The sequence below is a fragment of the Kineococcus rugosus genome (assembly GCF_050871975.1).
Lineage (GTDB): Bacteria > Actinomycetota > Actinomycetes > Actinomycetales > Kineococcaceae > Kineococcus.
This window is the reverse complement of sequence record NZ_JBJLSJ010000013.1, coordinates 55353-113023: the sequence shown is the minus strand read 5'-3', so window position 1 is coordinate 113023 and position 57671 is coordinate 55353. Positions and strand designations below refer to the sequence as shown.

Annotated in this window: 55 protein-coding genes (2 of these 55 cut by a window edge); 29 read left to right on the top strand and 26 right to left on the bottom strand. The window is 76.1% G+C overall.

What is annotated here, in order from left to right; all coding sequences use genetic code 11:
- The 11 genes from ACRYM6_RS09665 to ACRYM6_RS09615 form a co-directional block, all read left to right on the top strand.
- Positions 1–536: the 3' portion of an endonuclease/exonuclease/phosphatase family protein gene (locus ACRYM6_RS09665; RefSeq protein WP_432542659.1), read on the top strand. The gene continues 220 nt to the left of window position 1, outside the view; only the last 536 of its 756 coding nucleotides appear in the window; the start codon falls outside the window, past its left edge; its stop codon occupies positions 534–536.
- Between the two features lie 72 nt (positions 537–608).
- The gene (locus tag ACRYM6_RS09660; protein ID WP_432542658.1) at positions 609–1022 is read left to right on the top strand and encodes an ester cyclase; all 414 of its coding nucleotides are present in this window, start codon (positions 609–611) and stop codon (positions 1020–1022) included.
- A gap of 4 nt (positions 1023–1026) precedes the next feature.
- Entirely contained in the window at positions 1027–2292 is a 1266-nt protein-coding gene (locus tag ACRYM6_RS09655) for a PP2C family protein-serine/threonine phosphatase (protein ID WP_432542657.1), read from the top strand.
- Between the two features lie 122 nt (positions 2293–2414).
- A complete protein-coding gene (locus ACRYM6_RS09650; protein ID WP_432542656.1) occupies positions 2415–3374 on the top strand; it encodes an alpha/beta hydrolase in 960 nt (319 codons plus the stop codon).
- Between the two features lie 20 nt (positions 3375–3394).
- Positions 3395–4411, top strand: a complete 1017-nt coding sequence (locus tag ACRYM6_RS09645) for an SLAC1 family transporter (RefSeq protein ID WP_432542655.1) — start codon at positions 3395–3397, stop codon at positions 4409–4411.
- Positions 4412–4414: 3 nt separating this feature from the next.
- Entirely contained in the window at positions 4415–5320 is a 906-nt protein-coding gene (locus tag ACRYM6_RS09640) for a LysR family transcriptional regulator (RefSeq protein ID WP_432542653.1), read from the top strand.
- A 77-nt stretch (positions 5321–5397) separates the two neighbouring features.
- Positions 5398–6126 carry an SDR family oxidoreductase gene (locus ACRYM6_RS09635; protein ID WP_432542652.1) on the top strand — a complete coding sequence of 243 codons (729 nt, stop codon included), beginning with the start codon at positions 5398–5400 and terminating at the stop codon, positions 6124–6126.
- Between the two features lie 28 nt (positions 6127–6154).
- Complete coding sequence (locus ACRYM6_RS09630; RefSeq protein ID WP_432542651.1) at positions 6155–7156, top strand: zinc-binding alcohol dehydrogenase family protein; 1002 nt, start codon at positions 6155–6157, stop codon at positions 7154–7156.
- Positions 7153–8007: an alpha/beta fold hydrolase gene (locus ACRYM6_RS09625; protein ID WP_432542650.1), complete on the top strand. Its 855-nt coding sequence runs from the start codon at positions 7153–7155 to the stop codon at positions 8005–8007. The genes ACRYM6_RS09630 and ACRYM6_RS09625 overlap by 4 nt, the downstream gene beginning before the upstream one ends.
- Positions 8008–8020: 13 nt before the next feature.
- Positions 8021–8689 carry a cysteine hydrolase family protein gene (locus tag ACRYM6_RS09620; protein WP_432542649.1) on the top strand — a complete coding sequence of 223 codons (669 nt, stop codon included), beginning with the start codon at positions 8021–8023 and terminating at the stop codon, positions 8687–8689.
- Positions 8686–8976, top strand: coding sequence for a putative quinol monooxygenase (locus ACRYM6_RS09615; RefSeq protein WP_432542648.1), 291 nt, complete (start codon positions 8686–8688; stop codon positions 8974–8976). The genes ACRYM6_RS09620 and ACRYM6_RS09615 overlap by 4 nt, the downstream gene beginning before the upstream one ends.
- A gap of 55 nt (positions 8977–9031) precedes the next feature.
- Here the strand turns inward: ACRYM6_RS09615 and ACRYM6_RS09610 are convergent, their stop codons facing one another.
- Together ACRYM6_RS09610 and ACRYM6_RS09605 are read right to left on the bottom strand one after the other, a co-directional pair.
- Positions 9032–10543 (bottom strand): APC family permease, encoded by a 1512-nt coding sequence (locus ACRYM6_RS09610; RefSeq protein WP_432542647.1) that lies wholly within the window; start codon positions 10541–10543, stop codon positions 9032–9034.
- 75 nt (positions 10544–10618) lie between these two features.
- Positions 10619–11233 carry a helix-turn-helix domain-containing protein gene (locus tag ACRYM6_RS09605; RefSeq protein WP_432542646.1) on the bottom strand — a complete coding sequence of 205 codons (615 nt, stop codon included), beginning with the start codon at positions 11231–11233 and terminating at the stop codon, positions 10619–10621.
- A gap of 100 nt (positions 11234–11333) precedes the next feature.
- Between ACRYM6_RS09605 and ACRYM6_RS09600 the strand changes: the two genes are divergently transcribed.
- From ACRYM6_RS09600 to ACRYM6_RS09580, 5 genes are all read left to right on the top strand, one after another.
- Positions 11334–12209 carry an SDR family oxidoreductase gene (locus ACRYM6_RS09600; protein WP_432542644.1) on the top strand — a complete coding sequence of 292 codons (876 nt, stop codon included), beginning with the start codon at positions 11334–11336 and terminating at the stop codon, positions 12207–12209.
- 59 nt (positions 12210–12268) lie between these two features.
- Positions 12269–13219, top strand: a complete 951-nt coding sequence (locus ACRYM6_RS09595) for a glycoside hydrolase family 43 protein (protein ID WP_432542643.1) — start codon at positions 12269–12271, stop codon at positions 13217–13219.
- A gap of 82 nt (positions 13220–13301) precedes the next feature.
- Complete coding sequence (locus tag ACRYM6_RS09590) at positions 13302–13874, top strand: ArsR/SmtB family transcription factor (protein ID WP_432542641.1); 573 nt, start codon at positions 13302–13304, stop codon at positions 13872–13874.
- Between the two features lie 7 nt (positions 13875–13881).
- The gene (locus ACRYM6_RS09585; protein WP_432542640.1) at positions 13882–15120 is read left to right on the top strand and encodes an MFS transporter; all 1239 of its coding nucleotides are present in this window, start codon (positions 13882–13884) and stop codon (positions 15118–15120) included.
- A 50-nt stretch (positions 15121–15170) separates the two neighbouring features.
- Complete coding sequence (locus tag ACRYM6_RS09580) at positions 15171–15716, top strand: GNAT family N-acetyltransferase (RefSeq protein WP_432542639.1); 546 nt, start codon at positions 15171–15173, stop codon at positions 15714–15716.
- On the opposite strand, the gene ACRYM6_RS09575 is transcribed toward ACRYM6_RS09580, so the two are convergent.
- The 4 genes from ACRYM6_RS09575 to ACRYM6_RS09560 all read right to left on the bottom strand — a co-directional run bounded on the left by ACRYM6_RS09575 (position 15701) and on the right by ACRYM6_RS09560 (position 21529).
- Positions 15701–15988: a hypothetical protein gene (locus ACRYM6_RS09575; RefSeq protein WP_432542638.1), complete on the bottom strand. Its 288-nt coding sequence runs from the start codon at positions 15986–15988 to the stop codon at positions 15701–15703. The genes ACRYM6_RS09580 and ACRYM6_RS09575 overlap by 16 nt on opposite strands.
- Positions 15989–16007: 19 nt before the next feature.
- Positions 16008–16457: a hypothetical protein gene (locus ACRYM6_RS09570; RefSeq protein ID WP_432542637.1), complete on the bottom strand. Its 450-nt coding sequence runs from the start codon at positions 16455–16457 to the stop codon at positions 16008–16010.
- An 18-nt stretch (positions 16458–16475) separates the two neighbouring features.
- Positions 16476–20594, bottom strand: a complete 4119-nt coding sequence (locus ACRYM6_RS09565) for a SpoIIE family protein phosphatase (RefSeq protein WP_432542636.1) — start codon at positions 20592–20594, stop codon at positions 16476–16478.
- A gap of 95 nt (positions 20595–20689) precedes the next feature.
- Complete coding sequence (locus ACRYM6_RS09560; protein ID WP_432542635.1) at positions 20690–21529, bottom strand: SDR family oxidoreductase; 840 nt, start codon at positions 21527–21529, stop codon at positions 20690–20692.
- A 156-nt stretch (positions 21530–21685) separates the two neighbouring features.
- Here ACRYM6_RS09560 and ACRYM6_RS09555 point away from each other — a divergent pair, with 156 nt between their 5' ends.
- Complete coding sequence (locus tag ACRYM6_RS09555) at positions 21686–22516, top strand: MmyB family transcriptional regulator (RefSeq protein ID WP_432542634.1); 831 nt, start codon at positions 21686–21688, stop codon at positions 22514–22516.
- A 10-nt stretch (positions 22517–22526) separates the two neighbouring features.
- On the opposite strand, the gene ACRYM6_RS09550 is transcribed toward ACRYM6_RS09555, so the two are convergent.
- Positions 22527–23396 (bottom strand): SDR family NAD(P)-dependent oxidoreductase, encoded by an 870-nt coding sequence (locus ACRYM6_RS09550; RefSeq protein WP_432542632.1) that lies wholly within the window; start codon positions 23394–23396, stop codon positions 22527–22529.
- A gap of 98 nt (positions 23397–23494) precedes the next feature.
- On the opposite strand from ACRYM6_RS09550, the gene ACRYM6_RS09545 reads away from it, so the two are divergent.
- From ACRYM6_RS09545 to ACRYM6_RS09515, 7 genes are all read left to right on the top strand, one after another.
- On the top strand, positions 23495–24079 hold the full coding sequence (locus tag ACRYM6_RS09545) for a TetR family transcriptional regulator (RefSeq protein WP_432542630.1): 585 nt from the start codon (positions 23495–23497) through the stop codon (positions 24077–24079).
- Between the two features lie 30 nt (positions 24080–24109).
- Positions 24110–26833 carry an AAA family ATPase gene (locus ACRYM6_RS09540; RefSeq protein ID WP_432542629.1) on the top strand — a complete coding sequence of 908 codons (2724 nt, stop codon included), beginning with the start codon at positions 24110–24112 and terminating at the stop codon, positions 26831–26833.
- A 107-nt stretch (positions 26834–26940) separates the two neighbouring features.
- Positions 26941–27684 carry a hypothetical protein gene (locus ACRYM6_RS09535; protein WP_432542628.1) on the top strand — a complete coding sequence of 248 codons (744 nt, stop codon included), beginning with the start codon at positions 26941–26943 and terminating at the stop codon, positions 27682–27684.
- 2 nt (positions 27685–27686) lie between these two features.
- A complete protein-coding gene (locus ACRYM6_RS09530; protein ID WP_432542627.1) occupies positions 27687–28892 on the top strand; it encodes an MFS transporter in 1206 nt (401 codons plus the stop codon).
- The gene (locus tag ACRYM6_RS09525; protein WP_432542626.1) at positions 28889–29758 is read left to right on the top strand and encodes an aldo/keto reductase; all 870 of its coding nucleotides are present in this window, start codon (positions 28889–28891) and stop codon (positions 29756–29758) included. The genes ACRYM6_RS09530 and ACRYM6_RS09525 overlap by 4 nt, the downstream gene beginning before the upstream one ends.
- Positions 29759–29788: 30 nt before the next feature.
- A complete protein-coding gene (locus ACRYM6_RS09520; RefSeq protein WP_432542625.1) occupies positions 29789–30820 on the top strand; it encodes an alcohol dehydrogenase catalytic domain-containing protein in 1032 nt (343 codons plus the stop codon).
- Between the two features lie 20 nt (positions 30821–30840).
- On the top strand, positions 30841–31383 hold the full coding sequence (locus ACRYM6_RS09515) for a YbhB/YbcL family Raf kinase inhibitor-like protein (RefSeq protein ID WP_432542624.1): 543 nt from the start codon (positions 30841–30843) through the stop codon (positions 31381–31383).
- A 21-nt stretch (positions 31384–31404) separates the two neighbouring features.
- Here the strand turns inward: ACRYM6_RS09515 and ACRYM6_RS09510 are convergent, their stop codons facing one another.
- From ACRYM6_RS09510 to ACRYM6_RS09465, 10 genes are all read right to left on the bottom strand, one after another.
- Positions 31405–33678 carry a family 78 glycoside hydrolase catalytic domain gene (locus tag ACRYM6_RS09510; protein ID WP_432542623.1) on the bottom strand — a complete coding sequence of 758 codons (2274 nt, stop codon included), beginning with the start codon at positions 33676–33678 and terminating at the stop codon, positions 31405–31407.
- 22 nt (positions 33679–33700) lie between these two features.
- Entirely contained in the window at positions 33701–36391 is a 2691-nt protein-coding gene (locus ACRYM6_RS09505; RefSeq protein ID WP_432542622.1) for a family 78 glycoside hydrolase catalytic domain, read from the bottom strand.
- A gap of 26 nt (positions 36392–36417) precedes the next feature.
- Positions 36418–37236, bottom strand: a complete 819-nt coding sequence (locus tag ACRYM6_RS09500) for a carbohydrate ABC transporter permease (protein WP_183391544.1) — start codon at positions 37234–37236, stop codon at positions 36418–36420.
- Positions 37237–37319: 83 nt separating this feature from the next.
- On the bottom strand, positions 37320–38243 hold the full coding sequence (locus tag ACRYM6_RS09495) for a carbohydrate ABC transporter permease (protein ID WP_432542621.1): 924 nt from the start codon (positions 38241–38243) through the stop codon (positions 37320–37322).
- Positions 38244–38266: 23 nt separating this feature from the next.
- Positions 38267–39703 (bottom strand): ABC transporter substrate-binding protein, encoded by a 1437-nt coding sequence (locus tag ACRYM6_RS09490; RefSeq protein WP_432542620.1) that lies wholly within the window; start codon positions 39701–39703, stop codon positions 38267–38269.
- A gap of 27 nt (positions 39704–39730) precedes the next feature.
- A complete protein-coding gene (locus tag ACRYM6_RS09485; protein WP_432542675.1) occupies positions 39731–40903 on the bottom strand; it encodes a LacI family DNA-binding transcriptional regulator in 1173 nt (390 codons plus the stop codon).
- Between the two features lie 222 nt (positions 40904–41125).
- Entirely contained in the window at positions 41126–42157 is a 1032-nt protein-coding gene (locus tag ACRYM6_RS09480; protein WP_432542619.1) for a serine hydrolase domain-containing protein, read from the bottom strand.
- Between the two features lie 197 nt (positions 42158–42354).
- A complete protein-coding gene (locus ACRYM6_RS09475; protein ID WP_432542618.1) occupies positions 42355–45006 on the bottom strand; it encodes a DUF6493 family protein in 2652 nt (883 codons plus the stop codon).
- Positions 45003–46367, bottom strand: coding sequence for an SWIM zinc finger family protein (locus ACRYM6_RS09470; RefSeq protein ID WP_432542617.1), 1365 nt, complete (start codon positions 46365–46367; stop codon positions 45003–45005). Before ACRYM6_RS09470 ends, ACRYM6_RS09475 begins: the two co-directional genes overlap by 4 nt.
- Before the next feature lie 297 nt (positions 46368–46664).
- Positions 46665–47132 (bottom strand): NUDIX domain-containing protein, encoded by a 468-nt coding sequence (locus ACRYM6_RS09465; protein WP_432542616.1) that lies wholly within the window; start codon positions 47130–47132, stop codon positions 46665–46667.
- Positions 47133–47235: 103 nt separating this feature from the next.
- Between ACRYM6_RS09465 and ACRYM6_RS09460 the strand changes: the two genes are divergently transcribed.
- Positions 47236–48306: a cell wall-binding repeat-containing protein gene (locus ACRYM6_RS09460; protein WP_432542614.1), complete on the top strand. Its 1071-nt coding sequence runs from the start codon at positions 47236–47238 to the stop codon at positions 48304–48306.
- Between the two features lie 4 nt (positions 48307–48310).
- On the opposite strand, the gene ACRYM6_RS09455 is transcribed toward ACRYM6_RS09460, so the two are convergent.
- The 8 genes from ACRYM6_RS09455 to ACRYM6_RS09420 are packed head-to-tail and all read right to left on the bottom strand — an operon-like array spanning position 48311 to position 55150.
- A complete protein-coding gene (locus ACRYM6_RS09455) occupies positions 48311–49429 on the bottom strand; it encodes a bifunctional 2-methylcitrate synthase/citrate synthase (protein ID WP_432542613.1) in 1119 nt (372 codons plus the stop codon).
- Positions 49426–50334 (bottom strand): methylisocitrate lyase, encoded by a 909-nt coding sequence (gene prpB / locus ACRYM6_RS09450; RefSeq protein ID WP_432542612.1) that lies wholly within the window; start codon positions 50332–50334, stop codon positions 49426–49428. The genes ACRYM6_RS09455 and prpB overlap by 4 nt, the downstream gene beginning before the upstream one ends.
- Positions 50335–50343: 9 nt before the next feature.
- Entirely contained in the window at positions 50344–51861 is a 1518-nt protein-coding gene (locus ACRYM6_RS09445) for an MmgE/PrpD family protein (RefSeq protein WP_432542611.1), read from the bottom strand.
- Positions 51858–52517 carry a GntR family transcriptional regulator gene (locus ACRYM6_RS09440; RefSeq protein ID WP_432542609.1) on the bottom strand — a complete coding sequence of 220 codons (660 nt, stop codon included), beginning with the start codon at positions 52515–52517 and terminating at the stop codon, positions 51858–51860. Before ACRYM6_RS09440 ends, ACRYM6_RS09445 begins: the two co-directional genes overlap by 4 nt.
- A gap of 57 nt (positions 52518–52574) precedes the next feature.
- Entirely contained in the window at positions 52575–53087 is a 513-nt protein-coding gene (locus ACRYM6_RS09435) for a hypothetical protein (protein WP_432542608.1), read from the bottom strand.
- Positions 53084–53632 (bottom strand): hypothetical protein, encoded by a 549-nt coding sequence (locus ACRYM6_RS09430; protein WP_432542607.1) that lies wholly within the window; start codon positions 53630–53632, stop codon positions 53084–53086. The genes ACRYM6_RS09435 and ACRYM6_RS09430 overlap by 4 nt, the downstream gene beginning before the upstream one ends.
- Before the next feature lie 48 nt (positions 53633–53680).
- Positions 53681–54205 (bottom strand): adenylyl-sulfate kinase, encoded by a 525-nt coding sequence (locus tag ACRYM6_RS09425; protein WP_432542606.1) that lies wholly within the window; start codon positions 54203–54205, stop codon positions 53681–53683.
- A gap of 9 nt (positions 54206–54214) precedes the next feature.
- Positions 54215–55150 (bottom strand): AraC family transcriptional regulator, encoded by a 936-nt coding sequence (locus ACRYM6_RS09420; RefSeq protein ID WP_432542605.1) that lies wholly within the window; start codon positions 55148–55150, stop codon positions 54215–54217.
- Positions 55151–55253: 103 nt separating this feature from the next.
- On the opposite strand from ACRYM6_RS09420, the gene ACRYM6_RS09415 reads away from it, so the two are divergent.
- Positions 55254–56126 carry an NmrA family NAD(P)-binding protein gene (locus tag ACRYM6_RS09415; protein WP_432542604.1) on the top strand — a complete coding sequence of 291 codons (873 nt, stop codon included), beginning with the start codon at positions 55254–55256 and terminating at the stop codon, positions 56124–56126.
- Positions 56123–56551 (top strand): anthrone oxygenase family protein, encoded by a 429-nt coding sequence (locus ACRYM6_RS09410; protein ID WP_432542603.1) that lies wholly within the window; start codon positions 56123–56125, stop codon positions 56549–56551. The genes ACRYM6_RS09415 and ACRYM6_RS09410 overlap by 4 nt, the downstream gene beginning before the upstream one ends.
- Positions 56552–56568: 17 nt before the next feature.
- Here ACRYM6_RS09410 and ACRYM6_RS09405 read toward each other — a convergent pair whose 3' ends face one another.
- Entirely contained in the window at positions 56569–57033 is a 465-nt protein-coding gene (locus tag ACRYM6_RS09405) for a GNAT family N-acetyltransferase (RefSeq protein ID WP_432542602.1), read from the bottom strand.
- Positions 57034–57108: 75 nt separating this feature from the next.
- On the opposite strand from ACRYM6_RS09405, the gene ACRYM6_RS09400 reads away from it, so the two are divergent.
- Positions 57109–57414: a hypothetical protein gene (locus ACRYM6_RS09400; RefSeq protein ID WP_432542601.1), complete on the top strand. Its 306-nt coding sequence runs from the start codon at positions 57109–57111 to the stop codon at positions 57412–57414.
- A protein-coding gene (locus tag ACRYM6_RS09395) for a hypothetical protein (protein ID WP_432542600.1) crosses the window boundary here: on the top strand, positions 57411–57671 show its beginning. Its footprint extends 336 nt past the window's final position; the window shows 261 of its 597 coding nt (coding positions 1–261); it begins with the start codon at positions 57411–57413; the stop codon falls past the right edge of the window. Before ACRYM6_RS09400 ends, ACRYM6_RS09395 begins: the two co-directional genes overlap by 4 nt.

Below are 57671 nucleotides of genomic sequence, written 5' to 3'. Positions count from 1 at the left end.
TGTACTACCGCCCCGACCGGCTGCACGCCCACGGCCACGAGCTGCGACCGCTGCGCCGCTCCATGCACGACCGCTTCCTGTCCCCCGCCCACGAGCGGCTGCTCGCCGTCCGCTTCGAGGACCTCCACGACGACGGCGCCCTGCTGACCCTCGCCTCCATCCACACCGCCCCGCTGTCGGCGACGAACGCGATGCGGCGCCACCAGATCTCCGAGGCCCTCGGCGCGATCCGCGCCGCCGCGCACGGCAGCTCCGCGCTCGTCGTCGGCGACTTCAACTACCCCTGGTTCGCCAGCTCCCTGGCCCGGCGCCTCGGCGCGCAGGGGTTCGAGGTCACGCACAGCGACCTGCCCACCTACGTCCGCAAGCGCTTCCGCGGGCACTTCGACTTCGCGATCTCCGAGGGCATGGAGATCGAGAGCGTCCGCACCCTCCAGCAGGCCGGCTCCGACCACCTCCCGGTCCTGGTGGAGTCCCGCGTCAAGCCGTTCGTGCCCGCGCTGCTGCTGGAGCACAGCGAGCGCGCCACCGGCTGAGCCCACCACCCTGAGCCCACCACCCCGGGCGGCCGGGCTGCGGGGGCCCACCGCGTGTGGTCGCATCACCGGGTGGACCTCGAACCCCAGGACGTCGTCGCCGTCTACGAGCGGTACCTGGCCTGCTGCAACGAGCACCGCGTCGGGGACCTCGGCGAGTTCGTCGCCGACGACGTCAGCGGGTCCGGGCCCGTCGACGGGCTGGCCGCCTACGTCGAGGGCGTCGCGGCGGTGATCAGGGGCTTCCCCGACTACCGCTGGGAGCTGCAGGAGGAGGTCGTCCAGGGGGACACCCTCTGCGCGCGCCTGGTCGGCCGCGGCACCCACACCGGGACCTTCAGCGGCATCGCCCCGACCGGCCGCGCGATCGCCGTCCAGGAACTCGTCGTGTACCGCTTCGCCGGGGCGAAGATCGTCCGGTGCTGGGGGGACCTGTTCCCCGTGGTGCGCGACGCGCTGACGTCGCCCGCGCGCGTGCCAGGATGACCGCGTGCCGGAACCCGAGAGCGTCGACGCCGCCGCGGCCCGGTTGTTCACCGGCCTGCTGCGCCGCACCCACCTGTCCCGGCCCTCGGACCTGACCGACGTCGTGATCGACGAGGCGCGGGCCCACCTCGGCGCCGACGACGTCGTCGTGTCGCTGGTCAACCACGAGTTCACCGCGCTGGTGCCGATCCCCAGCGACCTGTCCCCCGACCGCCCGCCGCAGCCCGTCGACGGGTCGATGGCCGGGCGGGCCTTCGTCACCAGCGGCATGGTCTTCGCCGACGCCACCCCCGACCCCCGCACGGGTGGGCCGCGCCGCCGCGCGTGGATCCCCCTGCTCGACGGCACCGACCGCATCGGGGTCGTGGAGATGACCCTGCCCGCGCCCGGCGGCCGCGTCGAGGAGGACCTCGCGGCGGTCTGCGAGCGCTACGCCCACCTCGTCGCGCAGACGGTCGTCACCAAGGGCCTGTACGGGGACGCCTTCGAGCGCGTGCAGCGCTCCCGGCCCATGACCGCCGGCAGCGAACTGATGCGCTCGATGCTGCCGCCGCTGCTGTACGCCACCGACGGGCTGGTGGTGACGGGGATGCTGGAACCGGCCTACGACAACGGCGGCGACGCCTTCGACTACGCCGTCAACCGCGACCGCGTGCACCTGGCCGTCCTCGACGGCATGGGCCACGGGCTGAGCGCCGCGACCGTGACCGCCGTCGCGCTCGCCGCCTACCGCAACGCCCGCATCGAGGCGCTGCCGCTCGTGGAGACCTACCGGGTGGTCCACGAGGCGGTCCACGGCCAGTTCGGCGGCGACCGGCACGTCACGGCGGTGCTGGCCGAGCTGGACCTGTCGACGGGCCAGCTGTCCTGGCTCAGCGCGGGACACCCGCCGCCGCTGCTGCTGCGCGGCGCGCGGGTCGTCAAGACGCTGCAGGCGACCCCGTTCTTCCCCCTGGGGTGGGACTTCGGCGGGGCGCCGACCGTCGCCCACGAGCAGCTGCAGACCGGGGACTCGCTGCTGCTGTACACCGACGGGCTCATCGAGGCCCGCCTCGCCGAGGGCGGCCTGCTGGGCATCGACGGGCTGGCGGGTTTCCTGGAGCAGGAGGCCGCGGCCGGGCAGACGGCACCGGAGACGCTGCGGCGCATGCGCCGGGCCGTGCTGGAGCACCAGGGCGGTGTGCTGCAGGACGACGCGACCGCCCTGCTGGTGGAGTGGCGCCGCGGCAGCGAGGCGCAGCTGATGCCCTGGACGGTGCTGGAGGACTGAGCGGGCGGCCGCGACCACAGTCATCCGACCGAAGCGCGGCACCCCCCACCGCTCCTAGCGTCGGGCACGACCCGCCGGGCCACCCGGCGCCGGTCGTCCCCGCCGACGCCCAGGAGACCGCCGTGCCCGAACGCGAGATCGTCCTCGAACCCGCCGCCCAGGCGTTCGTCGACGCGAACTCCACCCCGCCGTTCCTGTTCCAGCTCACCCCCGCCCAGGGGCGCGAGATCGCCTCCACCCTCCAGGCCGGCCACCCGGGCCTGCTGCCCGCCGACCAGGAGGACCTCGTCGTCGAGGGCGGCCCCACCGGGTCGGTGCCGGTCCGCGTCACCCGCCCCGCCGGTGCCACCGGCCCGCTGCCCGTCGTCGTCTACACCCACGGCCTCGGCTGGGTGTACGGCGGCAAGGACACCCACGACCGCCTCGTCCGCGAGATCGCCGCCGGCACCGGCGCGGCCGTCGTGTTCCCCGACTACTCCCTGGCACCGGAGGCGAAGTACCCGGTCGCGATCGAGCAGGTGTTCACCGTCGCCCGCTGGGTCGCCGAGCACGGCGCCGAGCACGACCTGGACAGCACCCGCATCGCCGCCGCCGGGGACTCCGTCGGCGGGAACATGACCGCGGTGCTGGCCCTCATGGCCAAGGAGCGCGGCGGGGTCCCGCTGCGCGCGCAGGTGATGTTCTACCCCGTCACCGACGCGGAGTTCGACACCCCCAGCTCCCACGAGTTCGCGACGGGGTACTTCCTGCAGCGCGAGGGCATGCAGTGGTTCTGGGACCAGTACACGACCGACCCCGCCCAGCGCGCCGAACCGTACGCGTCCCCGCTCAGGGCGAGCCTGGAGCAGCTCACCGGCCTGCCGCCGGCGCTGGTGGTCGTCGGGCAGGCCGACGTCCTGCGCGACGAGGGCGAGGCGTACGCGAACCGGCTGCGCCGCGCCGGGGTCCCGGTGACGGCCGTGCGGTACCAGGGGATCGTCCACGACTTCGTCGGCCTGAACCCGCTGCGCGCCACGAACGCGGCGCAGGGCGCGATCGACCAGGCCGTCGGGTTCCTGCGCCGGGCCCTGTCCACCGACTGACGCGACGACCAGGAGTTCCCGTGCCCACCACGACCCCGGGGGCCCCCTCCCCCACCACCGCCCCCGGCGGCCCGCCGACCCGGGTCCGCCTCACCCCCAACCTGTTCGGGACCCCCTTCGGGCTCACCGGCCTCGCCGCGACGTGGACGACCGCCGGGACCGTCCTGGACCTGCCGCGCTGGCCCGCCGGCGCGCTGTGGCTGGTCGCGGCCGCCGTGCACGTCGTCGTCCTCGTCGCCTACCTCGCCGACGCGGTCGCCCACCGCCGCCTGCGCGCCGACGTCGACGACCCCACCCTCGGACCGTTCACCGCGCTCGCCGTGGTCCCCGTGCTGCTGCTGGGCGCCGAACTGGCCCGGTACTCCCGCGGCGCCGGGGAACTCCTCGTCGCCGTGGCCGCCGTCGCGACCGTGCTGCTGGGGGCCTGGCTCACCGGCGGGTGGATCCTGCGCCCGGGCGACCTGGAGCGCTGGCACCCCGGGTACTTCCTGCCCAGCGTCGCCGGGGGCCTGGTCGCCGCCTACGCCACCGCCCGCGTCGGCTGGCACGACCTGGCCGTCGTGCTCTTCGGCTACGGCGCGGTGTCGTGGCTCGTGCTCGGCTCCATCCTGCTGGTGCGGCTGATGACCCGCCCCGCCCTGCCGCCGCCGCTGCTGCCCACCCTCGCCATCGAGGTGGCACCCCCCGTGGTGGCCGCCAACGCGTGGTTCGCCCTCAACGGCGGGCGCGCCGACGTCGTCGTGCAGCTGCTCGCCGGGTACGGGGTGTTCATGGCCCTGGTCCAGTTGCGCCTGCTGCCGCTGTTCCGGCGGGCCGCGTTCGGGCCCGGGTTCTGGTCGTTCAGCTTCTCCTACGCCGCGCTGGCCACCACGGCCCTGACCTGGCTGCGGATCGGGGACCCGGCCGGGGCCGGGGTGTGGGCCGGGCTCGTGCTCGCCGCCCTCACCCTCGGGTACGCGCTGCTGGTGGCCCGCACCGCGCTCGCCCTGGCCCGCGGCCGCTACCTGGCCCGCACCCCCGTGCCTGGGCCAGTCTGAACCGTGCCCACCCTGCGCGCCCTGGAGCTCTTCACCGCCGTCCTCGACCACGGCTCGCTCACCGAGGCCGCCCGGCGGCTGCACACCACGCCGTCGGCGATCTCCCACCAGCTCACCACCCTCGAACGCGAGCTGAGGACGCCGCTGCTGCACCGGCTCCCGCGCGGGGTGCGGGCGACGGCGGCCGGGCGCGCCGTCGAGGCCGACGCCCGGCGGGCCGTCGAGGCCGCCGCCGCGGTGACCCGTGTGGGCCGGGCGGTGGCGGCCGGGGCGGCGGGGCGGGTGCGCGTGGCCTGCGGGGAGGTCCTCACCGCCCCGCTCGTCGCCCCGGTCCTGACCCGCTGGCGGCACGAGCACCCGGACGTGGTCGTCGAACTGGCCGAGTTCGCCAGCGCCGACGCCCTCACCGCCCACCTCGACGCCGGCCGCGCCGACCTCGGCGTGATCCCCCGGCCCCGGGACTGGACCGGCGAGGTGCACCTCATCGGCCACGAGGAGGTCGTCGCGGTCGTCCCCCCGGGCCACCCCCTGGCCGGGGCGACCTCGACCGGGACGACCTCGCCCGGGACGACGACTGTGGCCGACGTCGCGGCCCACCCCGTCGTCGGGCTCGCCCCCGGCAACGGCCTGGACCGCTGGCTGACCGGGATCGCGGCCGACGCCGGCACCACCTTCGACGTGGTGGTGCGCACCCGCAGCGCCTCGACCGCGGCGCACCTGGCCCGCGCGGGCGCCGGGGTCGCGGTGGTGCCCGTCAGCGCCCTCGGCGGGGACGGCACGGGCGTCGTCCGGTTCACCCCGCCCCTGGGGCGCGACGTCGTCGCGCTGCTGCCCGCCGGCGGCGCCGACCCCCTCGCCGGGGAGTTCGTGCGCGACCTCCTCGCCGGGGGTGCGCCGCGGCTGCCGTGAGGGGTCCTCAACGCCGCGTCCGGGAAACCTCACGGCAGACCGGGACGCACACCCACCTCGACCACGTTGGGACGATCGTGACCACCTCCCCAGACCCCGCCGGGCGACCCGGCGGTCAGCTCACCGCGCAGAGCGTCCTCGTCGTCGGGACCGGCGGCATCGCCCGCGCGACCGCCCGGCTCGCCCGCGCCGCCGGTGCGGACGTCGTCCTCGCCGGACGCGACCCCGGGCGCACCGCGGCCGCCGCCGAGGCCACCGGGGCCCGCCCCGAGGCCCTCGACCTGTCCGACGACGCCTCCCTCAGCGCCCTGGCCGCGCGGCTGGGCCGCGTCGACCACGTCGTGAACCTCGCCGCCGCCCCCGCCAACGGGCCCGTCCGCGACCTGGACCGCGCCGGGCTGGTGCGGGCCTTCGACGCCAAGGTGTTCGGGCCCACCCTGCTCGCCGGGGCGCTGGACATCACCACCTCCCTGACGCTGTTCTCCGGGTTCGTCGCCTGGCGCCCGGCGCCCGGGCGGGTCGCGATGGCCACCGCCAACGGGGCTGTGACGTTCCTCGCGCAGGCCCTGGCCGTGGAACTGGCCCCCGTCCGCGTCAACGCGATCTCCCCCGGCGTCGTCGACTCCGGTTCCTGGGACGGCCTGGGCGAGGGCAAGGAGGAGTTCCTGCGGGGCACCGCCGCCGCGAACCCCGCCCGCCGCACCGGCACCCCCGACGACCTGGCCGGAGCCGTCCTGCACGTCCTGACCAACCCGTTCCTCACCGCGACGACGCTGCACGTCGACGGTGGCGGACGGTTCGCCTGAAGCCCCCACCGGAAGGAAGAGGAAACCCGTGAACACCGTGCCCGCCGTCGCCGCCCTCGACGGACGCCCCGTCAGCGACCCGGCGTCCCTCGTCGACGTCGACGTCCCCGTCCCGCAGCTGCGGCCCCACGACCTGCTCGTCGAGGTGCGCGCCGTGTCGGTCAACCCCGTCGACGTGAAGGTCCGCGCCGGGCTCGGCCCGCAGGCCGAGCCGAAGGTCCTCGGCTGGGACGCCGCCGGGGTCGTCCGGGCCGTCGGCGGCGCCGTCGAGGGTCTCAGCCCCGGCGACGAGGTCTGGTACGCCGGAGACCTCACCCGGCCCGGCTCGAACACCGCCCTGCAGGCCGTCGACGCGCGCATCGCCTCCCGCAAACCCGCCTCGCTGAGCTTCGCGGAGGCCGCGGCCCTGCCGCTGACCACCATCACCGCGTGGGAGGCGCTGTTCGACCGGCTGCGGCTCACCGAGGACTCCGAGGGCACCCTCGCCGTGCTCGCCGGGGCCGGCGGCGTGGGCTCCATCATGATCCAGCTCGCCCGGGTGCGGACCCGGCTGCGCGTCCTGGGCAGCGCCGGGAAACCCGAGTCGGTGCAGTGGGTCCGCGACCTCGGCGCCCACGACGTCATCGACCACCGCGACCTCGCCGCCTCCGTGCGCGCCGTCGAACCCGGCGGCGTCGACTACCTCTTCACGCCCAACACCCAGGGCAACGTCGAGACGTTCGCGGAGGTCGTGAAACCCTTCGGCCAGGTCGTCGGGATCGACGACCCCCACGGCCTGGACCTGATGCCGCTGAAGGCGAAGAGCATCGCCTGGCACTGGGAGTTCATGTTCACCCGCTCGATGTTCTCCACCCCCGACCTCGCCGAGCAGGGCCGGCTGCTCGCCGCGACCGCCGACCTCGTCGACGCCGGCCGGGTCCGCACCACGCTGACCACCACGATCGAGGACTTCAGCGCCGCCGGGCTGCGGGAGGCGCACCGCCTCGTGGAGACCGGCCGCACCGTCGGGAAGGTCGTCGTGACCCGGTGACCACCACGACCACCACGACCCCCGCGCACCGCTGGGACGACGTCCCCACCGAGTTCGTCGAGGTCGGCGGGTACCGCTACGCCTACCGCCGTTCCGGCCCGCGCGGCGCGACCCCGCTCGTGCTGTGCCTGCGGTTCCGCGGCACGATCGACCACTGGGACCCCGCGTTCCTCGACGTCCTCAGCGCCGGGCGCGACGTCGTCGTCTTCGACAACCGCGGCCTGAACCTCACCTCCGGTGAACCGGCGCGGACCGTGGCGGAGATGGCCGACGGCGTGCACGACGTCCTCGACGGCCTCGGGTTCGAGCAGGCCGACCTGCTCGGCTGGTCCCTCGGCGGCATCGTCGCGCAGGCCGCCGCGTTCGCCCGCCCCGGGCGGGTGCGTCGCCTCGTCGTGGCGGGCAGCACCTCCGGCGGCGTCCCCGGGCAGCCGCCGACCGACGAGCGGGTGTGGCAGGTCGCCGGGCGCGGCGCGAACACCGACGAGGACTTCCTGGAGCTGTTCTTCCCGCGCACCCCCGCCGGGCGGTCCGCCGGGCTGGCCTCGCTGCGCCGGCTGGACCGGCGGCTGCTCGCCTCCGGGGCGACCGCCTCCCCCGCCGCCGTGCAGGGCCAGCTCGCCGCGATCGCCGCTCTCGGGGAGGGTTTCTGGCGGCGGCTGACCGACCTGCAGATCCCCGTCCTCGTCGCCAACGGCGCGCACGACGTCATGATCGACGCCTACGCCACCTACGCGATGTCCACCCGGCTGCCGAACGCGCGGGCGGTGCTGTTCAGCGACGCCGGGCACGGGTTCCTGTTCCAGCACGCCGAGGAGTTCGGCGCCGACGTGCTCAGGTTCCTGGGCTGAGGAGGAGATCGACGTGGACCTCACCGCCGCGGACACCGCCCTGGTCGTGACCGACCCGCAGAACGACGTGCTGCGGGCGGGGAACCCGGTCTGGCCCCTCGTGGGCCCGGCCCTGGCCGCCCACCGCACCGTCGAGAACCTGCACCGGCTGTTCAGCGCCGCCGGGGAGCACGGGTTCGGCGTGCACGTCTCGCCGCACTACAACTTCGCCACCGACCTGGGGTGGCGCTTCGGTGGACCGATCGAGCGGACCATGCACGAGGCGGGCATGTTCGCCCGCCCCGGTGCCCTGACGCTCGACGGCTTCCCCGGCTCGGGCGCGGACTGGCTGCCCGAGCTCGCGCCGTTCATCGAGGACGGGCGCACCGTCGTCACCAGCCCGCACAAGGTCTTCGGCCCGCAGACCAACGACCTCGTCCTGCAACTGCGCAAGCGCGGCGTCACGCGGGTCGTCCTCGCCGGGATGCTGGCGAACCTCTGCGTGGAGTCCCACCTGCGCGACCTGCTGGAGAACGGCTTCCGCTGCGCGGTGGTCTCCGACGCGGTCGCCGCGCCGCAGCACCCCGAGTTCGGGGACGGGAACACCGCCGCCGCCATCAACCACCGCTTCCTGACCGACGACGTCCTGACCACCGACCAGGTCGTCGAGCAGTTCACCCGATCCCCGAGGAGCACCCCGTGAGCACCACCGTCGTCGCCGACATCACTCCCCTGCCCGGCCGCGAGGCCGAGGTGGGGAGCGCGCTGCGCGCCGCCGTCGACCGCGTCCGCCGCGAGGACGCCGGCTGCGAGCGCTACGAGCTCAACGCCGACCCCTCCGACGGGTCGTTCGTGATGGTCGAGTCGTGGGCCGGCCAGGACGCCCTCGACGCGCACGCCGCCGGTCCCGCCTTCGCGGAGCTGTCCGCCGCGCTGGACGGGCTGCTGGCCCGGCCCATCGCGGTGCGGGTGCTGCGGCCGGTCGCCTGAGCGCCCCGCCGCGACCGGGACACCCCGTCCGGGTGCCCCGGTCGCGGCGGACCGGTCAGAGGGACGACGTCTCGGGTTCGGGCAGCGGGCGCTCGCGGGCGGCGCCGCGGCCGCCGGCGAGGCGGCCGACGAGGGCCGCGACGATCACCACGACGAGCGTCCCGATGGTGAACACCTCGAAGCTGGTGCGGCTGACGCCCCACTCGTCGAGGAAGTCGTAGTCGATCCCCAGCAGGCCCTCCAGGACGCCGGGGACGATCGCGGCGACCGACCCGAGCAGCACGAACGCGTAGATGAGGCTCGCGAGCACGGTGAAACCGGTGCGGCCGCCGGGGACCCGGTAGGGCCGCGGCACGTCGTCCACCAGTCGCAGGCGGATCATCGCGGGGAGGATGACGACGTAGCTGATGAGCAGCGTCGAGACGGCCTGGGTGAGCACCACCCCGAACACGGCCGCCGCGGTCCCCTCCACCAGCAGCGTCGCCGCGACGAGGAAGACCGTCGCGACGAGGCCGGACAGGACGTTCATCCGGACGGGCGTGCCGAGGCGGGCGGAGAACTCCCCGAGCGCGCGGGTGAAGAAGGCGCCGTCCCCGGCGGCGACGGCCTGCATGCGGTCGGTCGCGATCATCCACGCGCTGCCCTGGGTCATCAGGGCGTACACGAACGCCAGGCCGGTGATGGTCAGCAGCGGCCCGGACGCCGGCCCGAACACCGAGTAGCTCTGCTCGAGGGCCTGCATGACGCCGGTGTCAGCGGTGCGGTCGGCCGGGGTGACCAGGACGATCGCCAGGACCGGGGCCAGGTAGGCGACGAGGGTGATGGCCGCGCCCCGGGCGATGGCCGCCGGGGTGTCCCGCTGCGGGTCGTGCATCTCCTCCGAGGCCGCGCTCGGGGCCTCGAACCCGACGAAGGCGAACAGCGCGACGGGGACGATGGCCAGGAAACCGGCCGCGGTGGGTCTCGCGGCGGACCAGTCGACCCCGGCGGTGCCGTGGAGGGCCACGTGGACCAGGGCGGTCGCGGTGAGGCTGACCAGGACGAACAGCTTGGCGAGGGCGCCGGCGTTGATGAGCACCTTGCCGTGCTTCAGGCTGACGATCGCGAGCAGGATCGCGACCCACACGAACACCAGCTTGACGACGAAGTCACCGGCGGCGGAGGTCGGGAACACGTACTCCGACCAGACCGACCCCGCGATGAAGGCCAGGGACCCGCCGAGCCAGATCGGGTTGGTGATCCAGTACATGATCACGGCGATGGAGGCCCACGTCCGGCCGAACGCGCGGCGCACCCACTGGTAGGGGCCGCCCTCCTCGGGGTACGTCGAGGCGGTTTCGGCGAAGACGAGGGCCGACGGGACGAGGAACGCCACCCCGATGAACGCCGACCAGACCAGCCCCTCCGGTCCGCCGCCGGCGAGGACGGCGATGCTGTCCGCGCTGATGACGGCGGCGACGATGAACAGGACGATGTCGCCGCGGCGCAGCGTCTTGACCAGGCGGCTCTTCTGGACGCCCTCCGCGCCGGAGCGCAGCTCCGGCGCGGCAGTTCCTTCGTGGGACACGTGTGCTCCGATCGTCGACGTTGAGCGGAGTGTGGACGACGGATGTTTCGGCGGGGTGTCCTGGCGGGCCGCGGCTCAGGCGTCCGCGGCCGCCTGCAGGACGGCGGCCAGGACCCGTTCGAGCGGGGAGCCGGGCGCGGCGGTGCCGGGTTCGAGCGGCGCCACGCCGAGCATCGGCCCCAGGACCTCGGTGCCCAGCAGCAGGGCCAGGACGAGCACGGCCCGTTCGCGGGCCGCGTCGTCGTCGCCGAAGTAGTCGGTGAGGCCCGGCAGGACGTTGTCCTCGACGTAGGCGCGCAGGGTCGGGCGGGCGGTGGGGGAACCGGCCGAACGCAGCAGCAGGACCAGCGGGTCGTGGGGCGGGGGTTCGCCCGGGCCGGCGCCCCGGGGGCCGTGCCCGCCGTTCAGCAGGAGCGCGGCGAGGCTGCGGCCGAACTCCGCCCGGGCGGTGCCGGCCAGTTCCGGCGGGGTGGGGTCCTCGGTCCCGACGGCCTCGCGGAACAGCGCCTCCTTGGTGCCGAAGTACCGGTTGACCATGGCGGCCGTCACCCCGGCCCGGCCGGCGACGTCGCGCAGCCCGACGTCGTCGTAGCTGCGCGCGGAGAACGCCTCGCGCGCCGCGGACAGGATCGCCGCCCGGGTCGCGGCGGCGCGCTCGCGCCGCCCGGGAGGGGTGTCGCTGGAACTCATGGCGGCGAGCATACGGAGGGGGCCGGTTCGGTACACACCTGTTGACTGAAGCGCCGGCATCGGGTAAACAGTCGTATACCCAACAACCCGAGGAGGGGACATGTCCCGCACCGTCCTGGTGACCGGAACGTCGAGCGGCCTGGGCCGCACCACCGCCTTCGCCCTGGCCGCCCGGGGCCACACCGTCGTCGCGACCCTGCGCGACCCGGACGGCAGGGACCGCGCCGCCGCGGCCGAGCTCACCGCCGCCCCGGGGCCCGGACGCGTCGTCGTCGTCGGCCTCGACGTGCGCTCCGACACCTCCGTCGCCGACGGCGTCGGCGCCGCCCTGCAGCGGGTCGGCCACCTCGACGCCGTCGTCAACAACGCCGCCTACGCCCTCACCGGCGTCGGCGAGAGCGTCACCAGCGCCCAGCTCCAGGACCTCCTCGACACCAACGTCGTCGGGCCCCAGCGCGTCGTGCGCGCCGTCCTGCCCCACCTGCGCGCCCGGCGCGGCGGCCTGCTCGTCTTCCTCTCCAGCGGCGCGGGACGGCTCGCACTGCCCGCCATGGGCGCCTACTCCGCCAGCAAGTTCGCCGTCGAGGCCCTCGCCCAGGCCTACCGGTACGAGTTGCGCCCGCTGGGGATCGACGTGTCCATCGTTCAGCCGGGGGCGTTCCCCACCAACCTCGCCGCCTCCCAGGTGCAGGGGGCCGACACGGCGGTCCTGCCCGACTACGGCGCCGCCCTCGACATGGCGCAGGCGGTCGTGCGCGGCATCGGCTCGGCCTTCACCGCCCCGCAGCCGCCGGACCCGCGCGAGGTCGCCGACGCGATCGCGGAACTCGTGGAGGCCCCCGCCGGGCAGCGACCGGAACGCCTCAGCGTCGACCGGTTCCGCCTCGGCGAGGCCGTCGAAGCCGTCAACGCCGGCACGAAGGAACCCACCGACCGGCTGCTGGCCGACCTGGGCCTGCAGGCCGCACTGGCCTGAACCCGCCCGCCCCGACGGATCCGGTGGGCGGACCGGCACCGGCCACTAGGGTGTCGCGGGTGCACAGCGACGCCGGTGACGGGTACCTGTTCGTCCACCACGTGGAGGACCCCGACGGGCACGGCGAGCAGGTGTTCTTCTCCCTCAGCCTCGGTGACGACCCGCTGTCGTGGCGGCGGCTGAACGGCGGACGTCCCGTCCTGGAACCGACCCTGGGCACGACCGGCGTCCGCGACCCCTTCGTCGTGCGCGGCGACGGGGAGTTCTTCGTCGTCGCCACCGACCTGCGGATCTACGGCGACGGCGAGCCGACGCCGGAGCGCTGGGACGGCTGGAAGCGGCACGGCAGCCGGAGCATCGTGGTGTGGCGCTCGACCGATCTCGTCCGGTGGTCGGAACCGTGGCTGCTGGAGGTGGCGCCGCCGCAGGCGGGGATGGCCTGGGCGCCGGAGGCGACGTTCGACGCGGCCACCGGGGAGTTCACCCTGCTGTGGTCCTCGGCGCTGCACGAGCGGGCCGACCACCGCGACGACAGCTACAGCCGGGTCCTCACCGCGCGGACGCGGGACTTCCGCGCGGTGAGCGCGCCGGAGGTCCTCATCGACCGGGGCCGGGCCGTCATCGACACCACGGTCGCCCGGTGCGGGGACGCCTGGTTGCGGTTCTCCAAGGACGACTCGCGCTCGCCGGGCTCCCTGCGGCTGTTCGCGGAGGTGGACACGGGCGACGGTTTCACGGTGGTGGCCGAGCGGATCGCCGACGAGCTGTACGCCGACGTCGAGGCTCCCGTCGTGGTGCACGACGTGCGCCGCGACCGGTGGGTGCTGTTCGTCGACCAGTTCTCCGTCCGGCCGCAGGGGTACCTGCCGCTGGTCAGCGACGACCCGCTGAGCGGGGTGTGGACGCCGGTGCCGGCCGGGGGGTTCTCGATCCCGGCGAACACCAAGCACGGCGGTGTCCTGGCGCTGACGGCGCAGGAGCGGGAACGCCTGTCCGTCGCGTTCGGCTGACACCCCGGCGCGGGGGACGGTGCCCCCCCCGAACTCCACAAGAAGTCTTGTACGTCATCTCTCGTGGAGTTAGGGTCGGCGCGTGCCCCCCGAGTCCGTGCACCTGACCGACCCCGCCGCCCTGCGGGCCCTGGCCCACCCCACCCGCATCGCGCTCCTGGGCGAACTGCGCAGCGGCGGGCCCTCCACCGTCGGCCGGCTCGCCGCCACCCTCGACGAGGCGCCCGGCTCGATCAGCTACCACCTGCACCGCCTCGTGGCCATCGGCCTGGTCGCCGAGGAACCCTCCCTGGCCCGCGACGGGCGGGAACGGTGGTGGCGCGCCGAGCACGAGACGACCACCGTCGCGCCCGCGCAGGACCGCACCGACCCCGAGCGCGCCGCCGCCGGCACCGCCCTGCGCCGGGAGATCACCCGCGGCTGGGCCGCCACCCAGCAGGAGTACCTCGACGCCGAACCGGCCCTGCCCCCCGAGTGGGTCGCCGCCGCCACCCAGAGCGACTGGCTCCTGCACCTGACCGCCGCCGAGCTCACCGAGCTCAGCGCCGAGCTGGAGGAGCTCGGCGACCGCTGGCGGGCCCGGTCCGGCCGCGAGCGCCCCGGCACCGAACAGGTCGTCCTGCTGGGGTCGGCGTTCCGCCGGCCCCGCCGGTGAGGCGCCGGTGACCCCCCGCGCCCGGCTGTGGACCGTCCTGGCCGCCCACACCACCAGCTCGGCGGGCAACGCCGCCACCGCCGTCGCCCTGCCCCTGTTCGTCCTCGCCACCACCGGCTCCACCGCCCTGACCGGCGTCGTCGGGGCCGCCGCGGTGGCCCCGGTGGTCGTCGGCGGGATCTTCGGCGGCGTCCTCGTCGACCGGTTCGGCTACCGCCGCACCAGCGTCGTCTCCGACGCCGTCGGGGCCCTCACGATCGCCGCCGTCCCCGCCCTGCACCTCACCGTCGGCCTGCCGCTGTGGGCGCTGATCGTCCTCGTCGTCGCCACCGGCCTGCTCGACACCCCCGGCCAGGCGGCCCGGTACGCGCTGCTGCCCGACCTCGCCGCCGACGCGGGCGTCCCCCTGGAACGGGCGACCGGGTGGTTCGACGCCGGCGAGCGCGCCGCCCGGCTCCTCGGCGCCCCCGCCGCCGGGGCCCTGGTCTCCCTGCTGGGCGCACCGGTCGTGCTGGCCCTGGACGCCGTGACGTTCGTGGCCGCCGCCGCCCTGGTCGCCCTCGCCCTGCCCCGCCTCGCGCGCGGTGCGGCACCGGCGGCGGCCGCCGCGCTGGGCGGGGTGCGCGGGTACCTGCGCGACCTGCGGTTCGGGCTGTCCGTGGTGCGCGGGGACCGGCTGCTGCTGGCGGTCGTGGCGATGGTGGCCGTCACCAACGCCTTCGACGCGGCCTACTCCAGCGTGGTGCTGCCCGTCCACGCCACCGAGCGCCTCGGCGGCGGCGTCGACCTCGGCCTGCTCGTCGGCGCCTTCGGCGCGGGAGCCGTCGCCGGGGCGCTCGCCTTCGGGGCCGTGGGCACGCGCTGGTCGCGGCGGACGGTGTTCACCGTGGCGTTCGTGGTCGTCGGCGGCCCGCGCTTCGCGCTGCTGGCCCTCGACCCCGGCCTGCCGGTGCTGCTGGTGGGGGCGGTGCTCACCGGGTTCGCGGCCGGGGCGATCAACCCGATCCTCGGTGCGGTGCAGATGGAACGGGTCCCGGCCGAGGCCCGCGCCCGGGTCGACGGGGTGGTCGGCGCCGGCGCCTGGGCCGCCATGCCCGTCGGGATCCTCGGGGCGGGGTTGTGGCTGGAGTCCGGTTCGCTGACGGGCCTGCTCGTCGTCTGCGCGGTCGCCTACCTGCTCATCACCCTCGCCCCGGCGGTGTTCCCGGTGTGGCGGGGGCTGGACCGGGCCCGGCCGGCGCCGTAGGGCGAGCACCCGCCCGCGCGCCCGCCGCACCGTCCTCCTAGGTTCGGCGGGTGCGGGAACTGACGACGGAGCGGCTGCTGCTGAGGGCTTTCACCCCGGGCGACGTGGAGGCGGTGCACGCCTACGCCGGGGACCCGGAGGTCTGCCGCTACACCGACTGGGGACCCAACACCCCGGCGCAGTCCCGGGCCTTCGTCGAGGAGGTGCACGCCGCCTCCGCGGTCGAGCACCCGGACCCGCTGACCTGGGCCGTGACCGCCGCCGGGGAGGTGGTGGGGGCGTGCTCGGTCACCGTGACCAGCGCCGAGCACCGGCGCGGGGCGATGGGGTACGTCCTGGCCCGGGCGCACTGGGGCCGGGGCTACGCCACCGAGGCGGCCGCGGCGGTGCTGCGCTTCGCGCACGAGGACCTGGGGTTGCAGCGGGTGGAGGCGACGTGCCGGCCGGGCAACGTGGCCTCGCAGCGGGTGCTCCGCAGGATCGGCATGCAGCAGGAGGGGCTGATGCGCTCCCACCTGCTGGTCCGGGGCCGGCGCGAGGACAGCCTGCTGTTCGCCGCGGTCGACCGGGGCCCCTCGGGTCAGCCGACGCCGTAGGCGGTGGCGAAGTCCTCCACGGCCCGCACGACGTGGCGGGCGGTGGCCGGGTCGAGCCCGTCCCCCTCCAGCGCCCGCACCCGCTCGTCCTCCCCGGCGTCGCGCCGCGACCAGTCGGCCAGCGCGGCCCCGGCCAGCGCGGTGCGCGGGACGGGGGTGGACGTCCGGTCCAGGACCAGCCCCGCGACCCAGTCGGGGTCGAAGCTGCCCGCGGGCGGGGCGAAGACGCGCTCGCCCTCGACGTAGTCCCCGCTGCCGCCCCAGTGCCTCACCCCAGCACCGTAGGCGCAGTCAGCGGACCCCGCCCAGCGCGCCCGCCAGCGCCAGCAGCGCCCCCGCGGTCCGCACCGCGTCGGCGCGCACCAGGCGCCGCAGCAGTTCCGGGCGCGGCCCGCGGCGGGCGAGGCGGGAGTGGGTGGGGGCGGCGGCCAGGGCGGTCGCGCCGACGGCCAGGGCCGCGCCGGCGAGGGCGGTGACCAGCCAGGGCGTCGCCGGCAGCGTCGCGAGCGCCCGCCCGCACGCGACGAGCAGCGCGCCGTACACCAGCGCCACGACGGGGATGATCCGCCGGGAGTGGGCGGCGTGCACCGCGGCCCACTCCCGCGCGCCGGTCGCGGTGAGCGCGGGGTACGCCACGGCGGTGACGGTGAGCTGGAACCCGGCGTGCAGGGCGGTGGCGGCGAGCAGGGCGTGGGTGGCGTCGATGCGGCCATCCTGCCCCGCGCGCCGCCGGCCCACCACGGCCGGTCGCCGCGGGTCTCACCCGACGGCCGCCGCCAGCGGCGCCACCTGCCGGGGGAGGACGGGGGCCGCGGACAGCAGGGCCGCCACGACGGTCACGTCGTCCTCGTCGGCGGTCCCGGCGACGCGGGCCAGGACGCGGTCGACGAGGTCGTCCGGGCTCGTGACGCGGGTGTCCTCGACCTCGGCGCGCAACCGGTCCGCGGCGGCGGCGAGGTCGGTGGTGCGGTCCTCCACGAGCCCGTCGGTGAACAGCAGGAGCGTCGAGCCGTCGGGGAGGTCGGCGACGTGGTCGCGGCGGTCGGTGGCCGCGTCGACCCCGACGGGGAGTTCGGGGACGCTGCGCAGATCGCGGACGGTGCCGTCGGGCCGCAGCACCAGCGGGACGGGGTGACCGGCGTTGGACCAGGTGACGCGGAAACCCCCGTCGGCGGGGGTGACCCGCAGCAGGACGGCGGTCGCCCCGGCGGGCAGCCCGAGCCGTTCCACGGCGCGGTCCAGGCGGCGCAGCGCCTCGGCCGGGGAGGTGGCCTCCAGGGCGTGGCTGCTGAGGACGCCGCGCATCTGGACCGCCGCGGCGGCCACCTCGGGCCCGTGCCCGGTGACGTCGCCGACGACGAGGACGGTGGCGCCGTCGTCGGCGGTGAACGCGTCGTACCAGTCGCCGCCGACGTCCTCGCGGACACCGCCGGCACCGTGGGCGGGGCCCGCCACCTGCCGCCGCGCGGCCAGCCGCACCCACGGCGCGGTGGGCGGGTCGGTGGGGACGGCGGCGCGCAGGGACCGCACGAGGGAACGGCCCCGGGCGGCGGCCAGGCAGCGGTCGAGGGCGAGGGCGCAGGTCGCGGCGAACTCCTCCAGGGTGCGGCGCAGGTCCGGCGACAGGTCGCGCTCGCCGTCCCAGCCGACGACGAGGAAACCGGTGACGCGGTCGCCGACGACGAGGGGGACGTCGGCCAGGGCCTGCAACCCGGCGGCGGCGACGACGCCCCGGACGAGGGCGCACCCCGTGCTGAACGCGCGCAGGTCGGGATGGAAGTCCCCCCGCCCGCGCCGGGCGGGGTCCAGCGACGGGGAGTCGTGGGCGAGGGTGGCGGTGCGCCAGCCGGTGGGGCTGACGCCGGCCGCTCCCCCGAGCACCGACCAGTGCCGCAGGACGCGGGGCCGCGCCCCGCGCAGGACGACGCTCACGAGGGTGGTGTGGAGGTCGTCGACGAGCAGCCGCGCGACGGCGGCGGCGATCTCGTCGGCGCTGCCGGCGGTGGCGACGGCTTCGGCCAGGCGGGTCAGCAGCGGCGCCGGCGGGGCGGCCGGGGCGGTGGTCATGACGACCGCGGGAACCCCGTGGTTCACCGGGAGGGGTTGCGGGGCAGCGGGTCCGGGTTCCCCGGCGAGCGCGTCGCGCAGTTGCGCGCGGTGGGTGATGCCGAGTTTCGGGAACACCTTGTACAGGTGCGCGGCGACCGTGCGGTGGGACAGGTAGACCCGGTCGGCGATCTCCTTGTTCGTCAGGCCGCTCGCGGCGAGCTGCGCGATCTGGAACTCCTGCGGTGTCAGCAGGTCCGCGGCGTCCGCGCGGCCGGGGGCGGCGGGGGCGACGCCCGCCGCGCGCAGTTCCGCGGCGGCGCGCCGGGCGAGGCCGCGGGCCCCGGCGGCGGTGAACGCGGCCAGCGCCGGGGACAGCTGCTCGCGCGCGTCGATGATGCGCCGCTGCCGGCGCAGCCACTCCCCGTGCAGCAGCCGCGTGCGGGCCAGTTCCAGCGGGCTGCGCCCGGCGGCGCCGCGCTCGACGGCGGACGTGAACTCCCGCTCGGCCTCCCCGGGGCGCCCGGCGTCGGCGTGCAGCAGGGCGCGGGCCCGGTGGACCAGCGACAGCAGGTGCGGGGCGCCGGCGGCCTCGGCGTTGCCGGCGACGCGCTCCAGGAGACCGGTGACGGCGTCGGGTTCCCCGGCGCGCACGGCGGCCTCCACGACGTCGGCGACCGCGAGCTCGGCGGTCGCGGGGTGCCCCTGCACGTCCCGCAGCGCGTGCCAGGCCTCGTCGGGACGCTGCCGGTCCAGCGCCACGAGCCCGCGCGCCCACGCCCGCAGCGCGAGGGTGACGGCGAGGTTCGCCCCGCCGGACAGCTGCGCGGACCGCTCCAGCGCCGCGAGCGCCGGGGCGTGCTCCCCCCGCCAGGCGTGGGCGCGGGCCAGGAGCGCCTCGCCGTGCGCGGCCTGCAGCGGCTGCCCCGCGGCGACGCTGGTGCGGACGCCGAGCAGGAGGTCGCCGACGGCCTCGTCGAGGCGGCCCAGGACGAGGCGCAGCCCGCCGCGGCCGACGAGGGCGTGGGCCTCGTCGCCGGGGGCGCCGGCGTCGTGGGAGGAGCGGACGGCGACGTCCCAGGTGGTCTCGGCGCCGTCGAGGTCGTGGACGGACCCGGCGACGTGGGCGAACCGGGCGACGGTGTCGGCGGGCTGGGTCAGGGCGTGGCGGGCCAGGGCGCGGAACCGGCCGCGCACGCGGTCGCCGTGGCGGGCGGGGTCGAGCGCGGCGAGGGCGACGTCCTGGAGGGGGTGGCCGGGGGGGACGTCGACGGCGTGGACGGCGGCCTCGACGCGGGCGCGGGCTTCGGCGGGCAGGCCGTCGCCGTCGGCCTGCACGGCGGCGCGGGTCAGCAGCTGGAGGCGTTCGGGCACGGCGCGGTCCCCGCCGGGCCCGCCGAGGCGGTCGGCGAGGTCGGCGAGGTCGAGGGGACCGCGGGCGGGGCGGCCCTGCACGGCGCCCAGGACGCTCTCGGTGAGGGCGAGGCGGGTGACGACGGCGGGGTCCTCGGCCAGCGGCAGCGCGGCGTCGAGGGCGCGGGCGGCGTCGGCGGCGAGCCCGGCGCGGCGGGCGACCTCGGCGGCCGCGGCGAGGCGGCGGGCGCGTTCGGGGACGTGCGGGGACAGCGCGGCGGCGCGTTCGAGGGCGGCGAACGCCTCCTCGGGGGCGCCGCGCAGGACGGCGCGGTGGGCGGTGGCCTCCAGGGCGGCGGCGATCTCCTCGTCGGCGGTGTGGGTGCCGGCGGCGCGGTGCCACACGGCGCGGCCGGTGTCGCCGGGGACGGCGGCCAGCGCCCGGTGCGCCGCGGCCCGTTCGGGCAGGCTCGCGCCGCCGTAGACGGCGGAGCGGACGAGGGGGTGGCGGAAGCGGACGCGGCCGTCGACGACGCTGACCAGACCGGCCCGCTCGGCGGGGTGCAGGTCGGGGACGATGCGGTCGGGGTCGCCGGCGGCGGCGGTCAGCCGGGTCAGGGGCAGGTCGTCGCCGTCGGCGGCGGCGAGCAGCAGCAGCCGGCGGCTGCGGGCGGGCAGCCGCCCGGCCCCGGCGAGGAACGCCCGTTCGAGGCGCTGGGTGGTGGGCAGGGTCTGGGTGGGTGCGGGCAGCGGCCCGTCGCCCGCGGCGAGGACGGCGGCGGCGAGCTCGCGCACGGCCAGCGGGTTCCCGCCGGCCTCGCGCAGGACGCGGGCGCGCAGCGCCGGGCGCAGCGCCCCGGCGGTCCCGGCCAGCAGGGTCTCGGCGTCGCCGGGGGCCAGCGGCCCCAGCGGGAGCACCTCCCAGGCCGCGGCGCGCGGGCCGTCGGAGCACGGCCGCGCGGTGGCCAGCAGCAGGGCCGGGCAGGTGGACAGGCGCCGGGTGAGGAACGCGACGACGTCGGCGCTGGCGGCGTCGAGCCGGTGCAGGTCCTCCACGACCACCAGCAGCGGGGCGCCGGCGGCGGCCTCCTCGACCAGCCCGAGGGCGGCCAGCCCGATGAGCAGCCGGTCGGGGGCGGGGCCGTCCTCGCGGCCGAAGGCGGTCAGCAGCGCGGACCGCTGCCGCGGCGGCAGCGCGGCGACGTCACCGAGGAGGGGGTGCAGCAGTTCGTGCAGGGCCGCGAACCCGGTGGGGGTGCCGGTCTCGACGCCGGTGCAGCGCAGCACCCGCACGCCGTCGCGCCGGGCGGCGCGCTCGAGGGCCGCAGCGAGGGTGCTCTTGCCGATGCCGGGCTCGCCCTCGACGAGGACGGCCCGGCCACCGGTGCGGGCAGCGGCCAGCAGCTGCCGCAGCCGGGCCAGCTCCTCGTCGCGGCCGACGAGCCGGGGGGCGGCGAGTTCGCGGGTCGTGCGGGTCACGGGTGGACCTCCGGGTCGGGGTGGTGCGCCGATCGTGTCCGCGCCGCCGGGCCCCGTCATCGGTCGAACGACGTGGTCGTCCCCGGCGCGTGGGGTCAGGCGCCCGCGGCCAGGTCGGTCCGGGCCGCACCGGCCTCCTGCGCTTCGACGTCGGCGAGCCGCTCGCGCAGCGCGGCGCGGACGGCGGCGAAGGAGTCGCTGCCGGTGATCAGGCGCAGCGGGGCGGGGGTCCGGTCGACGCTGGCGATGATGGCGGCGGCGACCTTCGCCGGGTCGCTCACCGACGGCAGCGCGGGGTCCTGGATGCGGCGGCTCATCGCCGCCGGCGTCCCGTCGTAGGCGGCCAGGGGTTCGGGCAGGCGGGAGCCGCCGACGCGGAAACCGGTCGCGGCGCTGCCGGGTTCGACGATCGTGACGCCGATCCCGAACGGGGCGAGGTCCTTGGCGTTGGCCTCCATGAAACCCTCGACCCCCCACTTGCCGGCGTGGTAAACCGACGCGCCCGGGTTGGTCGCCTGCCCGCCGTAGGTGGACAGCTGGATCACGCGGCCGCCGCCCTGGGCCCGCAGGTGCGGGACGGCGGCCCGCAGGACGTGGATCGGGCCGAGGAGGTTCGTCGCGAGCTGGTGCTCGATGAGTTCGTCGGTCAGTTCCTCGACCGCGCCGAACAGGCCGTACCCGGCGTTGTTCACGATCACGTCGATCGTCCCGAGGTCGGCGAACGCCTGCGCGACGACCTCGCGGATCCGGACCGGGTCGGTGACGTCGAGCCGGGCGGTCCAGATCCGTTCTCCGTGGCGTTCGACCAGGTCGGCCAGGGCGGCGGTGTCGCGGGCGGTCGCGGCCACGCGGTCCCCGCGTTCCAGGAGCTGCTCGGTCATCAGCCGGCCGAAACCCCTGCTGGAGCCGGTGATGAACCAGGTGCGTCGAGCCATCGTCGTCCAACCTCTCGTGTCCGCCGGCCTCGGTAACCGGCGCCGCACAACACTTTCCGGGTCACTGCGCAGCCGGTGAAGCCCCTGCGGACACTGGTAGCGGCGGGGACAGGGTGAGCGCCGCGGCCGCCGGTCCCGCCGGGGTAGCGTCGGACCGTGGAACCCCGCACTCCGCTGGCCGACTTCCTGCGGGCCCGCCGCGAACTCGTCAGGCCCGAGGACGTGGGGTTGCCCGCCGGCAGCCGGCGCCGGGTCCGCGGGTTGCGGCGGGAGGAGGTGGCCCTGCTGGCGGGGATCAGCAACGAGTACTACCTGCGGCTGGAGCAGGGCCGCGACCAGCACCCTTCCGAGCAGGTCGTCGAGGCCCTCGCCCGGGCGCTGCAGCTGGACGCCGCGGCCGCCGCGCACGCCCTGGAGCTGTCCCGCGCCCGGCCGCGCCGGCGCGCCGGTTCCCCGCCGCGGCGTCCCGAGCGCGTGCCCGACGGCGTGCGCACGCTGCTGGACCAGGTCGGTGTGCCCGCGTTCGTCCTGGACCGCTACCGGGACGTGCTGGCCGCCAACCGGCTCGCGACGGCGCTGGAACCGACGCTGCTGGTCGGCTCGAACCGGCTCGTGTCCCTGTTCACCGACCCGGAGGCACGCAGCTACCACCCCGACTGGGAGCAGGACGCCGCCGGCGTCGTGGCGCAGCTGCGCGCCGATGTCGGTGCCGACGAGGACGACCCGCGGTTCCAGGCGCTCGTCGGGGAGCTGTCGGTGAAGAGCGAGGAGTTCCGCCGGCTGTGGGCCCGGCACGACGTCAAGGCCGGTGGGTCCCCCACGGGGGTCGTGCGCCACCCCGTCGTGGGGGACCTGGTGCTGCACCGGGAGAAGTTCGCCGTGGTCGGCGCCGCCTCCCTCACGGTCGTGGTGCACCACGCCGAACCGGGGACGCCGTCGGCCGACGGCCTGGCGCGGCTGGCCTCGCTGGCGCGGTCGGCGCCGTGAGGGGTGGGGCTCAGTGCCCCAGGACGGACAGGTCGAGCTCGGTGGCGTCCTCGCGGGCCACCGACAGCGACAGGTCCCGCCACCGCTCGTCCTCGGCGGCCCGGCGGCGCGCGCCAGCGGCGACGAGCTCGACGGCGTCGGCGCCCACGAGCAGGCGCAGCGGCGGTTCGTCCATGGCTGCGACCCGCAGGACGAGCTGGGCGACCTTGGCCGGGTCGCTGGCCGAGCCGCCGGCGGCGAGGGTCTCGTTGAGGCGGCGCATCCTGGCCATGAGGGGTTCGTAGGCCTCCCCGGCGGGGTGGTCGCCCATGGAGGAACCGGCCCAGTCGGTCTGCATCCCACCGGGTTCCAGCACGGTGACCTTGATCCCGAGGTCGGTGGTCTCGGCGGCGAGGACCTCGGAGAACCCGCCGACGGCCCACTTGGCGGACTGGTAGGCGGACAGGCCGGGGGTGGCCAGGCGCCCGCCGCCGGAGGAGACCTGGACGACGTGCCCACCGCCCTGGCGGCGCATGACGGGCAGCGCGGCGCGGGTGAGGGTGACGACGCCGAAGAAGTTGGTCTCGACCTGGGCGCGGAAGGCGTCGGCGGGGGTGTCCTCGACGGTGCCGAGGTCGGCGTAGCCGGCGTTGTTGACGAGGACGTCGAGGCGGCCGAACGTCTCGACGGCGGTGGCGACGGCGCGGTCGGCGGCGGCGGCGTCGGTGACGTCGAGGGCGAGGGCTCGGACCCGCCCGTCGGGGTGGGCGGCGACGAGGTCGTCGAGGGTCTCGGGGCGGCGGGCGGTGGCGAGGACGCGGTGCCCGGCGGTGGCGGCGGCGGTGACGATCTCGCGGCCGAGGCCGCGGGAGGCGCCGGTGACGAGGAAGACCTGGGTCACGGTTCCACTCCTTCTGACTAACCGTTTGGTTGACTACAGGGACCGTACGCCGAGCCGAGCACGACGTCAACCAAACGGTTAGTCGCTATGCTCGGCCCGTGGCGGGGGACGCGGAGGCAACGAGGAGACGACTGCTCGAGGCGGCCACGGCGGAGTTCTCCGCCCGCGGCCTGGCCGGGGCCCGGGTCGACCGGATCGCCGCGGCGGCCGGGTCGAACAAGGCGCAGATCTACCACTACTTCGGCAGCAAGGACGGCCTGTTCACCGCCGTCTTCGACGCCATCGTCGCCCGCACCACCACCGACGTCCCGATCGACGTCGACGACCTGCCCGGCTACGCCGGCCGCCTGCACGACTCCTACACCGCCCGCCCCGAGGTGCAGCGCATCGCCGCCTGGCACCGGCTCGAACGGACCGGCGGCGACGGCACCGGGCCCACCGGCCCCCTCGTGCGGTCCGTGCAGGAGTCCAACCGCGCCAAGGTCGCCGCCATCGCCACCGCCCAGGCCGACGGGCGCCTGCCCGACCGCTGGTCCGCCGAGGAACTGCTCGGCCTCGTCCTGCAGGTCTCCACCCTCTGGCACACCGCCGTCCCCGAGTTCGACGACCTGCGCGCCGGCGCCACCGCACGGCACCGCCGCGAGGTCGTCGTCGACGCCGTGCGGCGCCTGCTCGCGGACTGACCCGCCCCCGCACCGACCTACGATCCGGGGGTGCCCGCCCACCCCGACACCGGCCTGATCGGCCGCGACGAGGAGACCACCCGGCTGCGGGAGCTGCTGGCCCGGTCCCGCGGCGGCCACGGGTCCGGCGTCCTCGTCGAGGGCGAGGCCGGGATCGGCAAGACAGCCCTCGTCGAAGCGCTGACGGCCGAGGCCGCCGCGGCCGGGACCCGCGTCCTGCGCTGCCGCGGCGTGCGCGGCGCCGGGACGGGGTTCGCCGGTCTGCACGAGCTGCTGCACCCGGTGCTGGACCGCCTCGACGCCCTGCCCCCGCGCCAGCGCGAGGCCCTGCGCGTGGTGTTCGGCGCCGCGGAGGGGACGGCCCCGGACCGGTTGCTGCTGTCGCTGGCCGCCCTCGGGCTGCTGGAGGAAGCCGCCCAGGACGGCCCGCTGCTGCTCCTCGTGGAGGACCTGCACTGGCTGGACCGCTCGACGGCGGAGGTGCTGACGTTCCTGCCGCAGCGCCTGCGGGACCTGCCGGTCCTGCTGCTCGCCACCAGCCGCGGCGGTCCCGGTCACGACGCGGGGCGCTCCTTCCCGGAGGTCCTGGCGCTGGAACCGCTGGGTGCGGCCGACGCCGCGACCCTCGTCGACACCCGCACCCCCGGCCTGCCGGTCCAGCGGCGCCGCGTGGTGCTGCGCGAGGCGCTGGGCAACCCGCTGGCCCTGACCGAGCTGGCGACCGCGCACGCCCGGACCGACCGGGGCGGAGGGGCGCGGATCCCGATGAGCCGGCGGCTGGAGGAGACGTTCCTGGAGGAGGTCGAGGAACTGCCCGAGCCCACCCGGCGCGCGCTGCTCGTCGTGGCCGCCGGCGAGGACGCCTCCCGGCAGGAGGTGTTCGAGGCGCTCGGCGGCCTCGGGCTGTCCGCGCGCGACCTCGACCCCGCCGAACGCGCCCGGCTGGTGCGCGGTACCGGCGACCGCTTCGAGTTCCGGCACCCGCTGGTGGGGTCGGCGCTGTACGACGCGGCCGGCACCGTCGAGCGGACGGCCGCCCACGGCGCCCTGGCCGCGGTGACCCGCCACCCGGCGCGCCGGGCGATGCACCGGGCCTCCGCGGCGGTCGGCTGGGACCCCGGGGCGGCGGCCGAGCTGGCCGCGGTCGCGCAGACCGCGGCCCGGCAGGGGGCGGGGGCCGAGGCCGCCGCCGCCTGGCGGCGGGCCGCGGCGCTCACCCCCGACCGCGACGCCCGCGCGCGCCACCTCACCGCCGCCGCGGAGGCCGCCCGCCGCGCCGGGGAGTCGGTGCAGGCCGGCGCCCTGCTCGCCGAGGCCCGGGCGGTGACCTCCCCGGCCCTGCGCGGGACGGTCCGCCGGGCGGCGCGCACCGACTGGGTCCTCGGCATGACCGCCGACCACCGCGGCCGCAGCACCTCCGAGCTGGTGGCCCTGGCCGCCGGTGAACCCGACGCCCGGGACCGGCTGGAGGTGCTGGTGTGGGCGGCGACGCGCTGCCACGTCCTGCAGGAACCGCCGCCGGTGCGGGCGGCCGTCCACGCCGCGCTGCGGGACGCCCCGCCGCTGCCGGGCAGCGCGCTGCGCGACGTCGGGCTGGCGCTGGTGGTCCCCGGCACCCGCCTGGACCGCGACGTCGTGGACCGCTTCCGCGCCGAGGCGCCCGACGTCGACGGCCTCCTGCTCAACGCGCTGGCGTTCTCCGCCGAGGAGGCCGGGGACCTCGCCACGGCGGAGCTGTGCTGGACGACGGGCGTGGACCTGCACCACGCCACCGCCCGCACCAGCGACGAGGTCGTCGCCCTGTGCGGGCGGTCCACCCCGCGCGCCGGGCTGGGCGACCTCACTGGAGCCCTCACCGACGCCGAGCAGGCGTACCGGCTGGGCCTGGACCTCGACCTGCCGGTCGTGGCGGCGATGGCCGCGACGGTGACCGCGCGGGCGCGGGCCTGGCGCGGGGAACGGGACCGCGCCCGGCGCGCCCTGGACGACGCCCGCGCCCAGCCGGGAGCGGCCGGTTTCGCGCGGGTCGCGGCGAGCACGGCGTGGGCGGCGGGCGTCGTCGCTCTCCTGGACGGCCGGCACGCCGACGCGCTGGCCGACCTGGCCCGGACCACGGTCAACGGGCCCGTCGCGCTGTGGGCCGGCGCCGACCTGGCCGAACCCGCAGCCCGCACAGGCCACCCCGAACTGGTCGAGGAGTGGGCCCGCACCGCCTCCACCGTCGCCGCGACGGCCGGGTCGGCGCACCTGGCACTGCTGGTGGAACGTTCCCGGGCCCTCGCCGCCCGCGACGACGACGCCGGTGGGCACTACGAGGCCGCGCTGGAGCTCGGCCACCGGGCGGGGGCCGGGGCCGGCTTCGACCTGGCCCGCACCCAGCTGCACCACGGGGAGTGGCTGCGCCGGGGCCGCCGCATCACCGAGGCGCGCGAGCAGCTGTCCGCCGCGTTGCGCGGTTTCGAGGCGCACGGTGTCCTGCCGCTGGCCGACCGCGCCCGGCAGGAGCTGCGGGCCGCCGGTGCGGCCGTCGTGGTGCCCGCCGGGGGGCAGGAGGAGGCGGTGCGCTCGCTGACCCCGCAGGAACTGCTGGTGGTGCGCCTGGCCGCGCAGGGGCTGTCGAACAAGGAGATCGCCGACCAGGTGTACCTGTCGCACCGGACGGTGGGGTCGCACCTGTCGCACGCCTTCGCCAAGCTCCAGGTGACGCGGCGCTCCCAGCTCGCCGGGGCCCTCGGGCCCCACCTCGCCGGCTGAACCCACCGGCCGCGGACCCGCCGGGACTGGTCGTCCTACCGATGCCTGCGGGCCCCCGCCGTCCCTAACGTCCCGGGTGAACCCCACCCCGGACGGAAGGAACGATCGTGGCCAGCACCCTGGACCGGCTGCTCGCGGCCCACGGCGGCGCCGAGAACTGGCGCCGCGCGCGGACCGTGTCCGTGCACCACCGCTTCGGCGGGGTGCTGTGGGACGTGAAGGGCGTGCGCGGCCTGCTCGACGACGCCCGCACCACCGTCCGCGTGCAGGAGGAGTGGACGACGCAGGCGCCGTTCGGCCCGCAGGGACTGCGCAGCACCACCACCCCCGACCGCGTCGTCCTGGAGACCGACGACGACGAGGACGAGACCGTCGAGGAGCTGGAGGACCCGCGCGCCTCCTTCACCGGTCACGTCCTGGAGACCCCGTGGACCCCGGCGCAGCTGGCCTACTTCTCCGGGTACGCGATGTGGACGTACCTCACCGAACCCTGGTCGCTGACCCTGCCCGGCGTGCGGACCGAGGAGCACGGAACCTGGACCGAGGGCGGGGAGACGTTCACCCGGCTGCGGGTGACCTACCCGGCGTCGATCGCGACCCACTCCCCCGTGCAGACCGTCCACGTCGACGCCGAGGGCCTGCTGCGCCGCCGCGACTACGACGTCGACATCGCCGGCGGTTCCCCCAGCGTCCACCTCGCGGACGGTTTCGAGGAGCACGGCGGCCTCGTGCTGGCGACCCGCCGCCGGGTCTTCGTCCGCGACCCCGACGGGAACCCCGTCACCGACCCGGTGATCGTCTCGATCGACCTCGACGACGTCCGCGTCGAGACCGGCCCGGTCCCGGCCTGACCGTGTCCGCCCGGTCCTCGCCGCTGCCGGCGGCCTCGGTCACCGTCAGCGTCCTCGCGTCCTCCAGCGCCCCCACCCCGCTGTACGGGACGTACGCGCAGCACTGGGGTTTCTCCGCGACCACCACGACGGTCGTGTTCGGCGTCTACGCGCTCGCCGTCCTCGCCTCCCTCCTGGTGCTGGGGCGCCTGTCCGACCACCTGGGCCGCCGGCCCGTGCTGGCCGGTGCGCTCGCGGTGCAGGTCGTGGCGATGGTCGTCCTGGCCACCGCGCAGGGAGTTCCGGGGCTGCTGGCCGGACGGGTCCTCCAGGGCCTGTCGACCGGCGCCGCGGTGGGCGCCGCGGGTGGCCTGGCGCTGGACGTGGACCCGCGCCGCGGGGCCGTCGCGAACTCGGTCGCGCCGCCGGTGGGGACGGCCGCGGGCGCGCTGCTGGCAGCGGTCGTGGTCGGGTTCCTGCCCTGGCCGACGCACCTGGTGTACCTGGTCCTGCTGGCCGTCTACGCCGCCCAGCTCGTCGCGGTGCTCCGCACCACCGAGACGGTGCCGCTGCGTCCCGGCCGGTTCCGCGACGCGCGGCGGTCGCTGGTCCCGCAGGTCGCGGTACCGGCCGGACTGCGCGGCGCGTTCGCCGCGGGCGCCCCGATCGTGTTCGCGGTGTGGGCGCTGGCCGGCTTCTACGGTTCCCTGGCCCCGGCCGTGGTGCGGACCGCGTTCGGCTGGGGTTCACCGGTCGCCGGGTCGGCGACGCTGTTCCTCCAGACCGCCGTGGCGGCGGTGTGCGTGCTGCTGCTGCGCACGACCACGGCGCGGACGTGCGTGCTCGTCGCGGCCGCCGCCCTGACCGCGGGCATGGCCCTCACCGTGGTCGCGTTGTCGGCCGGGCCACCGGCTGCGGCGCGGGTCCTGTTCTTCACCGGCACCGCCGTCGCCGGCGTCGGGTTCGGTGCGGGTTTCCAGGGCGGGATCCGCACCGTCGTCCCCCGCGCCCGGCCGCACCAGCGGGCGGGCGCGCTGTCCTCGCTGTACGTGGCGGCGTACCTGGGCCTGGGGCTGCCCGCGGTCCTGGCCGGTTTCCTCACCGTCCACGGCGGCGGGTTGCTGCCCACGACCCGCGAGTACGCGGTGGCCGTCGTCGTCCTGGCCCTGCTCGCCGCCGCCGCCACGCTCACCGCCCCCACCCCTCGACCTCACCGGAGGAACCCGTGACCACCATCGACCCCGGGACCCCCGTCCGTCCCGCCGCGACGTTCACGATCGGCGGCGACCTGACCGTCCGCCGCCTCGGCTACGGCACGATGCAGCTGCCCGGCCCGGGCGTATGGGGTCCGCCGCGCGACCGCGCCGCGGCGCTGGCCGTGCTGCGCCGCGCCGCCGACTCCGGCGTCGACCTGTTCGACACCGCCGACTCCTACGGGCCCGGTGTCGCCGAGGACCTGCTGCGCGAGGCCCTGCACCCCTACGACGGGATCGTCGTCGCCACCAAGGTGGGTTTCACCCGGCCGGGCCCGGGGCGGTGGGTCCCCGACGGGCGTCCCGAGCACCTGCGGGCCGCCGTCGAGGGCAGCCTGCGCCGCCTCGGGGTGGAGCGGATCGACCTGCTCCAGCTGCACCGCGTGGACCCGCGCGTCCCGCTGGCCGACCAGATCGGGGCGCTGGCGGAACTGCGCGACGCGGGGGAGGTCCGCCACCTGGGGCTGTCGGAGGTGACGGTCGGGCAGTTCGAGGCGGCCGCGGCCCTCACCCCGATCGCCACGGTGCAGAACCTGTACAACCTCGCCGAGCGGTCCGCCGAACCGCTGCTGCGCCACGTCGCGGCGCGCGGGGTCGGGTTCATCCCGTGGTTCCCGCTGGCGACCGGGCGGCTCGCCGACCCGGACGGCCCGCTGGCGCGGCTGGCCGCCTCGACGGGGGCGTCGCCGGCGCAGCTGGCGCTGGCGTGGCTGCTGCACCGCTCCCCCGCCGTCCTGCCCATCCCGGGCACGTCGTCCACCGACCACCTCGCGCAGAACCTCGCCGCCGACGGCCTCGACCTGGACCCCGCGGTCCTGGACGCCCTCGACCGGCTCGCCTGAGACCCCCGAACCAGAGACCAGGAGTTCCCCGTGACCACCCGAACCGCCGTCCGGTCCGTCGTGTCCGACAGCCCCGGCGCCCCGCTGCGCCTCGTCGACCGCGAGGTCCCCGACCCCCTGCCCGGTCACGTCCGGGTGAGCGTGGAGGCCAGCGGCGTCTGCCACACCGACTCCAAGGTCCTCGGCGGCGCCTTCGGCCCCTCGATCTTCCCCGTCGTGCCCGGTCACGAGATCGCCGGCCGGGTCGACGCCGTCGGGGAGGGGGTGCGGCCCTGGCGGGTCGGGGACCGCGTCGCGATCGGCTGGTACGGCGGGCACTGCGGCTGGTGCGACCCGTGCCGGCGCGGGAGCTTCATCCACTGCGAGAACACGCAGATCCCCGGCGTCGCCTACCCCGGCGGGTACGCCGAGGCGCTGCTCGTCCCCGCGAACGCCCTCGCCCGGGTCCCCGACGGGCTCACCGCCGTGGAGGCCGCGCCGCTGGCCTGCGCCGGGGTCACCGTCTACAACGCGCTGCGCCGCAGCGGTCTGCGCGCCGGGGACACCGTGGCCGTCGTCGGGCTCGGCGGGCTGGGGCACCTGGGGGTGCAGTTCGCCGCCGCGATGGGGATGCGCGTGGTCACCGTCGCCCGCGGCGAGGGCAAGCGCGCCCTGGCCCACCGGCTCGGCACCCACCACTACGTCGACTCCACCGCCGAGGACGTCCCCGCGGCGCTGCGCGCGCTCGGCCGGCCCCGGGCGGCACTGGCCACGGCCGCCAGTTCCGCGGCGATGGTGCAGGCCCTCGACGGCCTCGGCGACGGCGGGGAACTGCTCGTCATCGGCGTCGAGCCGGACCCCATGCCGGTGAGCCCGCTGCAGTTGATCGCCCCCTCCCGCAGCGTCGTCGGGCACCCGTCCGGGATCGCCACCGACGTCGAGGACACCCTCGCCTTCGCGCAGCTCACCGGCGTCCGCGCCCACGTCGAGGAGGTCCCCCTCGAAGACGCTCCTGCCGCCTACGACCGGATGGTGGCGGGCCTGGCCCGCTTCCGGATGGTCCTGGTCCCCACCGCCCGCTGAACCCACCACCAGGAGGACACGTGCCCGGCACCACCGGTTCCCCGGACCCCTACACCGCGATCGCCGACGTCCCGGCGTTCACCCTCACCAGCGCCGACGTCGCCGACGGCGCCCGGCTCCCGCTCGCGCAGGTCTCCGGCATCTTCGGCGCCGGCGGCACCGACACCAGCCCGCAGCTGTCCTGGTCGGGGTTCCCGGCGGGCACGCGCAGCTTCGCCGTCACCGTCCACGACCCCTCCGCCCCCACCGGCAGCGGGTTCTGGCACTGGGCGCTCGTCGACGTCCCCGTGACGACGACCTCGCTGCCGGCCGGTGCCGGGGGCGAGGACGGCGCGGGGTTGCCGGACGGGGCGTGGCAGCTCGCCAACGACGCGGGCCTGGCCCGCTACCTGGGTGCGGCCCCCCCGGCGGGCCACGGGCGGCACACGTACTGGATCGCCGTGCACGCCCTCGACGTGGAGCGGGTCGGGGTGGGGCGCGGGGCGACGCCGGCGTTCCTGGGGTTCACGATGTCCGGGCACACCCTGGCCCGCGCGGTCCTGTCCCCCTGGTACGAGACCTGACCCGCGCGGGCCCGGGAGCGGTCAGGACGCGGTGACCGCCGCCGTGACCCGGTGGGTGCCGGCCGGCAATTCCCGGTCGGCCTCACCGGGCAGGCGCAGCACGGCGGTCGTCCCCGCGGGGACCTCCACGTCGACGACCAGGCCCGCGTCGCCCCGTTCCCAGCGCACCGCGAGGTTCCCGTGCGGGGTCCGCAGGGACCCGCGCGCCCAGGTGAGGCCACCGCCGGGCTGCGGGGCGACCAGGGACCGGCGGTAGCCCGGTTCCAGCGGGGACAGTCCCGCCACGACCCGGTGCATCCAGTCCGCGACCGCACCCAGGGCGTAGTGGTTGAAGCTCGTCATCTCCCCGGGGTTGATGGATCCGTCGGGCAGCATGGAGTCCCACCGCTCCCAGACCGTCGTGGCGCCCATCGTCACCGGGTACAGCCACGACGGGCACTCCCGCTCGGTGAGCAGCCGGTAGGCCGCGTCGAGGTGACCGGTGCCGGACAGCGCCCCGGTGACGTACGGGGTCCCGGCGAAACCGGTGGAGACGCGGTACCCGGCCTTCTCCACGATCTCGGCCAGGCGCTGCCCGGCCCACTCCCGCTGCGCCCCGGTCAGGAGCCCGAACTCGATCGCCAGGGCGTACGCGGTGGCGCAGTCGGACAGCACGAGGCCCTGCTCGTCGACGTAGTGCTCCAGGAACGCCGTGCGGACCCGCGCGGCGGCGGCGTCGAACCGTTCGGCGTCGCCCGGGTGCCCCAGGACGCGGGCGGCGTCGGCGACGGTGCGCAGCGAGCGGAACAGGCAGGCGGTCGCGACGACGCCCTTGTCGGCCTTGGCGTCGGCGGGGCGCTCCGGCGGGGCGTCGGGGTCGAGCCAGTCGCCGAACTGGAACACGGTGTCCCACAGCCCCTGCGGGGACAGCAGGGTCAGGACCCGTTCGACGTGGGCGGTCATCGCCGGGTAGTGCTCGGCGAGCAGTTCCCGCCGGCCGTACGCCTCCCACAACGCCCACGGCAGCCACACCGCGACGTCGGACCAGACGGCGGTGCTGTCGGGGTCGGGGAACGCCCCGATGGGCGGGACGTGCTTCAGGACGTCGGGGACGACGAACGCGACGAGGCCGTCGCGGGCGGCCTGCTCGGCGGCCAGGTCGCGCATCCAGTCGCGCAGGAAGTCCTCCACGTCGTACAGGTACGCCGCGGTGGGGGCGAACACGGCGAGGTCACCGGTCCAGCCGAGCCGCTCGTCGCGCTGCGGGCAGTCGGTGGGGACGTCGAGGAAGTTCCCCTTCGTGCCCCACACGACGTTGCGGTGCAGCTGGTTCAGCATCTCGTCGGAGCACTCGAACTCGCCGGTGCGTTCGAGCTCGGAGTGCACGACGACGGCTTCGAGGTCCTGCTCGCGCAGTTCCCCGGGCCACCCGTCGACCTCGGCGTAGCGGAACCCGTGGAACGTGAACGTGGGCTCGAAGACGTCGTCGCCGCCGGAGAGGGTGAACGTGTCGGTGGCCTTCGCGGTGCGCAGCGGGCGGACGCCCAGCTCCCCGTCCTCCAGCACCTCGGCGTGGCGCAGGGTGACGACCTGCCCGGCTTCGCCGCGCACGGTGAACCGCAACCAGCCGACGAGGTTCTGCCCGAAGTCCACCAGCGTCCGGCCCGACGGGGACGTCCACACCCGCTGCGCGGGCAGGACCTCCTGGCGGCGCACCGGGGGCCCGACGTGCTCGGTGAGCAGCGCGGTGTCGAACTCCAGCGCCCGCACCCCGCCCCACCCGTCGCCGGTGCCGGCGGTGGTCGCCCAGGCGGGGTCGAGGAGGCGGGCGTCGACGTCCTGCCCGTCGTAGAGGTCGTTCGCGGTGACCGCCGAGGCGTGCGACTCCCAGGACCCGTCGGTGACGAGGGTCTGGACGTGCCCGTCGGCGAACGTCACCTCCAGCTGCGCGAAACCCCCCAGGTCCTCGCCGTAGTACGCGCGGCCGCCGTTCCAGCCGAGCCGGCCGCGGAACCACCCGTTGCCCAGGGCCAGGCCCAGGACGTGCTCGGACCCCGTGCTCAGGGACGCGGTGACGTCGTGGGTGCGGTAGCGCAGCCGCCACTCGAAGCTGCTCCACCCCGGGCTGAGGACGTCGCCGGAGACGGCCTCCCCGTCGAGGAACGTCTCGACGACGCCCTGGGCGGTGACGTGCAGGACGGCGCGGGCGACCTCCCCGTGGCCGTCGTCGAGGGTGAAGCGCCGCCGCAGCAGCGGGGCTCCGTCGCGGTCGGCGTCGCCGTCCGCGGCGATCATCGTGGCCTGCCAGGTGGGCATGGGTTCCTCCGTGCGTGGGGGTTCAGGCCGGCTGCAGCGCGCTGGGGGCGCCGGTGGCGGGCGGGGCGGCGGCCGTGTCCGGGACGGCGAAGCGGTGGTGCCCGGCGCCGGTCTCGACGGCGGGGCGGCCGGGCAGGTCGACCGTGGCGGTGACGCCCAGCGGGACGTCGACGTCGACGACGAGTTCACCGTCGCGGCGGTGCCAGGCGACCGAGGCCGGCCCGTAGGGGGTCTCGTGGCGGGCCGAGGCGGCGGTGAGGTCCGCGCCGGGGCGGGGCCGCACCAGCAGCCGCCGGTACCCGGGGGCGGCCGGGGCGAGCCCGGCGACGGTGCGGTGCACCCAGTCCGCGATCGACCCGAGCGCGTAGTGGTTGAAGCTCGTCATGTGCCCGGGGTTCACGGTGCCGTCGGGCAGCAGCGAGTCCCACCGCTCCCACGTCGTCGTCGCGCCCATCGACACCTGGTACAGCCAGGACGGGCAGCCGGTCTCGGTGAGCAGCGCGTGGGCGGTGGCGTCGTGGCCGGTGCGGGTGAGGGCGTCGGTGACGACGTTCACCCCGGCGAAACCGGTGGCGACGCGGTTGCCGTCCTGCGCGACGAGCTCGGCCAGGCGCCGACCGGCGGCCTCGCGCCGCGGCTCGTCCAGCAGGTCGAACGCGAGGGCGAGGGCGTAGGCGGTCTGCGCGTCGCTGGACAGCCGGCCGTCGGCGCGGACGTGCTCGCGGGTGAACGCCTCGCGGACCTCGGCCGCCAGCCGGTCGTAGCGGGCCGCGTCGGCCTCCTCCCCCAGCACTCCGGCGATCCGGGCCAGGGTGCGGGCCGAGTGCGCGAAGTAGGCGGTCGCCACGAGGTACTTGTCGGTGCGGCCGTCGCCGGGGCGTTCGGGGTGGGCCGCCGGGTCGAGCCAGTCGCCGAGCTGCACCCCGGTGTCCCACAGCCGGGTCGGGCCGGCGAGGCGCTCGACGAGGTCCACCCAGGCGCGGGCGGAGGCGTACTGGCGGCGCAGGACGCCGGTGTCACCGAGCCGCTCGTGCAGCACCGCGGGCAGCAGGACCGCGACGTCGCCCCACAGCGCGCCGGGCCGCGGGGGGTCCCAGAACTCCGCGGGGATCATCGGCACGTACCAGGGGACGGTGCCGTCGGGCAGCTGCTCGCAGGCCACGTCGGCCAGCCAGCTCGCCAGGAAACCCCCGACGTCGTAGAGGAAGGCGGCGGTGGGGCCGAACACCTGCACGTCGCCGGTCCAGCCGAGGCGCTCGTCGCGCTGGGGGCAGTCGGTGGGCACGTCGACGAAGTTCGAGCGCATGGACCACACGACGTTCTCGTGCAGCCGGTTCAGCCGCTCGTCGGAGCAGCTGAACCAGCCGGTGCGGTCCAGGTCGGAGTGCAGGACGCGCGCGACGACGTCACCCTCGCCCAGCCGCCCGGGCCAGCCGGTGACCTCGACGTAGCGGAACCCGTGCATCGTGAACCGGGGTTCCCACTCCTCCCCGGCCGGGTCCCCGGCCAGGACGTAGGTGTCGGTGGCGCGGGCGCGCTGCAACGGCCGGGTGCACAGCTCCCCGTCCTGGAGGACCTCGGCGTGGCGCAGCGTCACGCGGTCCCCGGCGTTCCCGCGGACGCGGATCCGCACCCGCCCGGCGAGGTTCTGCCCGAAGTCCAGGACCGTCGCGCCCGAGGGGGTGGTGAGGGCCGTCACCGGCCGCAGTTCCCGGGTGCAGCGCACCGGCGGGCCCTGCGCGGCCACCAGGGTCGCCGGGTCCCGCTGGTACCCGCGCACCCCGGCCCACGCGGAGTCGTCGAACCCGGGAGCGGAGAACCCCGGGACGGCCAGCCGGGCGTCGAACTCCTCCCCGTCGTAGAGGCTGGCGGCGGTGATCGGGCCGTGCGCGGCGCGCCACGCGCCCCCGTCGGCCCCGTCGCCGGGGTGGGTGGTGACGACGACGCGCCGGCCGTCGGCCAGGTCGACCTCCAGCTGGGCGATCAGCGCGGTGCGGGTGCCGTACAGGTCGTGGTTCCCGCCGTGGGTGCCGTACCGGCCCCGGTACCAGCCGTCGGCCAGCCACGCCCCGAGGGCGTTCGCCCCTTCGCGCAGCTGCGCGGTGACGTCGTGGGTGCGGTGCCGCAGCCGGTGGTGGTAGCTCGTCCAGCCCGGCGCGAGGACCTCGTCGCCGACGCGGGCGCCGTTGACCTCGACCTCGTGGACGCCGTGCGCGGTGACGTGCAGGCGGGCGCGGGCGACGGGGCCGGGCAGGTGGAACTCCCGGCGCAGCAGGGCGGGGCGGTGGTCGGTGCCGGGTTCCTCCTCCCAGTCCGGGCCGACGGGGACGGCGGCCCAGTCGCCGGGGTGCAGCAGCCCGGTCTCGACCTCCAGCGGGGCGCTCCACGCGGTGGGGTCGGGGTGGTCGGCGCTCCAGGCGCGGACCTCGACGCGGACCCGTTCGCGGGAGGCGAGGTCGGGCGCCGGCCAGGGCACGAGGACGCTGTCGCCGGAGCCGGTGCGCCCGCTGGTCCACGCGCGCGGTGCCGCGCCGGGGACGGCGGGCAGGGCGGTGACGCGCACCTCGTGGTCGGTCTGCCGCCACGCGGACGGGGTCGTGCCGGTGGGGCGGGCGATCCAGGACAGGCGCGGGCGGGCGGTACCCAGGCCGAGCGCGGGCCGGCCGTGCTCGGCGCGCAGGTCGGTGAGGGTGACGTCGGGGCGGTGGGGCACGGGGGGTCCGTTCACGGGGTTCGGGGTCAGCCCTTGACGGCGCCGGAGGTCATGCCGGCGACGATCTGGCGGTTGAAGAACAGGTACAGCACCAGCGGCGGGATCGTGATGAGCAGGATGTCCATGAACAGCAGGTTGTAGCTGGACGTGGTCTGGCTCTGGAAGTTGAACAGCGTCAGCTGGACGGTGGCCCCGGCGTCGCCGGGCAGGAAGTACAGCGGGGTCTGGAAGTCGTTGAACACCGTCACCGACTGCACCAGCACCACCGTCACCAGCACCGGGCGCAGCAGCGGCAGGACGATGCGGAAGAACAGCCGCAGCGGCCCGGCGCCGTCCAGGACCGCGGCCTCGTCGAGCTCGCGGGGGATGGTGGAGATGAACGCCCGGAACAGCAGGATCGTGAACGACAGGCCGAAGGCGACCTCGACGAGGATCAGCCCGGGCATGGTGCCGAACATCCCCAGGCGCTGCAGGACCCAGATGGTCGGGACCACCGCGGGCGGCATGACGAGCCCGGCCAGGACGAGGAAGTTCACCAGGGCGGTCACCCGGGACTTCCGGCGCTGCAGGACGAACGCGACCATCGCCCCCAGCACGACCATGATCGTGACGCTGGCCACGGTCAGGACGATGGAGTTGATGAACGCGATGACCAGCAGGTAGTCGCGGGTCTGCACGACCTCGACGAGGTTCTGCCACACCTGCGGTTCGCGGGGCCAGGCGAAGCGGAACTCCCCGGCCTGCCGGGCGTCCATCGCCGCGACGAGCACGATGAACGCGAAGGGGACGACGAACACGACGAGGCTGACGGCGATGGCCAGGCCCCCGACGCCGTAGCGGTACAGGGAGGCGCGCGGGCCGCCGACGCGGCCGCCGCCGCGGCGCGCCGGGGCCGCCCCCGCGTCCGGGCGGGACTGGACGGTGGCGCTCACAGTTCGACCTCCTTGCGGGCCAGCAGCCGGGTCAGCGGCAGGACGACGGCGATGACCGCGACGAAGAGGATGACGTTGCCGGCGGTGGACAGGCCGTAGAACCCGGCCTGGTACTGCTTGTAGATCACCGAGGCGATGACGTCGGACGTGAACCCGGGTCCACCCTTGGTCATGGCCCAGATCAGGTCGAAGGACCGCAGGCCCCCGATGAGGGACAGGGTGACGACGGTGGACGTCGCCGGCCAGGACAGCGGGAACACGACGTTGCGGAACAGCGTCCAGGAGCCGGCGCCGTCGACCTTGGCCGCCTCGTAGTACTCCTTGGGGATGGAGACGATCCCGGCCATGTAGATGAGGGTGGCCAGGCCGACGCCCTTCCAGACGTCGACCATCGCGACGGAGAACAACGCCAGGGACGGGTCGGTGAGCCAGCCGGGGCCATCGATGCCGATGACCCCGAGCGCGGCGTTGATGGCACCCTTGGAGGGGTTCATCAGGACCTGGAAGGTGATGCCGACCCCGACGCTGGAGACCAGGACGGGGAAGAACACGACGGCGCGCAGGAACCCGCGCCCGACGATCTGGGAGGTCAGCAGCATGCCCAGGGCCAGACCGAGGACGACCTTGGCGCCGGAGGTGATCGCGGCGTAGACGAAGGTGTTGACGAAGCCCTTGGTGAGGGCCGGCTCGGAGAAGAACTGGACGAAGTTGTCGAAGCCGGTGAACTCCGAGGTGAAGATCGTCCAGCGCGTCATGCTGAAGTACAGCGACAGCAGGGTCGGGACGAGGAACAGCACCCCGTAGACGATCGCGGCGGGCAGGTAGAACCATCCCGGGTAGGGGCTGCGACCGCGACGGCGGGCGGGTGGGGTCGAGGCCCGGGTGGGGGGTGCGGACGTCGTGGCGGCCACGGTGTTCACCTTCCTGACGGGTCGGGCCTCGGTCACCAGCCTTCGAGGCCGAGCTGCTGGGCCTGCTTCTGGACGTCCTGGTCGTAGAGGGCGGCGCCGTCCTGGGCGGAGCGGATGCCGGATCCGACCTCGACGAGGATCTGCTCCAGCGCCGGGCCCTTGATGGGCGAGACGTACTCCAGCGCCGGGGACTGCGCGCCGGAGTCGAAGTAGGCGCTGACGTCCTTGGTGATCTGCGGGACGTCGGCGGGCAGGTCGCAACCGTCGACGAGGTAGGGGCCGGTGGGGATGCTCTGGGTGGACTGGATGTCGCAGGCGTCCGCGGTGGTCAGGTAGGTGAGGAACTGCTTGGCCGCGTCGAGCTTCTCCCCGGTCGTCGACTTCGGGACGTAGACCCCGCCGGGGAACCACGCGGTGAGGCCGTTGGTGGCGGCGTCGTCGCCGGGGAGGGCGAAGAACCCGATGTCACCGATCTTCTCGGGGGCGACGCTGAGGATGGTGGCGACGTTCGTGGACAGCAGGGGGTAGTGGGCGCCTTCACCGGCGGCGAGGGTGCGGATGCCGTCCTCGACCTTGGCCGAGGCGTAGTCGGAGTTCGCGAACCCCTTGTCGTGGATCTCCTGGGTGTGCTCGAACCCCTTGATGGCCGCCGGGTCGGTGGCGTACTTGGCCTTCCCGGCGGTGTAGTCCTCGGCGAAGGACGGGTTGGCCGCGGCGACGTTGTGGAAGTCGCCGAGGACGAGGAGCTGGGAGGTCCACGTCTCGCCGTAGGTCTGGATGACCGGGGCGATGCCGGCGGCCTTGATCTTCTCGTTGTTGGCGGTGAACTCCGCCCACGTCTTCGGCACCTGGAGCCCGAGCTGCTGGTACACGGCGCGGTTGTAGAGGACGCCGCCGCCGAAGGCGGTGCCCAGCGGCACGCCGTACACGTCGTCGCCGACGCTGACCTGGGGGTCGAAGCTGTCGTCGACGGCGTCGAGGAAGCTCTCCCCGGTCAGCGGGGTGAGGGTCGTGGCGGGGGCGAGCTGCTGGAAGAGCGACCCGGAGTTGTAGGCGAAGACGTCGTCCATGCTGCCGGTCTGGAGGCGGGTCTTGACGAGGTTGTCGCCCTCGCCGCCCTGGGGGCGGGTCTCGACCTCGACGCGGACCTCGGACTGGGAGCCGTTGAAGGCTTCGGCGAGGGCCTCGGCGGTGGAGACGGTCTGCGGGGCGTTGTCGACGAGGAAGGAGATCGTGGTGGCGCCGCTGTCACCGCCGTCGTCGGAAGACCCGAGGCTGCCCGCGCTGCAGGCGGTCAGCACGAGGGGGGTCAGGCTGAGGGCGGCCAGGGCCCGGAGGGTGCGGGGCGTGCGGCGGGTGCGGTGGGCCACGGGGGTCTCCTCGTCGAGACGGTCACGGGTGGGGCGGTGCGATTGAGTGAGACGCTTCATTACGTTGCTGACGAAAAAGTACGAGCTGCCACCCGGCACGTCAACCCCGGGAGGGGTCCGACGGGTTCAGCGCGGGACGCGGCCGGCGCTGCTCTCGCGCACCAGCAGCGAGGGCTGCACCACCACCCGGCGGTGCACGTGGTCGACGCCCTCGGCGACCTCGTCGGCGAGCAGCCGCACGGCCGCCGCGCCCATCTGCTCGCCCTCCATCCGCACCGTCGTCAGCGGGACCGCCCCGCCCCAGGCGCGCGCGTCGTGGTCGCAGCCCATGACCGCGATGTCCCCGGGCACCGACAGCCCCGCGCCCTGGAGGGCCTCGACGACGGAGGCCCCGAGCATGTCGGTGACCGCGATCAGGGCGTCCGGGCGCCGCCGCGCGGGCAGGGCCAGGACCTCCTCGACGACGTGCCCGCCGTCGTTCTCCCCCACGCCCTCGGTGTCCAGCTCGACCAGGCTCACCCCCCGGCCCGCCTCCCGCACCGCGCGCCGGACCCCGGCCTGCCGCTCGTGCACCGGCTGCAGGTCGTTCAGCTCGCTGACCCACGCCAGCCGACGCCGCCCCAGCTCGACCATGTGCCGGGCGGCCAGGTAGCCGACGCGCTCGTTGTCCACCAGCACCGTGCAGCAGTCCTGCCGGCCGTCGTCGTAGTTCACGACGACCAGCGGCGTCCCGTGCCGGCGGACCCGCTGGATCCCTGCGAACGGGTCGCTCAGCGGTGCCAGCACGACCCCCCGCACCCGGGCGCTCTCGAACAGGTCCAGGTGGGCGTCCTGCTGGGCGTCGTCGCGGTCGCTGTTGGTCACCAGCAGGCTCTCGCCGCGGGCCGCGGCCTCGCGCTGCGCGCCGCGGGCGATGTCCACGAACAACGTGTTCCCCAGGTCGACGACGACCAGACCGATGGTCCGGTTCTCCCCGCCGGCCAGGGAGCGGGCGTTGGCGTTGGGGGTGAAACCCAGCTGCTCGATGACGGCGCGGACCCGGGCGAGCGTCTCGGGGCGGACCTGCTCGGGGTGGTTGAGGGCGTTGGAGACGGTGCCCACCGAAACCCCCGCCGCGGCAGCCACTTCCACCATGCTCGGGTTCGTGCGCGCCGGGCGCGCCCCCTCGCGGGAGAACCCGAGCTGCTCGATCGCGGCGTGGACCCGGGCCAGCGTCGCGGGCCGCACCCGGTCGGGGTGGTTGAGGGCGTTGGAGACGGTGCCCACCGAAACCCCCGCCGCAGCAGCCACTTCCACCATGCTCGGCGAGCGGTCCCGGCTGCGTGTCGTCCTCGTCGATCCCACCGGTGGATCCTAAGCGCGTTCGCGCCGCCGCGGGGTTCGCTGGGCCCGGTACGGGGGAACTCACCCGTCCCGGACGTTGACCCGCAGGAACCGCACAACTACAGTCGCGGGTGCTTTGACGCGCTCCCTTGACGTTCCCGGCGGAGAGGGCGTCACGCCCCGCGCCGCGGGTCCGGTTCAGGGGCCGTCGGCGCCCTTCACGAGGTCGGCCAGGAGAGCCATCCCCGCCCGGTCCACCGACCGTGCGGTGTTGGCGAGCACCACGACCCCGACACCGAGCTCAGGCTGGAACCCGGCGAAGGAGGAGAAACCGCCGGTGGCGCCGTTGTGCCACAGCACGGAGCACCGGGAACCCCTCAGCGGGGTCAGCATCCACCCCAGGCACACCTGCAGCCACCGGGTCGCCCGGAACCGCGGCTGCTGCACCAAGCGCAGCGCGTCGGGCACCGGGCCGGCCTCGGGTTCGAGGTGCGCGCCGAGGAAGGCCAGGACGTCGTGCGCGCTCGACCACAGCCCGCCGGCCGGTGCGACCGCGGCCAGGTCCCAGTCGGGCACCGGCCGGCGGCGCCCGGAGTGCCCGGCCGCGCGACGGTCCTGCTGGTCGGCGCGCAGGTCGGGCACGGTGTCGTGCAGGCCCAGGGGTCCGGTGACCTCGTCGGCGACGAGCCGCTCCCAGGACGTCCCGGCGTGCCGGGCGAGGGCCTGCCCGAGCAGGGCGGTGCCGAAGTTGGAGTACCGGACCCGCCGGCCGGGACGCGCCCGGGGCCTGGCCCTGCCGTAGCCGGCGACGAGGTCGTCGACGCCGAACCCCCGGTAGGGGTCGGACCTCTGGCGCAGTCCGCGCAGCAGCAGCCCGGGCGGCAGGCGCGGCAGCCCCGAGGAGTGCCCGGCCAGGTGGGCCAGCGTGATCGCCGGCTGCGGCGCCGGCGTGGGCAGTTCGGGGAGCAGTCCGTCCACCGGGGTGTCGAGCGCGAGTTCCCCCCGCACCACCGCGGTCGCGAGGAGGAGGCTCGTGAACACCTTGGTCACGGACCCGACCTGGAACAGGGTGTCGCCATCCGGGGCGGCTCCCGCGCCTCCGGTGCTGCCCACGCCGTGCACCGCCCGTTCCCCGCCGCGCACCGCGGCCACCACGAGTCCCCTCCGGCGGTGCGCCTCCCCCTCCGCGGTGCGCCGCACGAAGTCCAGCAGGTCGCCGTCGGGGTTCACGCCCCGATCACAGCACGGCCGGCGCGCCCGGTCCTCACCCGATCGGCGCCTCCCGCCTCCTCCGACCGTCGGTACCGCACCGGGAACGGGCGGGACGGTCCCCCGGGGGGCGGGTCACCCCCGCCCGCCGAGCCCGCCGAGCCGCCGGGGTGGTGCCGGGCCGCTCCCAGGTCCGCCTCTGCGGCTGCCCGCCCCACCTACGGCTGCGTGAGGGCGAGCAGCCGACGGGCCTCGACGACGAGCCGGCTGCGCCCGCCGGCCTCGACGAGCGCCGCGAGGCCGGGGACCGGCGGGTGGGGACCGGTCCCGTGGCAGGTGTCCGCGGCCAGGGCGAGGAGGTCCGCTGAACCGTTGCGGCGCAGCGGGAGGACAGGAGCGAGCGCGGCCAGGAGGTACCGGGCGGTGAAGCCGCGCACGCGCGGCCGGTCGTCACGGGCGAGCGGGGCCAGGGCCCGGGCGACCCGCACGGGTTTCGTCTCCTCCCGCACGATCAGCTCTCCCAGGGCCGCCCCGGCGGCGGTGGCGTCCAGACCACCCGCGGCGGCGAACCCGCTCACGGCGTCGAGGGCGGCCGACCGGACCCGGTCGTCGCAGCTGAGCAGCGCGTAGGCCAGCGCCAGGTGCGTGGCCCGGCCGGTGGGGCCCTGCGCCTCCGGCAGCACGGCGATCGCCGACACGACCGAGACGTCGCGGCGGCGCTCGGTGTTCACCAGGGTCGCGACGAGGTGACCCGCAGCGACCTCCCGGTCCGAGGGCAGGCAGGTGAGGGAGTGCAGCGCCTCCCACCCCCCGCCCCACCACCAGTGCTCCACCACCTGCGCGGGCAGCTCGGTCCCGCCGAGCCCCTGCCGGGCCAGCGGGGTCCGCGCGCCGGAACCGCTCAGCGACACCACGGGCCAACCCGCACCCTCGGCCGCGACCCGGTACCCGCTGCGGGAACCTCGGGGCGGTACCGGTTCCGCCGTCGCCAGCGCCTCGGGGCGCGGGCCGGTGAGCTGCTGCGACAACCAGTCGGCCGCCGGTACGCCCACCGAGCGCAGCTGGTCGGGGTAGGTGGGGTCGAGGTCCGTGCGCGGGAACCGCAGCCACGCCTGCTCGAGGTCGAGGGGCCACGGCGCGGTCCCCGTGGCGGCGGCGCGCTGGAGGTCGCGGAGGACGCGTCCGGGGTCGACGTGACCGGTCGCCGTGTCCGGGAAGGACAGCAGCGGGGCCGACTCGCCGGCCCGGACCCGCTCAACGACCTCCTGGGCGCGGAGCGCGAGCACGCCCTCCCCACCGGACGGGAGCGGCCCGGGGCGCGGGGGTCTCTCCCCGCGCCACCGGGGCGCGCCGGGGCGGCGGGTGGCGGCGGCGAGGAACGGGTAGATCGCGAAGTGGGACGTGTGCTCCCAGCCGAGGCCGAAGCGGTCGGCCACCGGGGCCAGGGCGGCGACGAGGGCGTCCAGGTCCCGCCCGCCGAAGCGCGCCACGCCGTCCAGCACCCGCTCCGCGTCGGCCGGCTGCCAGTGCCGGGAGTGCTGGGCGATGGCCACGACCAGTTCGTCGAGGTCCTGCACCCGAGGAGGGTGGGGTGCCGGGGGCAGCGGTGCGAGCTCGTCGTCGGCGGTCTCGGCGGTCTCGGCGGTCTCGGCCCCGGGCGCGCCGCCCAGCGCGCTCGCGGCTCGGTGGCTCAGGTCCGGGGGGAGGTCCTGGGCCCGCTGCCTCAGGTGGTGCAGGACGGTGCCCGGGGCGCCGTCGCGCAGTTCCTCAGCCGCGTCCCAGGCCTGCCGGGCGAGGTCGTGGTGCTCGTGCGCGAACACCTCCGCCACGGCGAGCAGCACGTCGTCGCGCAGGTCCGGGTGCTGCCGGGCGAGGTCGACGAGCCAGCGCAGGTGGGTGCGCAGCAAGCCCTTCTCCCGGCGGTGCAGCGCGGGCGCCGTCGCCCGGAGGGCCTCGCGGGGGTCGACGGCCCCGGCTGCGACCGCGGCCCGGACGGTCTCCAGGGCGGCGCCGGCGACGGGGCCGGTGCTCTCGGGGACCAGGGCGCAGAACTGCCGGACGCGGGTGGCCGTCTGCCGGGGGCAGACCCGGGCCTCGGCGAGCACGACGGCCAGGTCGTGCTGGTGGGCGACGGGGCCGCCGACCAGCAGCGCGCCGAGCAGGGCGTCGAGGAAGCGGTCGCGGTCCAGGGTGCCGTCCGCCAGGGTCTCCCGCAGGGCGGCGTGCCAGCCCTCCGGTCCCCACTGCGCGAGGAACTCCCCGCGCCGGACGTTCAGCTCCGTGCCCACGCCCGGCACCGTCAGGACCGCCGCGACCAGCGCGTCGGGGTCCGGTTCAGCGCGCAGCCGCTCGGCGGTCGAGCGGTCGTCGCGGCGCCAGGGTGCGCTGAGCTGCTGCTGCACGACCCAGCGCAGGTACCCGGCGCCGTGGGGGCGCGGGAGGTCCAGGGCCAGGCGCAGCCGTTCGGTCAGCACCTGCCGGTCGTCACCCCACGCCCGCGGGTCCACCTCGGCGAGGCGGGTCACGAGGTCGGGCAGCCACGTCACCCGCCGCTCCAGCAGGACGTCGGCGACCAGGGGCCAGGCTCTCGCCCCCGACGTCCGCGCCTCGTCGGGGCGGTACCCGGCGATCGGGAGCCAGCTCGTCGGCGGGCTCGCGGTGCGCAACCGTCGGGCCACGGCGACGGCCCCGCTCTCCAGGCCGGCGGCGGCCACCACCCAGGCGTCGCGGAACCGGTTCTGCCGGTACTGCTTCAGCAGGACGCGGCAGGGGACCCGCTCGGCCTCCGGGACCCCGGCCAGGAGTTCGGCGACGAGCTTCGGGCTGTCCCCGTCCAGGGCGACCTGGAGCTGCTCGACCAGCGGGTTCACGCGGTCACCGCCGGCTGCGACGCGGTGGTCCGGGCCCGCAGGACGATCTGCGCCGCGAGCACGTGCTTGCAGGGCCCGCGCGCGCCCGTGTGCTCGACCCACCACGGGCAGGTGCAGGCGAAACCCGTCCCGGTGCGGCGGACGTGCCGTTCACCGTCCGGGCGGCGCACCACCACGACACCGTCCTGCCGCTCGTGGACAGCGCCCTCGGAGACGAGGCCGCGGGCGGCGCGCAGCCGGGGGTTGTCGCGTTCGGCGCGGGCGGGGTCGAACGGGAGTTCCCGGTGGAACCAGGACGCGGCGGACAGGTCGTAGCCCACCCGGCCGGAGGTCCCCAGGTCCACCAGAGCGCGCCGGGTACGGGTCGCGTCCAGCGCGAGGGCGTCGGCGATGACCTCCAGCGGCAGACCGGGGGCCCAGGACAGCAGGTCCAGCACCCGGGCGGTGTCGTCACCGGGGTCTGCCGCGGCCAGCGTCTCCAGCACGCCGCCCTCCCCGGAGAAACCCCGCGCCGGTTCGGGTGAGAGGACCAGCGTGAGCCGGGCCCCGGGCAGGTCGACCTCCCACGCGCCGGCCGCCTCCCGGCCCGTGACGGGCGGGGCGTAGAGCCGCACGGTGGTGGCCAGCGGCAGCACCGCGTCGAGCACCTCGACCCGGCGCGGGCCGGCGAGGCAGACCGCCCCCGGCACCGCGCGGGTCGTCGTGCGCAGGCCCCGCCCGGCCGGGACGACCCACAGGGTCTGCTGCCGGGTCCCGCGCGGCAGAGCCCGCAGGAACCTCCTGGCCTCCGTCGCGGGGACCTCGGCCCGCAGGTCCATCTGCGCGAGCGAGATCGCCGCCTCGGCGAAACCCCGGACCCAGCGGGGCGGCAGGGTCACCTTCGCCTCGGTGAGGGAGGCACCGGCAGTGGTCACCGTCAGGTCCTGCGAGCCCACGGCGACGTGCAGCAGGTCCCGGTCGTCGACGAGGGCGAGCGCGCGCTGCAGCGGGAGGTTCACGTCGACGTTCGTCGTACCCCGCTGCGCGGCCTCACCGTCGAGCCCGTCGGGGAGCAGGTCGAGCCGGGCGTGGACGCCACCGCAGCTGGAGAAGGACTCGAAGCGCAGCGACGTCCCGTCGGCCGTCACGACCGGGTCGCGGAACCCGGCCTGCCCGGCGGTGGAGTACCGCGCGCGAGCCACCGCGGCCACGCTCAGGAGGCCACGGGCCGCGGCGGCGGGGTGCCTCAGGAACCCCTGGAAGAACCGGGGGCTCCCCAGGGGGCCGGTCGGCCCGACCCCGAGGCCGGTCTCCAGCCGGAGCGCGCCGGGGGACAGCGCCGACTCGCGGGGGTGCCCCGCGCCGCGGGCGGGAACCGTCACGGTGCGACCGCGGCAGGAGCGGCGACGGCGGGTGCGGCCGAGGTGGACGAGGACTCGATCATGCGGGGACCGTAGGGAACAGCTCCGACACCACCGGGCCGCCGAAAGGCGGTGGATCCCCCGCGAGCCGGGGTCGTGGGCCTCCCCGGGCCACGAGTTCACCCGTTCGGGCCAGCGGCCCGGACGCACAGGGACCCCCCGCTCACACGCACGGGGGTCGTCCCCGCCCGCGGGCACCCGCTCCGGTCCGAGACGCGAAGCCCTCGGTGCGCCGGGCCGGGCGCCGCGTCGCCCGGCTCAGGGACCGAGGAGCTCCAGCAACCGGTCCACGAACACCACCTGGCCCGCCACCAGCTTCTCCCTCGCCCCCTCCGGGGGGAACCAGGCGACCCGGTCGAGCTCGGGGAACTCCTGCACCCGCCCCGACCGCGGCGGCCAGACCATCGTGAACGTCCCCGGCGTGACCGCCGCCGGGTCCAGGTCCGCCTCCCCCGCCCACACCGTCACGACCTTCCCGCCGGACTGCCGGGCCTCCCCGAGCGCCACGAGCTCCACGTCCGGCACGGGCAACCCCAGCTCCTCGGTGAACTCCCGGCGCGCCGCGTCGGGCAGTTCCTCCCCGGGTTCGGGTTCACCCTTGGGGATCGACCAGGCCCGCTCGTCCTTGCGCGCCCACAACGGCCCGCCGAGGTGACCGAGGAGGAGTTCGACCCCGCCCGCGGCGGTGCGGCGGTGGAGCAGGATCCCGGCGCTGCGTCTGGGCACCGCCCGATCCTCCCCCTCCCCCCTCGGGTGCGCAGCCCGGGAAAACCCCCACCCGGGAACGTCACAGCTGCCACACTGGCCCCACCCGATCTCAGGAGGACCAGTGTCCAGGACGTCCCTGCGGAACGCGCTGCTGACGGCGGCGGCGCTCGCGGTGACCACGCTGGCGGCCCCGTCGGCCGCCGCGGCACCCGAACCGGGGTTCGAGACCCTCACCCCGCTGTGCTCGCCGTCGCCACCGGTGCACCACCCGTCCTGCCGGGTGCCCGCCAAGGGCGCCCAGCTGCCCAGCGGCACCCCGAACCAGGTGGTGCAGCTCAGCGGCGCCGACCGGTTCGCGACGGCCGCCACGATCGCCGCCCACGGTTTCCCCGAGGCCGACGTGGCCGTCCTGGTCAGCGGTGAGGACCGCCACCTCGTGGACGCCCTGTCGGCCGGGCCGCTGGCCCGCAGCCTCGCCGCGCCGGTGCTGCTCGCGACCCGCGACGCGGTCCCCGCCGCGACCGCCGACTACCTGCGCACCACCGGCGTCCAGTCGGTCCTGCTCGTCGGCGGCGAGGACGCCCTGTCGGCCACCACCGCGCAACGCCTGCGGGCCCTCGGCATCGGGGACGTGCAGCGCCTGGCCGGCGCGGACCGGTACGCCACGTCGCGCGCGGTGGCCGCGTTCATGCCCACGAAGACCCACGGCTGGGTCGCCTCGGGCGAGGACGCGCACCTCGTGGACGCGCTCGCCGCGGCCGGGCCCGCCGCCCGCCTCGGTGAACCCCTCGTCCTGGTCGCCGACGACGACCCGATCCCCGCCGGGGAGGCCCTGCGGGCGCGCGGGGTGACCGAGGTGACGGTCGCCGGCGGGCCGGAAGGTGTGTTCCCCGAAGCCCTCGCCGCGCTGCCGATGCCGCACCGGGCCGCTGGGGAGGACCGGTACGGGACCGCCGCCGCCCTGGCGGTCGAAGCGGTCGAGCGCGGCGTCCCCGCCGAGGACGTCGTGTTCGCGCCGGGGGTCACCGGTCACCTCGTCGACGCCCTGGCCGCCGGGCCGCTGGGCCGGGCGACGCTGCTCGCCGGTGACCAGCAGTCCTCGTTCGACGTCGTCGAGGCGTGGTTCGACACCTACGGTTCCTGGCGGGTCACCGCGGTGGGGGCCGTGGAGATCGACGGCGGCGACGCCTGACCGCTCACCCGGCCCCCGGCACGTGCCGCGGGGCCGGGCCGTCGTACTCCGACAGCGGCCGGATGAGCGAGTTCGCCGCCCGCTGCTCCACGACGTGCGCGGTCCAGCCGACCACCCGCGCGGCCACGAACACCGGCGTGAACACGTCGGTGTCCAGGCCGAGCAGGTGGTAGGCGGGCCCGGCGGGGTAGTCGAGGTTGGGGCGGATCCCCTTCGCCTCGGCAACCGCCCCCTCCAGCGCGTCGTACAGGTCGAGGACGTCGGTGCGGCCGCGGGCGGTGGCGAGCTCGTGCAGCGCGGCCCGCATCGTGGGGACGCGCGAGTCACCGTTCCGGTAGACGCGGTGCCCGAAACCCATGACCTTCCCGTGCCGGTCCAGGGTCGCCGCCAGCCAGTCGCGGGCGCGGCCGGCCGAGCCCTCCCCCGGCCCGATCTGCTCGAACACCTGCCAGACGGCCTCGTTCGCGCCTCCGTGCAGGGGGCCCTTCAGCGCCCCGACCGCGGCGGTGACGGCCGAGTGCAGGTCCGACAGCGTGGACGTCACGACGCGGGCCGCGAACGTCGAGGCGTTGAAGGAGTGCTCGGCGTACAGGACCAGCGACGTCTCGAACGTGCGGACGGCGACCTCGTCGGGTTCGGCGCCGGTGACCGTCCACAGGAAGTTCGCCGCGTACCCGAGGTCGTCGCGGGGTGCGGGCAGGTCCTGCCCGCGCCGGCGCCGCTGGGCGAGGCCGACGACGGCGGGCAGCGCCGCGAACAGCCGCTCGGCCTTCGCCCGCTCCGCCTCCGGGGAGTGGTCCCCGGTCTGCGGGTCGAGGGTCCCCAGGACGCTGACGGCGGTGCGGACCACGTCCATCGGGTGCGCCGACACCGGGGTCTCCTCGACGACGCGGCGGACCCGCTCGTCCAGCGCCCGCCCGGCCCGTTCCCGTGCGGAGAACTCACCCAGGGCCCGCTCGGTGGGGAGTTCGCCGTCCCACAGCAGCCGCGCGACCGCCTCGAACGGCAGCGTCGCGAGCTCCTGCACGGGGTAGCCGCGGTACAGCAGGGAGTTCGTGTCCGGGTCGACCTTGGAGACGGCCGTGGTGTCCGCGACCACCCCGGCCAGACCCTTGTGGATCATCCTCGGTTCCCTTCCAGGCTGAAGTCGTACACGGAGGAGTCGAACGCGCCGTACCCGGCGTAGTCGACGAGGTCGTACAGCTCGGCGCGGGTCTGCATCCCGGGCACCGTCCCCTCCAGGGTCCCCGTCGCGCCCAGTTCGGTGAGGGCGCGGTCGGCGGTGCCCATCGCCAGCCGCAGCAGCGACACAGGGTGGATGACGATCCGCACCCCGGCGTCGCGCAGCTGCGCGTGGGTGAACAGGTCGCTGCGGCCGAACTCCGTCATGTTCGCCAGCACCGGGACCTCCAGCGCCGAGCAGATCGCCTCGAACTCGCCCAGGTCCGCCATCGCCTCGGCGAACACGACGTCCGCGCCCGCGTCGACCAGCGCCCGCGCCCGGCGGACCGTCGCGTCGAAACCCTCCACGCCCCGCACGTCGGTGCGCGCGACGACGAGGAAGTCGGGGTCGCGGCGGGCGTCGACGGCGGCCCGGACGCGCCGCACCGCCGTCGCCTCGTCGACGACCTGCTTGCCCTCCAGGTGCCCGCAGCGCTTGGGGTTCACCTGGTCCTCCACGTGCAGCCCGGCGACCCCGGCGTCCTCCAGGGCCTGCACGGTGCGGGCCATCGACAGGGGTTCGCCGAACCCGGTGTCGGCGTCGACGAGCACGGGGAGGTCGGTGACGCGGGCGACCTGCGCGGACCGTCCCGCGACCTCGGTGAGCGTCGTCAGCCCGACGTCGGGCAGCCCGAGGTCGGCGGCCAGCACCGACCCCGAGACGTACACCCCGTCGAAGCCGTGCCGTTGGATCAGCTTGGCGGACAACGGGTTGAAGGCGCCCGGGAACCGCAGCAGCTCCGTCCCGGCCAGGGCCAGCCGGAACGCGTGGCGCTTCGCGCTCGGCGTCGTCGACGAGTACAGCACGGTGTCCTCCTAGAACAGGCCGCTGGGCAGCGGCACGGTCTCGAGCAGTTCGGGCGGGGCGACGACCTGCAGCTCACGCACCTGCGCCGGGGTCAGCCCGGGCAGTTCCCGGGCCAGCGCGGTGAACCGGGCGACCTCCTCGTCGGGCAGGACGCCCGCGGCCAGCGTGGCGAGCTTCGCCTCGTACTGCGCCCGGGTGAACGGGTGCGCGCCGAGGGGGTGGGCGTCGGCGACGGCGATCTCGTCGACGACCGTGGAACCGTCCCGCAGCCGGGCCTCGACGCGGGCCCCGAACGCCTTCCGGGCCGGGTCGGTCGAGTGGTACCGCTCGGTCCACTCCGGGTCCTCCACCGTGGACACGCTGCGCCACAGGGCGACGGTGTCGGGGCGGGCGGCGCGGGCCGGGGCGTAGGAGTGGACGTGGTGCCAGCCGCCGTCCTGGAGCGCGACGGCGAAGATGTACGGCACCGAGTGGTCCAGGGTCTCCCGGCTGGCGGCCGGATCGTACTTCTGCGGGTCGTTCGCCCCGGACCCGATCACGACGTGCGTGTGGTGGCTGGTGCGCAGCACGATCGACTCGACGTTCGCCGGGTCGCGCAGCTCGGGGTGCTCGCGGTGCAGGCGGCGGGCGAGGTCGATGACGGCCTGAGCCTGGTACTCCGCGGAGTGCTCCTTGGTGTACGTGTCGAGGATCGCCCGGCGGGGTTCGCCGCGTTCGGGCAGCGGGACGCGGTACACGGCGTCGGGGCCGTCGAGCAGCCACGCGATGACCCCGTCCTCGCCCTCGTAGATCGGCGCGGGGCTGGTCTGCCCCCGCATCGCGCGGTCCACGGCCTCGACGGCGAGCTTGCCGGCGAGCGCGGGCGCGTGCGCCTTCCACGTCGAGATGGCGCCCTTGCGGGACTGGCGGGTCGCGGTCGTGGTGTGCAGGGCCTGCCCGATCGCCTGGTGGACGACCTCGGTCGGCAGTTCCAGCATCGTCCCCAGACCCGCCGCGACCGAGGGGCCGAGGTGGGCGACGTGGTCGATCTTGTGCCGGTGCAGCGAGATCGCCCGCACGAGGTCGACCTGCACCTCGTACGCGGTGACGATCCCCCGCAGCAGCCGCTCGCCGTCGCAGCCGAGGTGCTGCGCGACGGCCAGCAGGGCGGGGACGTTGTCGCCGGGGTGGGAGTAGTCGGCGGCCAGGAACGTGTCGTGGAAGTCCAGTTCGCGCACCGCGACGCCGTTGGCCCACGCCGCCCACTCCGGCGAGGAGTTCTGCGTCGTCCCCACGACGCGGGCGCCCTCCCCGCCGCGGGAGGCGGGGTGGTCCAGCGCCTGGGAACGGGCCGAGACCACCGGCGGGCGCAGCAGCGACGCGGCGCTGACCGCAGCGTTGTCCAGGAGGCGGTTGACGACCATCTCGGCGACGTCGTCGTCGACGGCGACGTCGTCGGTGGCCAGTTCCGCCAGCTTCCAGGCCAGTTCCTGCGACCGGGGGAACTCCTCGTCGCTGCGGTGGACGCGGACCTCGTGCTCTCTCACGCGCTCTCCTCTCGGGCGTGCAGCCGGTCGCGGAAGTGCGTGCGGCTGCGGTGCAGGTGGACGTGGACGGCGTGCGCGGCGAGGTCGGCGTCGCCGTCGTCGAGGGCCTCGGCGATCAGCCGGTGCTCGGAGGCGGCGGCGACGAGGCGGTCCGGGTCGTGCCGGGCCAGGCGGCGGATCCGCACGAGGTGGGTGCGGACGTCGTCGAGGGCGCGCACGAGCCACGGGTTCGCGACGGCCGCGTCGACCGCCGCGTCGAACTCGGCCGTCACCGCGTAGTACCGGTCCAGGTCGCCGGTGGTGACGAGGTCGGGGGCGTGGGCGAAGCGGCGGACGAACCCGCCGAACCCGGCGCCGCTGCGGGCGGCCAGGCGCGCCGCCTTCACCTCCAGCGCCTCCCGGACGTCGTAGAGGTGCTCCAGGTCGGCCAGGTCGAGGGGGGCGACGACGAGCCCGCGACCCCCGACGGGGCGGGCCAGCCCGTCGTGGACGAGCCGGGCGAAGGCCTCGCGGACGGGGGTGCGGGACACCCCGAGCCGGGCGCTCTGCTCCAGCTCGGCCAGCACGGCGCCGGGGGCGAGGACCCCGTCCAAGACGTCCTCGCGCAGCCGGGCGTACGTGCGGTCGGTCGTCCCACCACGCCGTTGTGCATGCACAGCAGGAGTCGACCGCACTCCGTCGCGGAAGTCAACGCCTCAGTGCATGCAGAACGGTCACGGCTCGACCAGGGGGACCGCCGACGCGGCGACCTGCGCGAGACCGTCCAGCCGCAGCGTCGTCGACGCCCCCGGCAGCGCCGGGCCCCAGGACACGTCGACCGTGACGCACCCGTCGGCGGGCAGCCCGGGCACGCGCAGCTCGCAGGAGACGTGCCGCTCCCCCACCGCGTAGGCGGTGTGGTCACCCCGCTCCCACAGCGGGAAGCGCTGCCGGTGACCGTCCACGGTCACGTGCACGACCGGCTCGTCGGGCGCGGCCGGGAACTCCTGCCACCGCCGGCTCTGCTCGGCCGCCTCCTCCTCGCTGCGCGGCGGCGGGTTCTCCGGGAGCACGGCGACGTCCCGGCAGTGGGCCACGAACCACAGCTTCAGGCCCTCGGGGAACGCGAACACGCACCGCAACCCGACCCCGATCCCGGGGACGCGGGCCAGCACCACGGGGCCGTGCGCGAGCGCCCCCAGGCTGCCCCACGTCCCGAACGGTTCCTCGGCCTCCCAGGGGTTCACGCCAGCACCTCGGGGAACCGGGGGAAGTAGCGGGGGTCGGTGAGGGTCAGCACGGTCGTGGTGGTGGGCAGGCCCACCTCCGGCCAGCCCGCCCGCACGGTCACGGTCCCGTCCTCCCCGGGGCGCGGGTGCCGTGGGCCGGCGATCCACGGGAAGGGGAGCCAGAGGTCCATCGAGATCGTCACGGCCGGTTCGATCGTCCCGGCGTCGGGGTTCCCCCGGCCGTGGCTCCAGGTCGAGTGCAGCAGCCACTCGACCTCCCGGAGCTCACCGCCCTCGAGCACCTCGAACCGCAGGACGCTGTGCGGGCGGGGCGGGCGGGCCGGCACGCGACCGCGGCTGCGGCCGCGGCCGCTGCGGGGCCGCAGGCTGACGTCCTCGACGTCTCGGGCAGCCGGGCCCACGGCCTTCAGGTCGGTGGACAGCACCATCCCGTCGGGGTACCCGAAGGCGCACCGCAGCCCGACGCCGATCCCGGGGCCGCGGGCCAGCACCGCGGGCCCGTGGACGACGACGCCCAGCCCCTGCGCGAACGACCGGCTCACGCCCCCACCCGACCACGCGGGCCACCGCCCGCGCCACCCCGGCGGGGGTCAGGACCAGCCGACGGCGCGGGCGACCGCGGCGGCCACCGCGGCCGGTTCGTCGTGCGCCCGGACGTCCACGACGACGTCCCCGATCCCCGCCGAGTGCAGGATCGCGTCGAGCTCGGAACTGCGGTGCAGGTGCCAGTCGAGGGCGGGTTCGTCACCGGCGTGCCGGACCTGCAACCGGTCCGCCACGACCGTCAGGTCCGGCCGCAACCGGCACACCGTCAGCGGGACCCCGACCGCGTCCTCGTACAGCCCGCGGTGCGCCGGGTCCTCCAGCACCCCCGCCAGCACGAGCCGCACGGCCCCGGCGGCCCGGTGGTTGCGGGCCACGTCCCGCAGGTTCGCCAGTTCCAGCCGCTCGTGGAAGGGGTCGTCGGGCGGGCTGGGCCAGGCGTCCCGCAGGGCGTCGAGGTCGACGACCGCGTGCGGCACCCCCGCGGCCTGCAGCACCACCCCGAGGGCGTGCGCGGTCGTGGTCTTGCCGGAACCCACGGTCCCGGTGAGCAGCAGAGCGGCCGGAGTCACCCGGGGAACCTAACCCGTCGCCGCCGCCGCGCGGTGGTCGCGCGGGCTCGTCCCGAACTGCCGGGAGAACGCCGCGCTCAGCGCGTACGGCGACCCGTACCCGACCCGCCGGGCGACCGCGGCCAGGGTCGTCCCCGGGTCCAGGAGGAGGTCGGCGGCCAGGTCCAGCCGCCAGGTGGTGAGGTACCCCATCGGGGGCTGCCCCAGCAGGGCCGTGAAGCGGCGGGCCAGCGTCGCCCGGCTCGTCGCGACGGCCGCGGCGAGCGAGGCGGTGGTCCAGGGGTGCTCGGGGCGGGTCTGGAGCAGCCGCAGCGCCGGCCCCACGACGGGGTCGGCCGCCGCGACGTACCAGCCCGGCGCGTCGTCGGCGGCGTCGAACCAGGCCCGCAGCGCCGACACCAGCAGCAGGTCCAGCAACCGGTCCAGCACCGCGTCCTGGCCGGGTGCCTCCTGCACGACCTCCCGCGCGAGCCAGTCCAGGACGGGACCGGTCGCGGCGTCGGCGCGCAGCACGACCAGGCGCGGCAGCGCGCCCAGCAGCCGCCGGCTGATCGCGCCGTGCTCGGCGTAGGTGCCGGTGACCAGGCGGGTGGTGGGGCGGTCGCTGTTCCCCCACACCCGCGCGCCCCGCCAGGTCAGCGGCACCTCGACGCCGTCGAGGGTGGTGCAGCGCTGGTCGGCGTCGACGAGAGCCTGCGGCGCGGTGCCGGGGTCGTCGGCCACCGCGTAGGGCGCCGGGCCGCGGACCACCGCGACGTCCCCGGGCGTGATGCGCTGCGGTGCAGCGCCTCCGCACAGGACCCAGGCGGAACCGGTGACGACGGCCACCACCGTGAGCGGGGCGCGGTCCTCCACCCGCAACGCCCACGGGGGTTCCAGGTCGCAGCGCAGCACGAACGCCCCGCGGGCACGGGGACCGGCGAGCAGGTCCGCGAGGGGGTCCATGTCCCCACCGTAGGGCGGGACCCCGGCACCGTGAGACGCCCGCGCATGCGCGTGCGGCCGTGGACCATGTCCGGCGCGCACCCACCGGGGGTTCGCTGGGTCCATGACCACCACGACCACGACCACCACGACCACCGACCCCACCCCCACCGCGCCGACCGGACCCGTCCTGGTGCTCGGCGGCACCGGCACCACCGGCCGCCGGGTGGCGCAGCGGCTGCGCGAGGCCGGGCACGACGTGCGGATCGCCTCGCGCGCCGGGCGGCCGCCGTTCGAGTGGGCCGACCCCGCGACGTGGGGTCCGCTCCTGGACGGCGCGTCCGCCGCGTACGTCGCGCACGCCCCCGACCTGGCCGCCCCCGGCGCCCCCGACGTCGTCACCGCGTTCGCCCGGGAGGCGGTGCGGTGCGGCGTGGACCGCCTGGTCCTGCTGTCCGGCCGCGGTGAGGAGGAGGCCCGGCGCGCCGAGGACCAGGTGCGCCGCGCCGCCCCCGGTACGGTCGTCGTGCGCGCCAGTTTCTTCATGCAGGACTTCGACGAGAAGCTCCTCGTCGACCAGGTCCGCGCCGGGCTCGTGCGTCTGCCCGTGGGGGCGGTGCGCGAACCGTTCGTCGACGCCGAGGACGTCGCCGCCGTCGCCGCCGTGGCCCTCACCGACCCCCGGCACGCCGGGACGACGTACGAGGTGAGCGGGCCGGAACTCCTCACGTTCGCGCAGGCCCTGGCGCTCGTGTCCGCCGCCACCGGCCGCGACGTGCGGTTCCAGGAGATCCCCGTCGACGAGCACCGCCGGGAACTGCTCGGGCAGGGCGTCCCGGCCGAGGTGGTGGACCTGCTGACGTACCTGTTCACCGAGGTCCTCGACGGCCGCGGCGAACGGCTCAGCCGCGGCGTGCAGGACGCGCTGGGCCGCGAACCGGGGAGTTTCGCCGACTACGCCCGGCGGGCCGCCGCGACCGGGGCGTGGGACCGGTGAGGGTCCTCGCGCTGGCGTGCGGCGTCGCGTGCGCCGTGGTGGGCGGGGTGTTCTCCGCCTTCTCCGCGGTCGTCCTGCCTGCGCTGCACCGCCTCCCCGACGCGGACGCGGCCCGGGCGATGCGGTCGGTCAACGAGCTCGCCGTGCGGTCGGCGTTCGTGCCGGCGCTGTTCACCACCGCGGCGGCCGTCACCGCGCTGGGGTTCCCGGCCGTGCGGCGCGGGGACGGCCGGCTCGTGGCGGGGTGCGCGGCGTACCTGCTCGGGGTCGTCGTCGTCACCGTCGTCGCGAACGTCCCGCTGAACGACCGGCTCGCCCGCCGGGAGACCGGTTTCGCCGGGTTCGCGCGGCCGTGGGCGAGGTGGAACCACGTCCGCGCCGTCGCGGGGGTCACCGCCGCGGTGCTGCTGCTCACCCGTCCCTGACGGGTCCGGCGGTGGGTTCACGTCCGTGGCGGCCGGTGCAGGTAGACGTCCACCGGGTCCTCCCGGTCCAGCCCGAACCCGTGCCGCTCGTACAGGCGGCGGGCGTCGCTGCCGCGCAGCACGTCCAGGCGCAGCGTCGTCCCGGTGGCGTCGGCGGCAGCCGTGACCGCCCTCAGCACGCCCGTGCCCAGGCCCCGGCCCCGCACCGCCTCGTCCAGGTAGAAGTGCTCGATCCACACCCCGTCGGGGGCCGGGCGCAGGGTCAGGGACCCGGCGAGCCCGTCCGGGCCGGTCAGGACGCGGGTGGTGCGCGGCGCGAAGGCCGACAGGAACCACTGCCGCACCCGCACCTCGTCGTAGCGGCCGAGCCGTTCCAGGCTGGGCCGCAGGACGGTGGCCCGCAGCTCGGCGATCCGCGGTCCGTCCACGGGCCGGGCCGGCGACCACGCGAAGGGGGCCGGTGCGGGCAGCGTCACGTCCACGCGGCCAGCCAACCAGACGACCGGACGTCAAGGGATTCTTGACAAGCGACAAGGCGTCAAGGCAATCTTGACGACATGACCGCTCCTGACGGCACCACCCCCACCCGGCAGCGCCCCCGCACCAACCACGTCCTCGCCCTGATCGCCCCCGCCCTCCTCTGCTTCCTCGTGGTCGGCATCGGCTTCCGCTCCGGCGACAGCGGCGAAGGGTCCGACTGGCCCTTCGTGGCGGGCGTGGCCACCGGCGCCCTCGTCGCCGGGCTGCTCCTGCTCCTCGGCGCGCGCCGGCTGGCCGCCGCCCGCCGCGCCCGGCAGGACGCCGCGACCCTGGACGCCCTCGAACCCCTCGGCCCCGCCGCCCCTCGCGGTGAGCAGCGGTGAGCAGCGTCGTCCCCGACACCACCCCGCTGACCGAGGACGAGGTCCGCGCGCTGCGCGAAGCCGTCGCCGAAGCGGTGCTGTCCACCCCCACCGGCCTGCGCGACACCCTCGGCGACGACCCCGACGCGGCCCTGCGCCTGGTCGCCGCGACCCGCGTCGCGGCCGAGGAGACCTCCCGGCTGCTGCGCGAGGCCGTCGCCGGCGCCCGCAGCGCCGGGCACCGCTGGGACACCCTCGGCACCCTGCTCGGCGTCAGC

Excerpts from the sequence above, each read along its gene's own strand:
- ACRYM6_RS09560 (WP_432542635.1), bottom strand. The coding sequence starts at position 21,529 with ATGGCTCGACGCACCTGGTTCATCACCGGCTCCAGCAGGGGTTTCGGC.
- ACRYM6_RS09415 (WP_432542604.1), top strand. The coding sequence starts at position 55,254 with ATGACCACCACGACCACGACCACCACGACCACCGACCCCACCCCCACC.
- ACRYM6_RS09605 (WP_432542646.1), bottom strand. The coding sequence starts at position 11,233 with ATGAGTTCCAGCGACACCCCTCCCGGGCGGCGCGAGCGCGCCGCCGCG.
- ACRYM6_RS09600 (WP_432542644.1), top strand. The coding sequence starts at position 11,334 with ATGTCCCGCACCGTCCTGGTGACCGGAACGTCGAGCGGCCTGGGCCGC.
- ACRYM6_RS09510 (WP_432542623.1), bottom strand. The coding sequence starts at position 33,678 with ATGCCCACCTGGCAGGCCACGATGATCGCCGCGGACGGCGACGCCGAC.
- ACRYM6_RS09455 (WP_432542613.1), bottom strand. The coding sequence starts at position 49,429 with ATGATCCACAAGGGTCTGGCCGGGGTGGTCGCGGACACCACGGCCGTC.
- ACRYM6_RS09400 (WP_432542601.1), top strand. The coding sequence starts at position 57,109 with ATGACCGCTCCTGACGGCACCACCCCCACCCGGCAGCGCCCCCGCACC.
- ACRYM6_RS09420 (WP_432542605.1), bottom strand. The coding sequence starts at position 55,150 with ATGGACCCCCTCGCGGACCTGCTCGCCGGTCCCCGTGCCCGCGGGGCG.
- ACRYM6_RS09485 (WP_432542675.1), bottom strand. The coding sequence starts at position 40,903 with ATGGTGGAAGTGGCTGCTGCGGCGGGGGTTTCGGTGGGCACCGTCTCC.